General features: G+C 68.6%; 49 protein-coding genes (2 of these 49 cut by a window edge). 24 read left to right on the top strand and 25 right to left on the bottom strand.

Annotated features, from left to right (window positions below):
- Positions 1 to 1,212, bottom strand: partial view of a protein kinase gene (locus IPG50_05480; protein MBK6691642.1) — the 5' portion only. The gene continues 279 nt to the left of window position 1, outside the view; 1,212 of the gene's 1,491 nt are visible here — the first part of the coding sequence; the start codon lies at positions 1,210 to 1,212; the stop codon falls past the left edge of the window.
- A gap of 235 nt (positions 1,213 to 1,447) precedes the next feature.
- Between IPG50_05480 and IPG50_05475 the strand changes: the two genes are divergently transcribed.
- Together IPG50_05475 and IPG50_05470 are read left to right on the top strand one after the other, a co-directional pair.
- Positions 1,448 to 3,295 carry a right-handed parallel beta-helix repeat-containing protein gene (locus IPG50_05475; protein MBK6691641.1) on the top strand — a complete coding sequence of 616 codons (1,848 nt, stop codon included), beginning with the start codon at positions 1,448 to 1,450 and terminating at the stop codon, positions 3,293 to 3,295.
- Between the two features lie 70 nt (positions 3,296 to 3,365).
- Positions 3,366 to 4,307, top strand: a complete 942-nt coding sequence (locus tag IPG50_05470; GenBank protein MBK6691640.1) for a tetratricopeptide repeat protein — start codon at positions 3,366 to 3,368, stop codon at positions 4,305 to 4,307.
- 57 nt (positions 4,308 to 4,364) lie between these two features.
- Here the strand turns inward: IPG50_05470 and IPG50_05465 are convergent, their stop codons facing one another.
- Positions 4,365 to 4,751, bottom strand: coding sequence for a TM2 domain-containing protein (locus IPG50_05465; GenBank protein MBK6691639.1), 387 nt, complete (start codon positions 4,749 to 4,751; stop codon positions 4,365 to 4,367).
- Positions 4,752 to 4,876: 125 nt separating this feature from the next.
- Between IPG50_05465 and IPG50_05460 the strand changes: the two genes are divergently transcribed.
- Entirely contained in the window at positions 4,877 to 5,308 is a 432-nt protein-coding gene (locus IPG50_05460) for a hypothetical protein (GenBank protein MBK6691638.1), read from the top strand.
- A 13-nt stretch (positions 5,309 to 5,321) separates the two neighbouring features.
- Here IPG50_05460 and IPG50_05455 read toward each other — a convergent pair whose 3' ends face one another.
- Positions 5,322 to 6,839: an OmpA family protein gene (locus IPG50_05455; GenBank protein MBK6691637.1), complete on the bottom strand. Its 1,518-nt coding sequence runs from the start codon at positions 6,837 to 6,839 to the stop codon at positions 5,322 to 5,324.
- A complete protein-coding gene (locus IPG50_05450) occupies positions 6,836 to 8,128 on the bottom strand; it encodes a hypothetical protein (protein MBK6691636.1) in 1,293 nt (430 codons plus the stop codon). The genes IPG50_05455 and IPG50_05450 overlap by 4 nt, the downstream gene beginning before the upstream one ends.
- 150 nt (positions 8,129 to 8,278) lie before the next feature.
- On the opposite strand from IPG50_05450, the gene IPG50_05445 reads away from it, so the two are divergent.
- A complete protein-coding gene (locus IPG50_05445; GenBank protein ID MBK6691635.1) occupies positions 8,279 to 9,271 on the top strand; it encodes a putative metal-binding motif-containing protein in 993 nt (330 codons plus the stop codon).
- An 11-nt stretch (positions 9,272 to 9,282) separates the two neighbouring features.
- Here the strand turns inward: IPG50_05445 and IPG50_05440 are convergent, their stop codons facing one another.
- Positions 9,283 to 11,115: a tetratricopeptide repeat protein gene (locus IPG50_05440; protein MBK6691634.1), complete on the bottom strand. Its 1,833-nt coding sequence runs from the start codon at positions 11,113 to 11,115 to the stop codon at positions 9,283 to 9,285.
- A 290-nt stretch (positions 11,116 to 11,405) separates the two neighbouring features.
- Here IPG50_05440 and IPG50_05435 point away from each other — a divergent pair, with 290 nt between their 5' ends.
- From IPG50_05435 to IPG50_05405, 7 genes are all read left to right on the top strand, one after another.
- On the top strand, positions 11,406 to 12,383 hold the full coding sequence (locus tag IPG50_05435) for a hypothetical protein (protein ID MBK6691633.1): 978 nt from the start codon (positions 11,406 to 11,408) through the stop codon (positions 12,381 to 12,383).
- 19 nt (positions 12,384 to 12,402) lie between these two features.
- Positions 12,403 to 13,374 carry an alpha-ketoacid dehydrogenase subunit beta gene (locus IPG50_05430; GenBank protein MBK6691632.1) on the top strand — a complete coding sequence of 324 codons (972 nt, stop codon included), beginning with the start codon at positions 12,403 to 12,405 and terminating at the stop codon, positions 13,372 to 13,374.
- 29 nt (positions 13,375 to 13,403) lie between these two features.
- A complete protein-coding gene (locus tag IPG50_05425; protein MBK6691631.1) occupies positions 13,404 to 14,783 on the top strand; it encodes a 2-oxo acid dehydrogenase subunit E2 in 1,380 nt (459 codons plus the stop codon).
- Positions 14,784 to 14,872: 89 nt separating this feature from the next.
- On the top strand, positions 14,873 to 15,937 hold the full coding sequence (locus IPG50_05420) for a hypothetical protein (GenBank protein ID MBK6691630.1): 1,065 nt from the start codon (positions 14,873 to 14,875) through the stop codon (positions 15,935 to 15,937).
- Positions 15,938 to 15,989: 52 nt separating this feature from the next.
- Positions 15,990 to 18,209 (top strand): serine/threonine protein kinase, encoded by a 2,220-nt coding sequence (locus IPG50_05415; protein ID MBK6691629.1) that lies wholly within the window; start codon positions 15,990 to 15,992, stop codon positions 18,207 to 18,209.
- A 52-nt stretch (positions 18,210 to 18,261) separates the two neighbouring features.
- Positions 18,262 to 19,308, top strand: a complete 1,047-nt coding sequence (locus IPG50_05410; protein MBK6691628.1) for an A/G-specific adenine glycosylase — start codon at positions 18,262 to 18,264, stop codon at positions 19,306 to 19,308.
- Complete coding sequence (locus tag IPG50_05405; GenBank protein ID MBK6691627.1) at positions 19,305 to 20,819, top strand: TolC family protein; 1,515 nt, start codon at positions 19,305 to 19,307, stop codon at positions 20,817 to 20,819. Before IPG50_05410 ends, IPG50_05405 begins: the two co-directional genes overlap by 4 nt.
- Before the next feature lie 30 nt (positions 20,820 to 20,849).
- Here IPG50_05405 and IPG50_05400 read toward each other — a convergent pair whose 3' ends face one another.
- The 11 genes from IPG50_05400 to IPG50_05350 all read right to left on the bottom strand — a co-directional run bounded on the left by IPG50_05400 (position 20,850) and on the right by IPG50_05350 (position 30,873).
- On the bottom strand, positions 20,850 to 22,280 hold the full coding sequence (locus IPG50_05400) for a TolC family protein (GenBank protein MBK6691626.1): 1,431 nt from the start codon (positions 22,278 to 22,280) through the stop codon (positions 20,850 to 20,852).
- A 70-nt stretch (positions 22,281 to 22,350) separates the two neighbouring features.
- A complete protein-coding gene (locus IPG50_05395; protein ID MBK6691625.1) occupies positions 22,351 to 22,542 on the bottom strand; it encodes a hypothetical protein in 192 nt (63 codons plus the stop codon).
- Between the two features lies 1 nt (position 22,543).
- Entirely contained in the window at positions 22,544 to 23,347 is an 804-nt protein-coding gene (locus tag IPG50_05390) for a tetratricopeptide repeat protein (protein ID MBK6691624.1), read from the bottom strand.
- 125 nt (positions 23,348 to 23,472) lie between these two features.
- A complete protein-coding gene (locus tag IPG50_05385; protein MBK6691623.1) occupies positions 23,473 to 24,141 on the bottom strand; it encodes a hypothetical protein in 669 nt (222 codons plus the stop codon).
- Between the two features lie 25 nt (positions 24,142 to 24,166).
- Positions 24,167 to 25,993, bottom strand: a complete 1,827-nt coding sequence (gene dnaK / locus IPG50_05380; protein MBK6691622.1) for a molecular chaperone DnaK — start codon at positions 25,991 to 25,993, stop codon at positions 24,167 to 24,169.
- A gap of 97 nt (positions 25,994 to 26,090) precedes the next feature.
- On the bottom strand, positions 26,091 to 27,605 hold the full coding sequence (locus tag IPG50_05375; protein ID MBK6691621.1) for a J domain-containing protein: 1,515 nt from the start codon (positions 27,603 to 27,605) through the stop codon (positions 26,091 to 26,093).
- A 53-nt stretch (positions 27,606 to 27,658) separates the two neighbouring features.
- Positions 27,659 to 28,573, bottom strand: coding sequence for a lysophospholipid acyltransferase family protein (locus IPG50_05370; GenBank protein ID MBK6691620.1), 915 nt, complete (start codon positions 28,571 to 28,573; stop codon positions 27,659 to 27,661).
- On the bottom strand, positions 28,570 to 29,100 hold the full coding sequence (locus IPG50_05365; GenBank protein MBK6691619.1) for a hypothetical protein: 531 nt from the start codon (positions 29,098 to 29,100) through the stop codon (positions 28,570 to 28,572). Before IPG50_05365 ends, IPG50_05370 begins: the two co-directional genes overlap by 4 nt.
- On the bottom strand, positions 29,097 to 29,687 hold the full coding sequence (locus IPG50_05360; protein ID MBK6691618.1) for a hypothetical protein: 591 nt from the start codon (positions 29,685 to 29,687) through the stop codon (positions 29,097 to 29,099). The genes IPG50_05365 and IPG50_05360 overlap by 4 nt, the downstream gene beginning before the upstream one ends.
- Entirely contained in the window at positions 29,687 to 30,196 is a 510-nt protein-coding gene (locus IPG50_05355; protein ID MBK6691617.1) for a hypothetical protein, read from the bottom strand. The genes IPG50_05360 and IPG50_05355 overlap by 1 nt, the downstream gene beginning before the upstream one ends.
- Positions 30,193 to 30,873 carry an RNA polymerase sigma factor gene (locus IPG50_05350; protein ID MBK6691616.1) on the bottom strand — a complete coding sequence of 227 codons (681 nt, stop codon included), beginning with the start codon at positions 30,871 to 30,873 and terminating at the stop codon, positions 30,193 to 30,195. Before IPG50_05350 ends, IPG50_05355 begins: the two co-directional genes overlap by 4 nt.
- A 243-nt stretch (positions 30,874 to 31,116) precedes the next feature.
- Here IPG50_05350 and IPG50_05345 point away from each other — a divergent pair, with 243 nt between their 5' ends.
- The 6 genes from IPG50_05345 (at position 31,117) to IPG50_05320 (ending at position 34,185) form a co-directional block, all read left to right on the top strand.
- Positions 31,117 to 31,569, top strand: coding sequence for a hypothetical protein (locus IPG50_05345; GenBank protein MBK6691615.1), 453 nt, complete (start codon positions 31,117 to 31,119; stop codon positions 31,567 to 31,569).
- 178 nt (positions 31,570 to 31,747) lie between these two features.
- Positions 31,748 to 32,026: a 30S ribosomal protein S16 gene (gene rpsP / locus IPG50_05340; GenBank protein ID MBK6691614.1), complete on the top strand. Its 279-nt coding sequence runs from the start codon at positions 31,748 to 31,750 to the stop codon at positions 32,024 to 32,026.
- A 105-nt stretch (positions 32,027 to 32,131) separates the two neighbouring features.
- Entirely contained in the window at positions 32,132 to 32,368 is a 237-nt protein-coding gene (locus IPG50_05335; GenBank protein MBK6691613.1) for a KH domain-containing protein, read from the top strand.
- Positions 32,369 to 32,375: 7 nt separating this feature from the next.
- The gene (gene rimM, locus IPG50_05330; protein ID MBK6691612.1) at positions 32,376 to 32,915 is read left to right on the top strand and encodes a 16S rRNA processing protein RimM; all 540 of its coding nucleotides are present in this window, start codon (positions 32,376 to 32,378) and stop codon (positions 32,913 to 32,915) included.
- Positions 32,912 to 33,625, top strand: coding sequence for a tRNA (guanosine(37)-N1)-methyltransferase TrmD (gene trmD, locus IPG50_05325; GenBank protein ID MBK6691611.1), 714 nt, complete (start codon positions 32,912 to 32,914; stop codon positions 33,623 to 33,625). The genes rimM and trmD overlap by 4 nt, the downstream gene beginning before the upstream one ends.
- Complete coding sequence (locus IPG50_05320) at positions 33,622 to 34,185, top strand: RNA methyltransferase (protein MBK6691610.1); 564 nt, start codon at positions 33,622 to 33,624, stop codon at positions 34,183 to 34,185. The genes trmD and IPG50_05320 overlap by 4 nt, the downstream gene beginning before the upstream one ends.
- A gap of 69 nt (positions 34,186 to 34,254) precedes the next feature.
- Here the strand turns inward: IPG50_05320 and IPG50_05315 are convergent, their stop codons facing one another.
- Entirely contained in the window at positions 34,255 to 34,884 is a 630-nt protein-coding gene (locus tag IPG50_05315) for a methyltransferase (protein ID MBK6691609.1), read from the bottom strand.
- A gap of 40 nt (positions 34,885 to 34,924) precedes the next feature.
- On the opposite strand from IPG50_05315, the gene queG reads away from it, so the two are divergent.
- From queG to IPG50_05295, 4 genes are all read left to right on the top strand, one after another.
- Positions 34,925 to 36,004 carry a tRNA epoxyqueuosine(34) reductase QueG gene (gene queG, locus IPG50_05310; protein ID MBK6691608.1) on the top strand — a complete coding sequence of 360 codons (1,080 nt, stop codon included), beginning with the start codon at positions 34,925 to 34,927 and terminating at the stop codon, positions 36,002 to 36,004.
- 113 nt (positions 36,005 to 36,117) lie between these two features.
- Entirely contained in the window at positions 36,118 to 37,416 is a 1,299-nt protein-coding gene (locus IPG50_05305) for a tetratricopeptide repeat protein (GenBank protein ID MBK6691607.1), read from the top strand.
- 271 nt (positions 37,417 to 37,687) lie between these two features.
- Positions 37,688 to 38,737 carry a methylmalonyl Co-A mutase-associated GTPase MeaB gene (gene meaB, locus IPG50_05300; protein ID MBK6691606.1) on the top strand — a complete coding sequence of 350 codons (1,050 nt, stop codon included), beginning with the start codon at positions 37,688 to 37,690 and terminating at the stop codon, positions 38,735 to 38,737.
- Positions 38,738 to 38,805: 68 nt separating this feature from the next.
- Entirely contained in the window at positions 38,806 to 40,218 is a 1,413-nt protein-coding gene (locus IPG50_05295; protein ID MBK6691605.1) for a hypothetical protein, read from the top strand.
- Positions 40,219 to 40,261: 43 nt separating this feature from the next.
- On the opposite strand, the gene IPG50_05290 is transcribed toward IPG50_05295, so the two are convergent.
- From IPG50_05290 to IPG50_05260, 7 genes are all read right to left on the bottom strand, one after another.
- A complete protein-coding gene (locus tag IPG50_05290; protein MBK6691604.1) occupies positions 40,262 to 41,257 on the bottom strand; it encodes a hypothetical protein in 996 nt (331 codons plus the stop codon).
- 207 nt (positions 41,258 to 41,464) lie between these two features.
- The gene (gene nth, locus IPG50_05285; GenBank protein ID MBK6691603.1) at positions 41,465 to 42,253 is read right to left on the bottom strand and encodes an endonuclease III; all 789 of its coding nucleotides are present in this window, start codon (positions 42,251 to 42,253) and stop codon (positions 41,465 to 41,467) included.
- A 68-nt stretch (positions 42,254 to 42,321) separates the two neighbouring features.
- Positions 42,322 to 44,379 carry a hypothetical protein gene (locus tag IPG50_05280; GenBank protein MBK6691602.1) on the bottom strand — a complete coding sequence of 686 codons (2,058 nt, stop codon included), beginning with the start codon at positions 44,377 to 44,379 and terminating at the stop codon, positions 42,322 to 42,324.
- Positions 44,380 to 44,453: 74 nt separating this feature from the next.
- Positions 44,454 to 47,195 (bottom strand): DNA gyrase subunit A, encoded by a 2,742-nt coding sequence (gene gyrA, locus IPG50_05275; protein ID MBK6691601.1) that lies wholly within the window; start codon positions 47,193 to 47,195, stop codon positions 44,454 to 44,456.
- Between the two features lie 114 nt (positions 47,196 to 47,309).
- Positions 47,310 to 47,897, bottom strand: coding sequence for a hypothetical protein (locus IPG50_05270; protein MBK6691600.1), 588 nt, complete (start codon positions 47,895 to 47,897; stop codon positions 47,310 to 47,312).
- Between the two features lie 205 nt (positions 47,898 to 48,102).
- Positions 48,103 to 50,499, bottom strand: coding sequence for an outer membrane protein assembly factor BamA (gene bamA / locus IPG50_05265; GenBank protein MBK6691599.1), 2,397 nt, complete (start codon positions 50,497 to 50,499; stop codon positions 48,103 to 48,105).
- Between the two features lie 700 nt (positions 50,500 to 51,199).
- Positions 51,200 to 52,603 (bottom strand): thioredoxin family protein, encoded by a 1,404-nt coding sequence (locus tag IPG50_05260; protein ID MBK6691598.1) that lies wholly within the window; start codon positions 52,601 to 52,603, stop codon positions 51,200 to 51,202.
- A gap of 204 nt (positions 52,604 to 52,807) precedes the next feature.
- Between IPG50_05260 and IPG50_05255 the strand changes: the two genes are divergently transcribed.
- The 3 genes from IPG50_05255 to IPG50_05245 all read left to right on the top strand — a co-directional run bounded on the left by IPG50_05255 (position 52,808) and on the right by IPG50_05245 (position 56,223).
- On the top strand, positions 52,808 to 54,007 hold the full coding sequence (locus tag IPG50_05255) for a bifunctional methionine sulfoxide reductase B/A protein (GenBank protein MBK6691597.1): 1,200 nt from the start codon (positions 52,808 to 52,810) through the stop codon (positions 54,005 to 54,007).
- A 110-nt stretch (positions 54,008 to 54,117) separates the two neighbouring features.
- Positions 54,118 to 55,263: a hypothetical protein gene (locus IPG50_05250; GenBank protein ID MBK6691596.1), complete on the top strand. Its 1,146-nt coding sequence runs from the start codon at positions 54,118 to 54,120 to the stop codon at positions 55,261 to 55,263.
- 57 nt (positions 55,264 to 55,320) lie between these two features.
- A complete protein-coding gene (locus IPG50_05245) occupies positions 55,321 to 56,223 on the top strand; it encodes a hypothetical protein (GenBank protein ID MBK6691595.1) in 903 nt (300 codons plus the stop codon).
- 285 nt (positions 56,224 to 56,508) lie between these two features.
- Here IPG50_05245 and IPG50_05240 read toward each other — a convergent pair whose 3' ends face one another.
- Positions 56,509 to 57,548 carry the 3' portion of a hypothetical protein gene (locus IPG50_05240; GenBank protein MBK6691594.1) on the bottom strand. It continues 130 nt past the right edge of the window, so the window shows 1,040 of its 1,170 coding nt (coding positions 131-1,170); its start codon lies beyond the right edge, outside the window; its stop codon occupies positions 56,509 to 56,511.

The raw sequence follows: 57,548 nt of genomic DNA, 5'->3' as shown, positions 1-57,548 counted from the left end.
GGCGGGGGCCGTGGGGGCGTGATCGACGCGGCCACCGCTTAGTCGCATGAGGAGGATCCCCGCGCCGATGCCCAACGCGATGGCTGCGACGGGCCACACGGGCCGCGCAAGTTTGGGCTGATCCGACGAGGAGACGCTCGTCGTGGCTTCCAGGGAGCCTTCGACGGGGCCGAGTGCCGGCGGCGTCGTCTGCGATGGCGGCGTAGCGGCGCTCGCTGCGGCAAGCGAGGAAGCCAGTTCACGTACGTCGGTCGCCTCGACCGTATCGCGCTCCATGCGGGCCACGCGTTCCGCCTTCGTCGCGAGCGAGTCGTGCAAGACCTCCTCCAGCCACGCGGCGATCTCGCGGACCGTGGCGGCGGGGCCCGTCGCCTCGATGGCTTCCGCCATGGCTCGCGCCGTCGGAAACCGGCGCTCCGGGTCCCGCTCGAGCCCGCGCATCACGAGGTCCGCGAGATCTTCCGGCACCTCGGGCTCCACGGTGCGCGGTGAGCGCGCCGCGCCGTTCATCACAAGAAAGGCGATCTGCGCCTTCTCCATGGCCTCGTAGAGGCGACGGCCCGTGAGCATCTCCCACAGGACCACGCTCGCGCCGTAGAGATCGGCGGCGCGCGTAACCGTGGTGCCCGCGAGCTGTTCGGGTGCCATGTAGGCGAGCTTGCCCTTGATCTGCCCCGCGTCCGATTGGTGACTGAAGCTCGCCGCCTTGGCGACGCCGAAGTCGAGCACTCGGACGCCGCCATCGGCGCCGATCATGACGTTTTGCGGTGAGACGTCGCGATGCACAACGCCAAGCGCATGCCCTAACTCGTCGGTGGCTTCGTGGGCCGCGTCGAGGCCCAGGAGCATGGCGGAAGCGATGGCCCGCGCGATGGGGAGGGGGATGCGCCGCCCCTCCGCGGCGAGCGTTCTATGGATCGTGGCGAGCGTCTCGCCGTGCACATAGTCGAGGATGAGAAACAGACTGCTGTCGGTGTGCACGACGTCGAGCGTGGCGACGACGTTGGGGTGGCTGATGCGGGAGACGAGCTTCGCTTCGTCGAGCATCATCGCGACGAAGTCCGGATCCGTTGCGTATTGGGGATGGAGCCGCTTGATGGCCACGGTGCGGCCGAAGCCCGCAGCCCCGCGCATGCGACCGAGGTGCACCGACGACATGCCGCCCGACGCCATGACCTCACCGAGCAGGTAGCGATCAAGGTGGCTCGTCACGACGCGTGATCTTCGCATAGCCCGCGCCGCAACCGTAATGGGCTGAAAATTGGGGGCCAACCCCCGCGCGCTGGGGGCCCCGGTCCACATGGCTTGGAGGACCAAAAGAGAAGAATATTAGATGGTTGTGTGGCCTGGCGCGCAACCTGCGACAGCACCTTTCACCACGTGCTGAGTCGCTAGACGCCCGTCGCGGGTTCGAAGCGCTCAGCCCCAATTTGGAGGCAGTCCCATCATGGTGAAGATCGGGGTCATGGTGAAGATCGCGGCTCGTGCTCAGGCGAAGGTGTCCCTCGTTCTTGTGAGCGCACTCGCCTGCGCGTGCGCGGGTGAGCCGGGAGCGGAGGGCCTCGTCGGCGCACCGGAGCGCGACCCGATCACGGGCGCTCCCGTTGGCAACGCTACGAACGGCGCGGCAGCGGGGCAAGGCGCACCGCTCGATGGCGGCACCGTCACGCTTCCCGATGGCGCGGTCGTCGGGCAGCCTCAAGGCGACGCGGCGGGCGGCGGTGGCGGTGGCGGTGGCGGTGGAGTCGACGCGAGTGCGCCGCCCGTTACTACGTGCCCCGGCGCGCCGGCGACGCCCACCTTCACACTCGGCGCCGCGTATTACTTCTCGGACTGCGCCGTTGGTGCAGCAGCGGGGTGCGTCGCCGGCGACAATGCCAATGCCGGTACCTCGGCCGCCGCGCCCAAGCGCGATCTGACGGGCTTCAACGTGAACACGCTTCCTGCGGGCACGCAGCTCCGCTTCGCGCGGGGTGGCGCGTGGACCAACTTCCGTATGGTGCTTCAGAACTACAACGCGACGGCCACGAGCCCCATTGTCGTGGAGGCCTACTCGCCGAGCTGGGGCGGAACCGCGAAGCCGTGGCTCAAGGCCAGCGCGGGCATCAGCGGTTTCGAGTTTGGCACCTACCAGCAAGACGTCAACGATGACGGCGGCTACGTCGTTCGTGATCTCAAGATCGACGGCCAAGGCGCCGCAGATTGGGGGTTTTGGCTGCGCGCGGTGCTTCGCAACGTCCTGATCGAGAACATGGAGATTACAGGCTTCAAGATCGGGCTCCACGTGCAGAGCGCAGAGGGCACCGCTGGGATCCGCTTTCTCACGGTGAGGAACAACAACATCCACCACAACTCCGACATGGGGTGGCTCGGGAACGCCAACGACCTTCGCATCGAGGGCAACACCATCGCCAACAACAACTACTCCGGCAGCGGCTTCAGCCACGGGATTTACCTCGGCGGTGGCGGCGTGCGAGCCGTCGTTCGCAACAACGTGCTCACCGGCAATTCGGTCGTGGGCGGGGCGTGCACCGGAGGCAACCTCACGGTGCACGGTCGCTGGGACGGCGTGACCATCGAGGGCAACACGATCTCGCAGACGAGCGCGGCCGGGGGTTGCTACGGCGTCTCGCTCAACCCCGGCTACGCGACGGCCGAGTACCTCCGCAACTTCGTCGTGCGCGGCAACACCATCGTCAACCTCGGCTACTGCGCCATCTGCGCCAGCTCAGCGCCCGGCATCGTGATGGAGAGCAACGTCATCGTGAACACGCAGGCCACCTATCAAGCAGGGCTCCTCATCGGTGGCGACATAGGCGCCGGCGATGACGCCGACACGGCGGGGGTCGTCAGGAACAACACCGTCTATTTCGCGCAGGCAGGGGCTGGCAGCGAAGGCGTGGCGCTCCGAGGGACCGCCGGCCAAAACCTCCGCGTGGCGTCGAACCTCATCTACTTCGGCGCCGGTTCCAACGCCTCGCATCACTGCTTCGCTCACCCGGCCCTCTCCAACTTCACCACCTTTGCCAATAACCTCTGCCACCACGCGGGCGGAGGGGGCGACTGGAGCACCAGCTTCGCCACGCTCGCGGCGGCGCAGGGAGCGGGCTTCGACGTCGGGGGCACGAGCGCCGCACCGAACTTTGTCGCGGCACCGGCGAGCGGCAACGGCTACAGCTGCCAGCTTCAAGCGGCGAGCCCCGCCGTGAACGCCGGTCACCCCACCGCGAGCAGTCCCGTCGATCGCGCCTGCGGGCCGCGCAGTGTGCCGGACATCGGCGCCTGCGAGCGTTGAAGCGGGCGGGCCTTTCGCGCGAGTTCGAGGTCAAGCTGCGCACCACGTAGTGGTCCGCTACCCTAAGGCGATGCGTGCCTCGCCTTCGTTGTGCCGCGCCCTCCTCCTGGCACTCGTCGCGTGTGGTGGTGAGCCAAACGTCACGGCGTCACCACCGCCATCGACGCGCGCTAGCCTCCCTTCGTCGGAGGCTTCGTCCGAGGCCCGCGCCCCGACGACAGAGCCTTCGGCACCGTTGGCGACGCCGGCGCGCGACGACGGGCCGGCGGTTGTGGGGGCGCCGACGCCGGTCAACGGAGGCCAACCGGACCAAGAGCTGAACGCGCGGGCCGCCGCATACGTGCAAGCCGGCGATCGCATGAGCGCCCGTAAGACCTACTTCGAGCTCATCAAGAACCACCCCGACTCGCGCCTCATACCCAACGCGTACGTAGCCTTCGGCGACATGTTCTTCGAGGAGGCCGCCACCGATCCGAGCAAGTTCGACCTCGCGCAGCAGGCCTACAGTGAGGCGCTCAAGTATCCGCCCCCGAAGAGCGACGTCTACGGCTACGCCTGGTACAAGCTCGCGCATGTTCACGTGATGAAAGCCGAGGACGCGAAGGCGCTCAACGCGTTCGCGAAGGTGATCGAGCACGCCGCACGTTTCCCCGCCGTGGGCCAGGGCGAGAACCTCCGGCGCGCAGCCAGCAAAGACGTGGTCGGCGTCTACGCGCGCGCCGGCAGTGCGGGCGCTGCGTCGGCTTTCTTTCGCAAGCTGACCGGCGAGCCGTCGCACGCGTCCGCGTCGCCCCGAGCGACGGCGATGCTGGAGGCCCTCGGGCAAGAGTACTTCCGGGGCGGCAAGACCACGGAGGCCATCGTCCTCTACCGAGACCTCGCCGCCCGCGACCCGAAGAACACCTGCCGCTATGGCGCGTTTGTCAAAGCAGCCCAAGCGGCGTCGCGCGGCTCGCGGATGCCAGCAGACTTCTTCAAGGACGGCGAGCGCGACGCGGCCCAATGCCCGTAGCGCCCCTCGGTCCAGCGGGCTCGCGTGAGCGCCGCGAGCGAGGCTCAAGCGTCTCGCTCAGAGACCCCGGTTCCGCGCGTCGACCTGCTCATTGAGCGTCCACAGATCGTAGAGGACACCGAGGCCAAGCAATCCGCCGGAGCACAGCCACAGGATGCCGGTGAGCCATTTTCCGAGGTACATGCGGTGCACGCCAAAGACACCGAGGAACGTCAAGAGCACCCAAGCGACCGTGTAGTCGGTCTTGCCGGAGCGATAGCGAACCGCAGCCGTGCGGGCCATGCCGGGGACCAAGAATAGGTCGACCAGCCAACCGACGCCAAAGAGGCCGAAGGTGAAGAACCACAAGGTTCCGGTGAGCGGGCGTCCAAAGTAGAAGCGATGGGCTCCTAGAAAGCCGAAGATCCAAACGACGTACCCGACTAGCACGCTGTGCGTGGTCATCGGGCCAGCGTAGCAGGCGCGTGGATCGGCGTGGCGGCGAGCCGTGGGATCGGGCCGATCGCAACGCAGCTTCGCCGCGGTGACGACGGATGGAGCCTTGGCGCAGGCCTTGCTGCGCTCGGGGCATGAACCCGATTCGTTGCATCCTCATGGCGTCGCTCGGTCTCGCCGCCCTCGCGTGCAGCGGCGAGGCGACGGCGCCGCTCACCGACGGGGCAGCGCTCCGCCACGCGCTCGTACCCAACGTCTCCTCGATTCAGCTCATGGCGTACCGGCGACCGCCTGACCCGCCGACTCTGAAGGGAGTCGTGTCTCATTCGGCAGAGGTTCGGACAGTCCTAAGGAGCCTTCATCGGATCGCCGAAGGCGAGGCGCTGCCGCGGTGCTCGCGCCCCGAGCGCTACGACGGCCTCGTCTTGCTTGACGCCGACGAGAACGAGGTCGGGCGCGTCGTCATGGAGTGCGACGCTCGCTACGGCGAGCTCTGGTCCGACAACGGGGAGCCCGTGAAGGTGCGCATCGACGCGGAGGCACTGCGCGTCTTTGATGGGCCGTAGCGACGACGGCGAACTAGGGCGCTGCTCGTTCCACGATGGTAAACGCGACGCGGCGGTTCTTCGCGCGGCCCTCCTCGGTCAGGTTGGCATCGAGCGGCTGGCGACTTCCGAAGCCTTCACTCTCCAACCGCTCTCCGTCGATGCCATGGTCGATGAGCCACGAGCGAACGGAGGCGGCGCGCCTTCGGCTCAAGTCCTCGTTGTGCGCTGCGTCGCCCGTGTCGTCGGTGTGGCCTTCGATGCGCACGCGACGAATCTCCGGGTGCTCGGTCAAGATGCGTGCGACGGCGGAAAGCACGTCGTCGCTCGCCGCGGCGAGCTCCGCGCTATCCATCGCGAACTGAAGCTGTTCGCCGATGCGGATCTCCGTCTTCGTAGCGACGGCAAGCTTGCGCAGGGCCTCCTTCGGGCAGCCGTGGGTCATTGGATCCTTCGTGGCGACGCCGACGAGGCCGGGGCAGGCGTCGTCGCGATCCCAAATGCCGTCGGCGTCCGTGTCTTCGTCGGGGATGGGCTCGGGCGCGGGGCAGCCGTGCGCCTCCGGATCGCCGCTCGCGACGCCGGCCAGGTCGGGGCACGCGTCGACACCGTCAAGGATTCCGTCGCGGTCCCTATCGGGCGGGACGATGGGCGCGCCCCACTCGATGGCGCCGAGCGCACGGAGCGCGGCGGTGCCCAGGCCGCTCGAGAGGCCCGCGCCGATGGCCGCGGCAATACGCCAGCCGCTCGGCGTCTCGTAGTGAACGCCGAGGGCGACGTCGGCGGGGGTGCCGCGCGGAGTCAGGAACGTGTCACCGAGGGTTGTTCGGGCGAAGAGCTCGGGGCCGACGCGGAATCGGCCGACGCGCACCGCGACGCCCGCGTCTCCTGCAAGCTGGCTTCCGAGCGATGAACCGGCGTAGGCGTCGTCGCGAGGGCGCACGACAAGCGCTGCGCGCACGGCCCAGACCACGCGCCCGATCTCTCCCGCGATCGCCAAGCCGGGCGCGACGCGAAGCGTCCCGTCGCTCGTGAACTGCGACGGGAGACCCGTCGGCAGCCAAACGCGGACCCCCGCGGCCATCGAGACCGGTTCGCCGTAACGGCCGAGCCATCGCGCGTCGGCGGACAGTCGCAGATCACCGACGGCTGCCTTTGAGGCACCGCGGAGCGTCTCTCCGTTCACGAGCGCGCTCTCGCCATCCTGGTAGAGGGCCAACGGTTGGTTGAAGGCGAAGCGGAGCCGCTCGAAGGCCACCACGGAGGCCCCGAGGTGCGCGAAGAGTTGGTGATCGATGAGTCGAGCGCGCTCCGTGCCGGCGCGGTCTCTGATCACGAGCGGCTTGTGCGCGTAGTCGACCGCGGCGCCGACGGCGGGCCGCAAGTGACCCCGCCGGTCGAGCGCGTCGACGACGAACCATTGGCTCCCCGGGTCCGAGGGCTCGTACGCAGCTACGCTGAAACCGCGTGACTGCGCCGCCGATGGCCCCGATGACGTCGCGACGGTGACGCCGAGCGCGACGCCGGCGAAGTGGCCCCGCCGACGCTTCATCGCTTCCGGAGGATGATGTCGCGAAACGTCGACGTGTAGCGATAGAACTCGCCCCGCATGGGGAGCTCGACGCGATCGAAGCGCGCCGCAAGGCTCAACGCGAAGACGCGTATCTCCGGCACCTTGACCTCGTCGTGGTAAGGGAGGGTGAAGGATCGCGCGCGCGGTCCACCGGGCGGTCCGTGCAGAATCCAAAGGAGGCTCCCGCCGGCGTAGACCGTCGCGAAGAGGTCCGCTCCCGCGGGAAAGCCATCGAGTGGGATGGCGTCGCGCGCCGTGCGCGAAGCCTCCGGCTCGCGGATCGTCGGCGGCGCCGCGAAGTCTTTCCAAACGGCGCCGTCGGTCAGTGTGGCCTGCTCGGTCCGCGCGGACTTCGATCCGTCGGGTGCCGTCACGACGACGTGACTTAGGAGTCGTTCCGGCGCGACGTCGGCGTCGACGAGGTGGACATCGACGTCGAGTGCTCCGTTTGGGGTGGCCTTCGCCTCCGCGAAGAGCCCCACAGCCAGCTCCGAGTCTGCGCTCGTGACCGAGGCCACGGCCCCGGTGCCCGCGCCGAAAGGCACCGGCCCTTGCCTCGGCGGCTCAACGCGCATGCGAATTCGCCTGGTGGGCAGTGCCGGCAACTTCGGCAAGTCGAGGTCCATGAGCTCGTCGTCGGAGCGCGCCGCAAGGTCGATGCGGAAGCTCTTGAGGTGTTCGTTGAAGAGGATGCCCGCCGCGTCGGCGGCCACGCGTGTCTCGTGACCAAGCAAGAAGAAGGGCCGGTCCCGTGGCGCGCGAAGCAGGTACGTCGGCTCCAGCGTGCGAACGGCCCCGAGGCGCTCGACGCCGCTTAGCGCCAACGTCACCGCGTTGTCGACGCCCTGCTTGCCGGCGATGGTTCCTCGAAGGCCCACGGTCATGCTCTCGGCGAGCCGATCGAGACGGGGCGGGAAGATCACGAGATCCGTCGCCGGTTTTCCTACGCGGTTGGGGCGCGCCGCCGCCGCTTCGGGGGAGGCCTCGAGCATCGTGACGTAGACGTGATTGTCGGAGAGGGCAGTGATGGAGACACCCCGCGCGAAGTCGCCTTCGAAGGTCACGTGGCCGTCAGCCTCCGTGCTCTTGACGACGCGCAACCCATCGGGACCGTCGAGCGCAACGGCGACGTTCGCGATGGGCGTCTCGGTGCCATCCAGCGTCGCGCGCTCATCGAAGAGCCACACCGTGAACGTCGCGCCGTGCGACGCGTCGCTGCCTGCGCACGCGGCGAGCGCCATCGACAGCGGGATCACTCTACAACTCACGAGGGTGGACATAGCAGCGTGACGGGGAAATGCCTTGAGCGAGACCCGTCGCAAGACCACAATCCGTCGATGTGGAGCGAAAGCGAAGCGCAACCTTTGCGCAAACTGCTCCGAACCTCGTCCGCCGGCCTGGCATCGGCGACTCTCCTCTTGTGGTCGTTCGGGGCCCAGGCGGCGCCCGTATGCGAGCCGGGCAACGAGTGTCCCGACGCCGACCGCGACGGCTTCGCCGCCTGCGGCTGTCCCTGGTCCGGGACGCCTTGCGATTGCAACGACGCCGATCCGTCGACGTACCCGGGCGCGCCGGAGCGCTGCGATGACGTCGTCGATCACAATTGCAGCGGCTTCGCCCCCGACGCCTGCCCCAAGAAGAAGACCTGCGCCGTCGGCGCCTGCGTGCCGCAGTGCGTGCCGCTCGCGGACTTTGCCTGCGCCAACGGGTCGGTGCCGACACCCCAAGACGAGGGCCCGTGCGTTTGCGTTCCCAAGGACTGCTCCATTTTCGGCTGTCCCGAAGGCCAGACCTGCGACGACACGAGGGCTTGCGTGCCCAACTGCAGCGCGAACGTACGTTGCCCGGCAGGGCAAATCTGCCGAGGCTTCGGCTGCGTCGATCCTTGCGACGAGATCACGTGCCCCGACGGTGCGGTTTGCAAGGAAGGTCGCTGCACGCCTTCGTGCGCCTGCGCGCCGGGCCAGAGTTGCCCCGCGGAGCAGGCGTGCGATCTGTCCGCGCAAGTGCCCCGATGTGTCGAGCCGGCGTGTGTTGGTGTTCCGTGTCCAGCAGCGAGCCACTGCAAGGCTGGCTCATGCGTCGACGACTGCGATGGCGTGTTGTGCCCGCCCAAGCGCGTCTGCGCGAGGGTGAGCGTCAACGGGGCGCCCGGCCGCGCGAGGTGTGTCGACCTGTGTTCGCCGAGCCCATGCAAGGGTGACGACACGTGCGACTGGCGCACCGGCGCGTGCGTTCCGCCGCCACCCGACGGGCGCACCATCGCCGTTCCCGAGCGCGAGGCCCTCGAGGTGACCGGCGCCGGCTGGCTCTGCAGCGCGTCGGCGGGGCGCGGCTCCGCGCTGACGGCCGTTGCCTGCGGTGTCGCCGTGGCCTTCGCCCTGGGCCGACGAAAGAGTCGCCGGCGGTAACGGGGCCGCTGTCAGAACGCGTCGAGGCTGCCCTGGGCCAACGGCTCGATGAGCGCGAACTTGATGGCCGTCGCGAGCCGATAGCGCGTCTTGCCGTGCTCGCCGGGGTCGCGGATCCGCTCGATCGCGGTCGGCTCGCCGAGGAGGTCACGCACGCGGGAAATAAGCACGCGCACCCGGTGCTCCGCGTCGGCCGATTCGGGGCCGGGGCCGCCGGCGGCGCGCAGGATCTCCTCCGCGCTCAGGCCGTCGCGCGCGCGCCGCAACAGCTCGACCATGAGCGGCTCGAGGGCGCGCCGCCGCTCGAGAGACACCTCGCGTTCGTTGACCCGGAGCGCGTGGGAGAGGGTGTCGACGACGACCTGCGCATCGCCGAGGCACGTCGCGAGCTCCGTGCGCTTTACACGGACCACTCCATCGTTGGTGGTGACGTACACGAGCGCGTCGGGCGCGTCGATGCGGAGGTCGGCGCGCGAAGGCGGAGGCGCGAGCGATGCGCGAGACGCCGGCGGCACGGGAATGCTCGCGCGCGACGGGGCCGGCGGCGGCATCGAACCCATGCTGGCGACGGGCTGCGCCGAGAGCATGCGTTCGGCGTAGCGCACGATGCGGCTGTCCCCGAGCTTGCGGGCCTCGGTCCAGAGCTCACGCGAACCTTCACGCTCGGGGAAGACCCAGCCGCGCCGCTCGCCGGAGAGCGCCGCTTGCTCGACGGCCGCGCGCGCTCGCGGCAAGTCGCCGCTCGCGAGCGCCACTCGGCCGAGCACGAGGTTGAGCGAGCCGGTCACGAAGGCGTCGGTCAAGCGGTGCCGGTAGGTATCGGCGATGCGCATCGCCTCTTCTCGATCGCCGAGCGCCTCGAAGACGCGCGCCCGCGTGGCTTGGAAATCTTGATCGTCGAAGGTGTCGGCGGTGGGCAGCTCGGAGAAGAGCTTCTCGGTCCGGCCGAGCCAGTCGCGCGCCTCGTCGGCCCGGCCGAGCATGGCGAGGGCGAGGGCCCGGTGCTCGGCGAGCTGGAAGCGGAGCGTCGGGTGCTCGAAGTCACCGAGGATGGCGCTGGCCTGCTCGATGGCCATGAGCGCGCCGTCGGGATGGTCGCCGGCGATCTCGACGAGCGCGAGCACGTCGAAGGCGTCTGCGTGGCGAACCGTTGCGCCGGAGTCGGCGGCGAGGCCGATGGCGCGATGGGCGTGATCGCGCGCCTCCTCCCAGCGGCCGATGCAGCCGAGGGCCGTGGCGAGGTTGGCGAGCGCGCTCATGGCCGAGGCCCCTTGGTAGGGCGCGCGGGCGAGGGCGGCACCGTACGCCTTCGCGGCGCCGCGCGGCTCCATCGAGCGCATCAGGATGTGGCCCATCCAGAGGCCGACGGACGTCCGCCACGGGCCGTCGTCGATTCGATCGGCGATGTGCTCGGCGAGGCGGATGGCTTCGACGGCGGGGCCAATCCGGTCTTGCGCGAGCTCGCACTGCGCGGTCACCAGTTGAAGGTCCAATCGTTCCCGCAAGCCGCCGCCGCGGGGACCGGCGTCGACCTCGCGGGCAGCTTTTCGCAGCTCCGATTCTGCGTGGGCGAAGCGCCCCTCGCCCAAGTCGACGAGCGCACGTTCGATGGCGATGCGCGCTTGGTCCAAGGGACCCCACGCCGGGCCTGTGGCCGCCATGCTGAGCGCCACTTCGCGGGCGCGGTCGAGGCGGCCGCTCTCGCGGTACGCCCGAACGAGGCGAACCCCGAGGGCCGGGTCGAGGCGGCCGCGACCGCTCAGCGCGGCCTCGAGCCAGCCAACCAAAAACGCGCTCTCTTCGGCGTTCGCGAGGCGGTCCAGGAGCTGGACTACGGCTGGCAACGGGACGCCGTCGTAGCCTGCTGGAAGCGCCGACGTGCTCGGGCGCGACGACGGTGGAGGCATGCTGCCGCGCGGCGTCGGGACCACCGAGCCACGGGAAGGCGCTGGCGCCAGCGTCGTTCGCGCTGGACCGCCAAGTCCGGTGATTGCCGCCGAAGGCGGAAAGCCTGGAAGGGAGGCTCGCCTCGCCATCTAGAGGCCAATCTAGCGCATTTCCAAATCCTCGTCCGTAAGTCTTTGGGCCCAGGGGCCCTCGAACTGAGGCGACTTTTCTAGTAAAGAAGGGCCCGATGACGACCGCGAGTCCCGGTGCCACGGAGCACACGCCCGACGGCGGCCCTGCGGTCGCCGACGCCGACAGCCCGCCGACGCCTGCCGCGCTCCTCGCAACGTACCGCGCGTTGGTGCTTCAACAGGTCGTCGACGATCGACTCCGCGCGGCGGTGAGCCATGGGCTTCTCGAGCGTTGGCCTGCCGCCACCGAGCCCGCTGCGATGGTCGGTGTCGTCTCCGCCCTGTCCGCGACCGACTTCCTCTTTCCCGGTCCGCGGCTCGGCGCGGCTTTGGCGCGCGGCGCCTCGCTCGAGCTCGTCCTCGCGCACGCCTTCGGCAGCGGCGCCGACCCGCAGGGCGGTCGGGTCCCGGCGCCGGCGTTCGTCTCGCGCACCCTCGCGCTCGGATCGAGCGGCTATCACAACGCCGCGCACCTCACCCACGCCGCCGGCGTCGCTTGGGCCGCCAAGATTCGCGGCGAGCAAACGCTCGCCATGGCGCTCTTCGACGACGCCGAGGCCGAGGAGGGGGAGTTTCACAACGCGCTCAACTTTGCCGGCGTCTTCAAGCTTCCCGTGCTCTTCGTCGCGATCGCCACCGCGCCCGGCCTCGCCGACACGACGCGTCGCGCCGTGGCCTACGGGCTCTCGGCGCAGGTGGCGAACGGCAGCGACGTGTTCGCTGTCGCCGGAGCCGCTCGCGCCGCCGCGACGCGGATTCGTGGCGGGGCCGGTGCCGAGGTCCTGGTGGTCGAGTGCAACGGCTCCGGCGTCGCGCTCTTCGAGGCAGACGCCACGACCCGCGTCGGGGCCGACGCGCTCGCCGACGTTCGCGAGCGCGTCGCCGCAGAGGTCGATGAGGCGTTGCGGAGCGCCGAGGCGTCGTCGCCGGCGACGCGAGATTTCTTCGGCGACGTCTACGCCACGGCTCCATGGAATCTCACCGAGCAGCGCGCCGCGCTGCGCGATACGGGCCGCCTCAAGGATCACGGTTAAGGAGAACACGCACGTGCAGATGAACATGGTCCAAGCGATCGGCGACGCGCTCCGCCTGGAGATGGCTCGTGATCCGCGCGTCGTCGTCCTCGGCGAAGACGTCGCCAAGGTCGGGGGGGTCTTCCGCGTGACGCAAGGCCTCCTCGAGAGCTTCGGCGAAGAGCGCGTGATCGATACGCCGCTCTCGGAGGGCGGCATCATCGGCTGCGCCATCGGCATGGCGCTCTACGGGCTCGTGCCCATCCCCGAAATCCAGTTCTCGGATTTCATCTTTCCCGCCTACGACCAGATCGTCAGCGAGCTGGCGAAGTTCCGTTGGCGCTCCGGCGGCGAATACCCCGCGAAGCTCGTCATTCGGACGCCCGTCGGCGGCGGCATTCGCGGTGGCCTGTATCACTCGCAGTCGCCCGAATCGCTCTTCATTCACGTCGCCGGCCTCAAGGTCGTTTGCCCCGCGACGCCGGAAGACGCCAAGGGGCTCTTGCTCGCCGCCATTCGCGATCCCGATCCGGTGCTCTTCTTCGAGCCCAAACGCATCTACCGCGCCTCGAAGGGTGACGTGCCCGAGGGCGACTACACCACGCCGCTCGGCAAGGCCCGCGTCGTCCGTGAAGGCGCCGACGTGACCGTCATCGCCTGGGGCGCGATGCTCTACGAGGCCATCGCGGCCGCCGACGAAGCGGCAAAGAAGGGCATCAAGGCCGAGATCCTCGATCTGCGGACCTTGTGGCCCGTCGACATCGACACGATCACCGAGAGCGTGAAGAAGACGGGGCGTGTCGTCGTGGTGCACGAGGCCCCGAAGACGTGTGGCTTTGGCGCTGAGCTCGTGGCGCTCATCAACGAGCGCGCCTTCGTTCACCTCGAAGCCCCGCCGGTGCGCGTCACCGGCTTCGATACGCCGTTTCCGTACACCCAAGAGCTGGATTACCTGCCGCTCGCACACCGCATTCTTCCGGCGATCGAAGAGACCGCCCACTACGTGGCTTGAAGGCTCAAGCAGGTTCGAAGGAGATCAAGATGGCGCGCTGGGAGTTCAAGCTACCGGACATCGGTGAGGGCGTGGCAGAAGGCGAAATCGTCGCGTGGCTCATCAAGGCCGGCGAAGTCGTCAAAGAAGACCAGCCGATGGTCGAGGTCATGACCGACAAGGCCACGGTCACCATCGCCGCGCCGCGCGGCGGCGTCGTGGTGCAGACCAACGGCAAGGTTGGTGACGTGGTGCAGGTGCACGCCGTGCTCGTCGTCTTCGAGTCGGAGGGCGCCACGAAGGCGAACGGCGGGCAGAACGGCTCGCAGGAAGCCAAACCCAGCGCCGACGGACCCGCCGCAACGGCCGTGGGCGACATCAAGGAGCACTTGCCCGGCATGGGGGGCGCGTCGCCGCGAGCGGCCGCACCGGTCGCGTCAGCGGCGCCGGCAAGCGCGAGCGGCTACTACAACGACAAGCCCCTTGCGACGCCGGCCACGCGCCGCGCCGCGCGTGAGCTTGGTGTCGACCTTCGCGCCGTGCCGCCGACGGGGCCGCAAGGTCGCGTCACGAAGACCGACGTGGAGGCGTTCCTCCAGAGCGGCGCGATGGCTGTGACGGCGGCTGGCGCCATGCCGCGCCCGATGGCCGCCGCGCCGACGTCGCCATCGAGCGTCGCGGGCCGCGAACCGGTACGCATTGCACCGATGCCCGGAGCCGGCGACGCCGGCGAGGAGCGCGTGCCCTTCGCCGGCATGCGTCGCCGCATCGCGGCGCGCATGGCTCAGTCGACGCAAACGGCGGCGCACTTCACCTTCGTCGAGGAGTGCGACGTGACGGCGCTCAAGGCGCTGCGGGCGCGCCTCAAGCCCATGGCCGAAGCGCGCGGCGTCAAGCTCACGTTCCTGCCGTTCATCGTGAAGGCGGTGGTGGCAGCGCTCAAGAAGCACCCGGTGCTGAACTCGGCGCTCGACGAGTCGACGAACGAGCTCGTCTATCGCAAGGTCTTCCACATTGGCATCGCCACATCGACCGACGCGGGCCTCATGGTTCCCGTCGTCAAGCATGCCGACCGCATGAGCCTTGTCGACATCGCGCGCGAGATCGAGCGCCTCGGGGCCGACGCCAAGGCGGGCAAGGCGAAGGTCGATGACCTTCAAGGTTCGACGTTCACCATCACGTCGCTCGGCGCCGATGGCGGCCTCTTCGCGACCCCGATCATCAACTTCCCCGAGGTGGGCATCCTTGGGGTGCACCAGATGAAGCAAAAGCCCGTGGTGAAAGACGGCGCCATCGTCATCGGCGACGTCATGTTGCTGTCTTTGTCCTTCGACCACCGGATCGTCGACGGTCACGTCGGCGCTGCGTTCGCCTACGACATCATCCGTTACCTCGAGCAGCCGGACTCGCTGTTCCTCGACATGGCGTGAGGGCGCGTCGTGCCGCCTTTTCGCGTTCGCGCGACCGTTTTGCCCGCTGGCTCGCCCGCTAGCCCTGTTCCAAGCTACCCTTACCGACTGTGAGGCCTTCGCGGTTCTTCCCTTCCGCTCCTGCCTTCGCGTTCGGCCTCGCATTCAGCCTTGCGCTGGGCCTCGACGCCTCGTCGGCGCATGCGCAGAGCTACGACGACAAGGAGAAGGCGCGCGCCGAATACGATCAAGGTCGGCAGGCGTACCGCGACCGGCGGTATTCCGAGGCCGGCTCGCACTTCGAGGCCGCCTTCGCGGCGCTTCCGAGCTCGCAGGCGCTTCGCAACGCCATCCGCGCGCGCCGCGAGGCGCAAGAGCTCGACCGCGCGGCGACGCTCGCCGCGCTCGCCGAGAAGATGTACGCCGCCGACAGCCCGACGATGGTCTTGGTGCGCGAGGTCATCGCGGAGGCGTCGCCGCGGCTTACGCGCGTCGACGTGACCTGCTCGCCGGCGTGCGTGTTGCGCGTCGACGGCGCGCCCTCGTCGAGCGGCGACAACCCGCAAGATCAGCATCGGATCTTCATCAAGCCGGGCTCGCGGGGCATCGAGGCGCGCTTCTCCGGTCAAGGCTCGCAAGCGACGTCCATTGATGCGAAGGCGGGCGCTCGCGAGGAGTGGAAGGCCGAGCCCGAAGGCGACGGCAAGGGCGGCAAAGACAAGGACGGCAAGGAAGGGAAGGGTGGCAAGGACGACAAGGGCTCGAAGAACGTCGAGCCTCCTTCCGAAGCCGACACGCGACCCTTTTCGAAGGGCGTCTTCTACGGTGGCGTTGTCGCCTCGACGCTCATGGCGGGCCTCAGCGTTGGCTCGTACATCGATCTCAAGCGCGTCGAAGGCGAGGAGCTTAAGGTCACCGAAGAGTGCGCGGCCGATCCCGCGGCCGACGCCGACTGCTTCCCGACCGGCGAGGTGTCGAAGTCGGCGCGCCGCAGGACCTACATTGTCGCTGGTGTAACAGGCGCGATGATTATCACCACGGCCGTGGTTGGCCTCTACTTCACCCGATGGACCTCGAAGGATCCAGTGAGCGCCAAGTCAGGACAGACGCGGCTCGATCCGTACGTCGTTCCGTTGCGCCAGGGCGCGGCCTTTGGGCTAAGCGGCGCATTCTAAATTCGCGGCCGACTCGCCCCGACGGGCATGAGAATTGTAAGATGGGAGTCGCGTGAAGCCGCTCCCAGTTTCCGAAGACGCTCCGCCGAGGCAACTCGGGCGCTTCGAGCTCGTCGCCGAGCTCGCGAGCGGCGGGATGGCCACGGTCTATTTGGGGCGCCTCGGTGGTGCCGGCGGCTTCCAGCGCTTCGTGGCCATCAAGCGTCTCCACTCGCATCTCGCGAACGACGCCGAGTTCGTGGACATGTTCCTCGACGAGGCGCGGCTCGCGGCTCGCCTCCATCACCCGAACGTCGTGCCCATTCTCGAAATCGGCACCAGCGACCGCGGCTACTACCTCGTCATGGAGTACGTCGAGGGCGAGACCTTGGCGCGCCTCCTCAACCTCTCCCATCAAGCCGGCTCGCCCGTTCCCATTCAGGTCACCGTTCGGATTTTCCTCGACGTGCTGGCAGGGCTCCACGCGGCGCACGAGCTCGTGGGAGATGACGGTCGACCGCTCGACATCGTTCATCGCGACGTGTCGCCTCAAAACGTTCTCGTCGCGGCCGAGGGCACGGCCAAGATCACCGACTTCGGCGTAGCCCACGCCGCCGACCGCCTCGCGCATACGCGGACCGGCCAACTCAAGGGCAAGTTCTCGTACATGGCGCCGGAGCAAGCGCTTGGCTACACCGTCGACCGACGCGCCGACGTGTTTGCCATTGGCACGTGCCTCTGGGAGGCGCTCGCCTGCAAGCGCCTCTTCAAGGGCGACACGGAAGCGGACACCATCGAGAAGGTCTTGCGTGGCCCGATCCCTCGGCTTCGCTCGCTCGTACCGTCGATTCACCCAGCCCTCGAAGAGGTGGTGGGGCGCGCTCTGGAGCGCGATCGCGATCGACGGTTCCCATCGACGGCCCACTTTGCCGACGCCCTTGAACGCGCGGCGGTAGCGGCGGGCGTGCTCGGAGCGCAACGCGACGTGGCGGCCCACGTGCAACGCGTGTTGGGCCCGCTGCTCCTTCAGCAGCGCGAGGCCATCCGCGCTTGGATCTCGGGGATGGAGCAGCGTGGTGGGGATCTCGACATGCAAGCGACGCGCGGTCCCGGACCACTCACGCGCGTCGACGTGCCGCGTGGGTCGCGTCGCGATTCGCCGCCGCCGCCGGCCGCCGGAGTCGTGGCCGGTGGAAGCCCGCTGGCCCCAATGGTCGATGCGCCGCCGCCGTCTGCGCTGCCGCCCTCGGTAGGCGTCGTCTCGCAGCCGGCGCCTTCCGTGGCCGCCGACTCCTCGGTGAGCGCCATGAGCGCCGTCGAGCGCTCAGCCGCGCCGGCACCGCAGCGAGGCTCGTCGGCAGCCACTTTCGCCATCGTCTCGGTCGTGCTCGCCGTCGGTGTCTTCGTCGGCGTATCGCGCGCGCAGTCGAGCAACGAAGAGGCCCACGAGGCGAGGGCTGCCGCACCGCACGCCGCGGGTGCTAGCGCCGCGACGCCGTCCTCCACCGTTCCCTCCATCGCCGCGCTCGCAGCCCGCGGCCCCCCACGGCGACCAACCCGCTTCGAGCCGCGCCGCCGCCCGTGCCCACGACGCCCATCGGCACGCCGCTCACGACCCAGCCGTCGGCTGCTCCGTCGCCGCTCGCGCTGGCGGCCACCACTGCCACCACTCCGGCGGCGCCGCCCGCCGCCGCGCCTCGCAGCGTCCCAAACTATGCGGTTGGCGAGTTGCCCACGTCGCAGCGGCCCCGCGCGAGCGCGCCGCCGCCGCGCTCGTCACCGCCGCGCTCTCGCCTTGAGCCCGCCGAGCCCGCCCCGCGCCGGGAGTCGCCACGCGGCGAGCGAAGCGGCGGGGGTGACGACGACATCGATCGCAACCCCTATCGCTGAGCGCGGCGACCACGCCCCGCCGCGACCTGGCTTTGCGGCCGCCGCGAGGCGACGCGCGTCAGGCCGGCACGTAACGGCCGTGGGCTTCCGCGTACGAGTACGCTGTGTACGCGGCGATGAGATGGCACACCCAGCCGAAGGTCCCGCCAGTGCCGATCCAGAAGCCCGGGGTGATGACCAACCAAAAGACCCCGCGGAGGAACTTGCCGTTGTAGATCTGTCCCACGCCAGGGATGAGGAAAGACAGGACCGCAGCCACACCAGAATTGCGCATGCCTCGGAGCTCCCGGTCGCGCAAAAGGCGACCCGCGGCAGAAGATGCGCACGGCGTCCCGGACGCGCAAGGGGCCGGCGATTCGCTCGCACGGCTTCTTGTTCCGTGGTTTCGAAGAGCGAAGCGTGACCTTCCTTGGCGCGAGAGCCGCGATCCCTACGCCGTCTGGCTCAGCGAGATCATGCTGCAGCAAACGCGGGTCGACACGGTGATCCCTTACTACGAACGCTTCCTGAAAGCGTTCCCTCGCGTCGAACGACTCGCCGAAGCTCCCCTCGAGGACGTCTTGTCCTTGTGGAGCGGGCTCGGCTACTACCGACGCGCCCGCATGCTCCACGCGGCGGCCCGCGCCGTCTGCGAGCTGCACGGCGGGGTGTTTCCTCGCAGCGCTGTCGAGCTGCGCACGTTGCCCGGCGTCGGACGCTACACCGCGGGGGCCGTCGCGAGCATCGCTTGCGGCGAACGGGCGGCCATTGTCGATGGCAACGTCGCGCGCGTCGTGGCGCGACTCTTCGCGCTCCTCTCTGACCCCACGCGCGGCGCCGGCCTCGCTCGCGTGTGGAGCATCGCCGAGGCGCTAGTTCCGGCGAACGATCCGGGGACCTTCAACGAAGCCCTCATGGAGCTTGGAGCAACGGTGTGCACCCCGCGCGCGCCCCAGTGCGGGACGTGTCCACTGGCGGCTCCTTGCCAAGCGCGCGCTCGCGGCCTCACCGACGAGCTGCCCCGGATCCAATCCAAGAAGGCGCCCGTCCCAGTGCATCTCGCGGCGCTTGTCGTGCAGCGTCGTGGTCGCGTTCTCCTCGCTCATCGGCGGGCCGAGAGCGGGCTCTTCGCGGGCCTCTGGGAGTTTCCGAGCGTCGCGGCTCGCGGGAGCGGCGAGACGGCCGACCTGCCGGAGCGGTTCGCCGAGCTGGTCGGCGCCACTCCGCGCGACCTGGTGGCCTGCGGCGAGCTCGTTCATGTGCTCTCGCACCGACGCCTCACCGTGCAGGTCGTTCGAGCGTCGCTCGACGGCAAGATTGTCCCGGCCGCGGGCCTCGACGGCGGCGTTTACGATGATGTGCGATTTTGCGCGCTCTCGAGGCTCGGCACGCTGCCGAGGGCGGCGCTCACGGACCGCGTCCTCGCGCTGGCCGAGGCTCAAGCTCGGGAGGCTTCCGGGCCGCGCCGCGCGGGCCGATTGACGCCCCAGCGTGCGTTGGTAAGGTCGCGCAGCGAATCATGAGGGATTTTCGCTCGTCCCGAGGTCGAGGGTGGCTCACGCCGCTTTCGCTCTCGCTTGCGGTCGCGGCGCTTGCAGCGACCGAGCGGGCGCGCGCGAGCGACCTCGATCTCGAAGGCGACGAAAAGAAGACCGACGAAAAGAAGGCTGACGCCGAGTCGACCTTCGGGACCTACCAGGCGCTGCCCACGCAGCAGGTGGTGCGCGGACGCTCGTACAGTCTTGTCGAGTGCCTCGCCCTCGCCGATCGAAATCACCCGAACTTGTGGGCCGCGCGGGCCCGTCTCGCCTGGTGGCACGGGCAGCTCTCGGAAGCCAAGTGGCTGCCGTTTTCGCAGTGGTACGCGAGCGTCGACGTCGGTGTCTTGCCAACCATCGGAGGCATCCCGACCTACACAACGGCACCGGCGAGCATCGTGAACCCGGGCATCTTCGAGGGCCTGCAGCCGGCCCTTCGTGGCTCCATCAACGGCACGATACCGCTCTACACGTTCGGCAAGATGACGGCGGGGCGCGAGGCGGCGACGGCCGCGGTGCGGGTCAGCGAGTGGGATCTCGAGAAGACACGGCAACAGATCCGCATGGACGTGCGGCGAGCGTATTTCGGGACGCTCTTGGCGCGCGACGCCGCGTACCTCATCAACGACGTCACCGAGCGCATCGCCAAGGGGATCCAAGGCATCGAGAAGCGCATCGCGAGGGGCGATGCCAGCGTCGAGGAGACCGATCGGCTAAGGCTCCTCGTTTACCGCGACGAGATCCTCGCCCGCGCCGGCGACGCGAAAAAGGGCGAGATCTACGCCCTCGCGGCGCTCCGATTCATGACCGGCGTCCAGTCGAACTTTGACGTGCCCGATGAGCCGCTCAAGAAGCCGACCGTCGAGCTCGGCCCCGTCGTGCAATACCTCACGGCGGCGCGCCTCTACCGGCCCGACATCAACCAAGCGCGCGCCGGCCTCGTCGCGCGTCGAGCGCTCGTAGACCTGGCTCGCGCGTACATGTTGCCGAACGTCGGCATTGGACTCGGCGCGTCGTACGTCTACGCGCCGAGCGCGACCGTGCAGAACAACGCGTGGTTCGGCGATCGCTTCAACCAAGGGTTGACGGGCCTCGGCTACTACTTCGGTCTCGGTGCTCGATGGGATCTCGACTTCATGGTCAAGCAAGCGCGCATCGGCATGGCCGAGTCGCAGCTCGAGGAGACGCGAGCGCTGCACCGGCTGGCGCTCGGCGGCGTCGGCGTCGAGGTCGAAAACGCCCACGCCATCGCCGTGGAGGCCAAGGGGCGCGAAGAAGCCTGGGGCCGCGCCGAGAGCCGCGCCCGGCAGTGGATCTCGACGGTGCAAGACGCCATCGACCTCGGGACCAAGGACGAACGCGCGCTCACAGAGCCCTTGCGCGTGTATGTCAACGCGCGCGTCTCGCACATCTACGCGCTCATGGACTACAGCGTGGCGCTGAGCGATCTCGCCCGCACGACGGGCTGGGGCAAGGCGGCCCCTGGTGGCTCCTGAGAGCGCGGGGGCCCGCGGACACGACGCGTCCTAGAGTGAGCAGTTGGAGGCCGCGAGCAGCGCCGCAAGCCGCGCGCGCACGAGCTCGAACTCCTTGAGCGCCAGCGTGACCTCCGCTTGGCGGAGCGCTTGCGCCGCGAGCACGAGCTCGAGGCTCGTGCCCTGACCTTCTAGAAATCCCGCACGGGCGAGGCGCTCGGCTTCGGCGGCCAGCGCGCGCGAGTCGCTCGCGACCTTTCGCGACTGCTCGGCGACACCGACGCCGCGCATCGCTTGCCCGACCTCCACGTTGGCGCTGCGACGGAGTGACGTGAGCGTGCTCTCCGAACGCACGATGTCGGCCTCCGCCGTCTTCATGGCGCCGTAGCGAGCGCCACCTTCCCATAGCGGGAAGTTGAGCACGCCGAGGATCTCCCACGTGGGGCTCGTCTGCGGCGAACGACTATTGGCGCGCAGGTTGCTCTGCGCGTTGATGGTCGGAAAGTACTGGTAGCGGACGTCGCGCGTGCCGCGCTCGGCGACCTCTTGCCGCGCGCGCGCCGCCGCGAGGTCGGAGCGTTCGTCGATGGAGCCGGCGGCCTTGCACGAGTTCGCCGCCGAGCGCTGAATGCCGTCGAGGTTGACGTCAGCGACGACGCCCACGGGCTCGGGAACCCCGAGGGCCAGCCCGAGCGCTTCGCGCGCCTGCCGCAGCGACTCGTCACCGGTGATGAGGGTCGCGCGGGCCTGCTCGACGTCTTGCTGCGAGCGAAGTACGTCGAGCCCCGTAGCGGCGCCAAGCGCCTTTTTGCGAACGGACAGATCGAGTCGCTCCAAAGACGTTCGGAGGCCGACGCGATTGAGCTCCGCCACGCGCTCGGCGGTGACCACGCCGATGACGGCGTTCGCCACGCGCAGCGTGATCGTTCGCTTGACCTCCGACACGCCGAGCTTCGCGACCGACTCGTTCATGCGTGCCGTCTCGATCGAGTGCCACGCACGGAGCGCGAGGACCGGCTGCGTGAGACCGAGGCTGCCGTTGACGTAGACGTCCGGGTTCGGCTGCTGGGAGACGGTGCCGGGGCCCACCGGGATCTCGTGCGTGATGATGTCTTTGGCGACGGTGCCTTGCGCCGTCAACGACGGCAGCGCGCCCGCGAGCGCGGAGCGTGATTGGCCTTCAGCCCGCGTGACATCGGCGAGCGCAATCTGCAGATCGGTGGAGCGCGCTCGCACGAAGGTGAGGACCTCTTCCCAGGTGCTCACGTTGCGCTTCGCGGGGGGCATCGGGGCGAGCATCGGGTCGTTCACGGAAGGTGGCGCGGGCAAGTTCGCCGCGGGGCTCGGGGCGGCAGGCGGAGCCGGCGGCGCCTTCGGAGCGCCGCGACCCTGCGCGTACGCGGCGGTGTCGGGCAGAGCCGTGGCGAGGAGCGCCAGGAAGGCGACGCAAGGACGAGCGAGGGCGCGCGGAGCGAGAGCCATAGGGCCTCCTCCATAGCGTTAGGAGTGTGGAAAAGCGAGCGCGATGCGGGACCGGCAGCGCCGCCAGCCCTTAGCGGTCGGGCCCGTCGCAGAAGAGATGCAGGTGCCCCCGCAAGGTCGCAAAACGCCCCCGCAGACTCGAACCGCTGACGCGGAAGGACGCGGCGACCTCCGCCTGCGAGAGCGGCACGTCGTCGACGTAGACGATGGCGTAGGCGACAGCGGCGGCGACGCTCTCGGGGCTCGCGCCGTCGGCGCACATGTCACGGGCGATGGGCGCGCGGGCAATGGCGCGCGCGCGGGGCCCTCTGCCGATCGTCGAGCGGCAATCGCTCAAGGCCGCGCAAGAGGGCTCGTTCGACCGGCTCGGAGCCGTCGTTGGCCGGGGACTCCGGTTCGTCGCCTTGCGACGGAGCCGCGTTCCGCCGCGGCGCGGCGGGCCGGACGGGAAGCCCAATGCGCTCCTCGGGCGCGCCGGCGTCGAGCCAACGGAGGAGCGCGAGGTGCTCGGCGGAGGGGTGTTCCGGTGAGGGGCCCTCACGCATGGCACGGCGAAGAACCTTGCGGGCCTCTGCGACGCGTCCCGCTTTGCCCAGCGCATGAGCGAACGATGTCGCGATGCCGCCATGCTCCGGGAGGTTCGCGTAGGCGGTGCTGAGCCATGGCAGCGCCGCCGTGGGTTGGCCGAGGGTCACGTCGAGCAGATGACCGAGGTTGTGGGCGTACCAGGGGTTACCGGGGGCAAGCTCGAGGGCCCGACGGTACGCCGCCGCAGCGGCGCGGTAGTGGCCCAAGAGCGTCAGGCACAGGCCCTGGACCGCGAGGGCGCGGTCATCGCGGCGGTTCGACGTGGCCGCTTTCCGGGCCGAGAGGGCCGCTCGCCAAGGGTTCTGCTCGGCGAGGAGCTCCGCGAGCTTCAGGTGCGCGAAGTGCGCCGCTTCCGAGCCCGGCGCAGCCAGGCGAGCGAGCCGCCGCAGCAGCGGCAACAGCTCGGTGCCGTCAGCGCTCCGCTCAAGCACGTGCTCGATCTGGCGCTGCAAGCGCACGGCATCGATCGGCACGCCCATGGGTCTAAGGGTGTAGCTCTCCGAGAACGCTCTGCAACATCAAAGCGTCAACCGACATGTGCGGCGCGATTTCCGCTTGCGCACGCGTCGATCTGGCTTCAGCGGGCCGTGGGTCGCGCGCCTCGTCAGGTCCGCAGCGCGACCACGCGCTTCTGAACCAGCTCCACGAGGATGCGCAGCGCGTCGAGCCGCGGCATGCCGCTGACGTCGAGGATCATCTCCAGGCTCGAGAGCCCGTCGACGTGCGACAAGAGAAACCCGGCCCGATGGTCGAGGCTGACGGCGCGCAGTTCGTCGCCGCTCATGATGACGAGCGGGACCGCGTCGAGCGTGCCCAGGCGATCGACGTAGAGCTCTGCGAGCTTCTCGCGGCACTCCCAAGCGACCCGTTTCGCCTCGAGGTCGTCGCAGCGCATCGTCAGGATCTCTTCCGCGATGCGGAGCGCTCCCGCGAGGTCACCAAGCTCCAGGCGCTCGAGCATGTCTTCCGCCGGCTGCTTGGTTCGCAGCGCCGCGAGCGGCGGCGGCACGGCGAGCGGCTCCGCCGGTGTCACGATCTCCAGCGACAGCAAGCGCGCACGTTCCAGCTCCGCCTCGTCGGTGAGGGTGACTTGAGCCGCGCGCGTCCCGACGGGCGTGCGACGCGCCACTGGCTGGCGCGCAAACTCCGTCAAGGGCACCTCGGGCACCATCGTGGGCTTGTCGGACGTGTGCACGTCCGTGACGACGTCGAGGGGAACCATGGTCGGCTTGTCCGACTCGCGGTTGCCCTGTTCGTCGCGCTTACTGCTCACAATGCGGCCCTTCGATTCTCAGTTGCTATTGGCTCTTCGCGACGACGCCCTTAAACATCCGATGGGTCCGCGTGAGCCCCTCGATCTGGTCCTTCAACGCGGCAAGATCCTTCTTCTCGATGGCTTGCTTGGCTTTCGTCACGATGGACCGAGCCTTGTCGATGGCGTCGCGTCCGAAGTCGCTGGCCGCCACGATCTGCTCGACCTGCGGAAAGAGACGCTCGATCTCGACGGTGAGCTTCTCCGCCTCCTGGCGCACGCGCTCCAGCTCCTCCGAGCTGCGGCGCTCCACCATGTAGTCTTTCGCGCCCTCGATCATGTTCTTGACCTCGTCGCGCGTGAGGCCGCTCGTGGCCGTGACTTGGATCGACTGAACGAGGCCCGTCTCGAGGTCGCGCGCGCGGACGCTCACGATGCCGTCGGCGTTGATCTCGAAGGTGACCTCCACCTCGACCTGGCCCTTGGCGGCACGCCGCAGGCCCGTGAGGATGAACTCCCCGAGCACCTCGTTGTCCTCGGCCTTGTCCGAGTCGCCTTGCATGACGAGGATCTTCACCGCCGTCTGGTTGTCGCGGCTCGTGGTGAAGATCTTCTGGCGGCTCGTGGGCACCGTGGTGTTCGGCGGGATGAGCTCTTCGAAGAACCCGCCGTGGGTCATGATTCCGAGCGCGTGGGGCGTGACGTCGAGCAGGATCATGTCCTGCTTCTCGTCGATGAGCGCGGAGCCCTGGATGGCCGCGCCGAGGGCGACGACCTCGTCGGGGTGGACGCCCTTGGACGGTTGCTTCTCAAAGAAGGTGGCGACCTCGGTCTGGATGCGCGGCATGCGCGTCATGCCGCCGACGAGCAACACCTCATCAACCTCGTTCTTCTCGAGCTTGGCGTCTTCCAGGGTCTGGCGGCAAATGTCGACGGTACGCTCGATGAGATCCACGCTGAGCTCCTCGAGCGTGGCGCGCGAAAGCGTCCGCTGAAGGTGCAGCGCCTCGTTGCGGCCGCTCGAGATGATGAACGGGAGGTTGATCTCCGTCTCGCGGACGCCCGATAGCTCGCACTTCGCCTTCTCTGCCGCGTCCTTGAGCCGCTGGAGCGCCATCCGATCTTGACGCAGGTCGATCTGGTGCTCCTCGCGGAACCCTTGCACAAGCCAATCGATGATGCGGGCGTCGATGTCCTCGCCGCCGAGGAAGGTGTCCCCGGCCGTTGCGATGACCTTGAAGACGCCGTTGGAACCGATCTCGAGAATCGAGATGTCGAAGGTGCCGCCCCCGAAGTCGTAGACGGCGACCGTCTTCTCGACGTTGCGGCCGTAGCCGTACGACAAGGCGGCCGCCGTGGGCTCGTTGATGATGCGGATGACCTCGAGGCCCGAGATCTCACCGGCGTCTTTGGTGGCCTGCCTCTGGTTGTCATTGAAGTAGGCCGGCACCGTGATGACGGCCTTGGTGACCGGGTGACCGACATAGTCCTCCGCGATGACCTTCATCTCCTGGAGGACCATCGCGCTAATCTCGGGGACGCTGTACTCCTTGTCGCGGAGCACGATGCGCACGTCGTGGTGCGGGCCTTCGACGATGCGGTAGCTGGAGGTCGCCACGGCGTTGCGCACTTGCGGCGACGTCCACTTGCGGCCGATGAGCCGCTTGGCTGCCGACACCGAGTTCTCGGCGTTGGTGATCGCTTGCCGCTTGGCGATGTGCCCCACGAGGCGCTTGCCCGCTTCCGTGACGGCCACCATCGAAGGCGTCGTCTTGTATCCGCCGCGATTGGGGATGACGACGGGCGTCCCGTTCTCCACGAGGGCCACGCACGAGTTCGTGGTCCCCAGATCGATGCCGATGACCTTCTCCATGATTCTCCCGACGGAAGCTATTTCCCAATGGCGCTCGCAATACGTCTCGCCAGAACGGCGATACTATCATCCCCCGGCGCGAGCTGAATTGCTGTGTCTATTTCGCGTTTTGCGTTCTTGAAGAGGCCGGCTTCCAGGTAGACGTTCGAAAGAAGGGCGCGCAGCCGCGCGTCCTGGGGCAAAAGCGATGTCGCTTTTTGGGCGAACGTCGCGGCGTCGTGGAGGTTGCCTTTCGCGAGCAAGATGGAGTTGGCGGCGCGCTCCCAGGAACGGGATCCTTTGGCGCAAGCTGCGTCACCTTGCTCCACGAACGCGCCGCGTCGGCCCATCGGCCAGCCTTCTCCTCGTAGATGGCCTGCTTGCGGTAGGTGTCCGCGAGCGTCGTCTCGGACTCCACGGTCGCTTCGTCGACGAGGCGCTGCAGCTCGCTATCCTCGGGCGTGAAATTGAGCGCCGCCTTGTACGATGCAGCCGCGGCGATGGCGTCACCCGCGGCGCGCGCCTGGTCGCCGGTCTGTCGATGGTGCTGCGCTTGACCGCGCCGGACGTCCTCCTTGCGCTGCTCGTAGCGGCGACGGAGCGCGTCTTTGTCGGCTTGCGGAGGGGGCGGCGACGTGGCCGCGGCGAAGCCCGGGTTGGATGAGGTTCGCGTCGGCTTTCCACCGCGCAGGTGTTTTGCCAAGAGGTCACGCCGCGCTTGCGGATCGATGGGGCTCGCCGGCCGCGCGGTCACCTTGGGTGAGGCCTGCCCGGCGCGCTCGGCGGCATCTCGCAGCGCTGCCGCGGCCACCGCGGGTGACGGCGCCGGAGCCGGAGGAGGCGTGGTCACAAAAGGAGAAGGGGAAGGCTCTGGCGTCGTGATCGCGGGCGCTTCGCGGGCTGCCGCCTCGGCAGCGCGAACCGTGGCCTCGGCGGCCTTGAGCCTCGTCTCGAGGTCTTCCGTGTGCGCGCGGTCGCCGAGGTAGGAGTCGTAGTCGGCTCGCTGCACCTTGTCGGTGAGCACGTCGTGCGCCGCCGTGATGCGAGCGAAGATCGCCTCTAGCATCGGCTTGTAGTCGCCCGGCTGGCGGCGAAAGTAACGATCCGGGTGGTAGAGGGCCGCGCGCTCGTAGTAGCCGCGCTTGATCTCCTTCTTGTCGGCCGCTCGCGGCACGCCAAGCAACGCGTAGTGGTCGGCGGTGTCGAGGAACGCCATCGCCTCGACGATGCGCTTCTGCTCCTCGGGCGACAGGTCGTTCGGCGCCTCGACCTTTGCCATGACCCTCGGCTCCGAAGGGACCGCCCTCGGCGCGCTGGCCGGCGGTGTCGGCGGCGCCGCCTTGGGGCGCGCCTCCGCCGTGCGGGGACTCTCGATGGTGCTCGAGACGGTTCGCGCGGGCGCCCGCTCAGCGGAGGCGTCGAGCACGACCAAAGACAGGTTGGCGAGGCGCTCAAGGCTCGCCGCGACCTCTTGTTCGGGCAGGCCCGTGTGTCCCACGATGTCGTCGAAGGACGACTGCCCGTCGACGCGCGACAACACGAAGCCGTCGATCGGCGTAAGCGGAAGCCGACGAAGCTCCTCGGGAGAGAGGAGCGCCGCCACCCGGGGGATGCGCGAACCTTCCAAGGGCACCGCCCAAAAGACTAACGAAGGTGCCGGCGCGGTGCCGGAAAAAGCTCTCGCCGTTAGGAACGGCGGTGCATCCAGGGCCAAAAGTGCGGTAGCGCGCGGATGCGGCGGTCGAGTTCGGCGTTTAGGCGCCGCGTCAACTCGACGGCGGACGCGGGGTCGCGGCCCAAGTCGGACGTGCCGACGGCCGTTACGGTGACGGCGAGGTCGCCATCGTGAGGCGCTACCGTGGCGACGACGACGCGGGCGCCGCTTCGCAAAGCGAGCCTCGCCGGCCCCACCGCCGTGGGCACGGGGCCGAGCCCCAGAAGATCGGCGTCCACCGAGGGGGCGCGGGTCTTCAGATCCATCGGGATGCCGAGGACGCCGCCAGTCCTCAAGACGCGCACCATCCTCACGCCGGCGCCCGGCGCGCCGCGGTAGATCGTCTCGTAGCGCCGGAGTCGGCGGTAGAGCGACATGAGCCTCGGATCGTAGCTCTCGCGGCCCACGACGGCGAACGGCTCGGCGCCCGCCAAGGTCGTTGCCAAGGTCGTGGCGACGCGCTCGAAGGGGCCGAGGTGTGCCGACGCGAGCACCACGCCGCAGCCCGCCGCTCGGGCCTCGTCCAGCACGGCTCGTTGGTTCTCCGGAAAGGGCAGCACAGCGCTGCCTCCGGCGACCGCGGCGGTAGCCTCGGCCAAGAGGACGCCGAGCTCACGGAACGTACGGCGCGCGAGCTCGGGTGCGTCTCCTTGGGGAAAGGCTCGCCCGAGCTGGTCGATGGCCGTGCGACGCAGGCTCGGGGCGAGCGCGTAGATCAGCGAACCGGCCACGCTGCCGAGCCGCGCGCGCCAGTGCGGAGGCAGTCGGCCGACGCCGAGCGCGGCGCGCGCCGCCAGGTGCAAGAGGTCGTTTTTTCCTCGTTGCGCCAACGACCATCGGCCTCCGTCGCGAAGGTCCATGAGAGCCGCGTTGCCTTCGCTCGTCATCGCGAAGGAATCGGCGCGTCGGGGTCGACGCTGGGGGCGCCGCCGCAACCACCGCAAGTGGCCCGCACTCGCTCGCGTGCCTTGCGGAGCCTTACGCGCACGTCCTCGCATGAAGCCTCTTCGAGCGTGCAGAGCCTAGCGGTGGCCCGCTCCATCGAACCTAGCGCGCGGCAGGCCGAGGCGCAGTCGGCGCCCGACAGGTCCAGCTCTCGCTGAGCCGCTTCGATGTCGCGACGCAGTCCCTCGCGACGTGGCACCGTCGCCGTGGGGGCCGCGGGAGCCGCGGCGCCCGCCGCCGGGTGATCCGCGGAGCTCTGCGGCGCGCTCGGCAGGGGCATCGAAGCGGGGTAGCTGCCCGGCGCGTGTTGCTGCGCCTGCGGGGGCGCTTCCGCGGCGCTCTTTGGCGCTGCGGCGCCGGCACAACCGGCGAGCCCCGTGAGCGCCAGCAGCAGCGCGCCCGCGCCGCTGCGCAGCAGCCGCTCGTTGGCAGCGTGGTTCGTGGTGGTCGAATCCCTCGGTCCCTTCATGGCGCCTTCCTTGGGCCAGCGTCGGCGGCCAGCGTCGAGCGAATCACTTCTTCCTGGATGGCGACAGCTTTGCGAAGAAGCTCGATGGCCTTTCCGCGCGCCTCCGCCGCCGCGCTCTCTCGGCCCGCGTCGGCCAGCTGCTTGGCCTTCGTCTCGGACACGATGCCCGCGACCTCGTAGAGGTGACCTTCGAAATACGAGCGCGCCGGCGCTTGCGCCAAGCCCGACTCGAGATCGCGCGCCGCGCCGTCGACGTCGCCGCTGCGCGCCCGGAGCTCGGCGAGGCGCGCGAAGGTGTCGGCCATGAGCTCGGCGACCTCGGGCCGCGCGCCATCGGGGCGCCGGGCCGCCGTGAGTCCCTCGAGCGCGAGGATCGCCCCCTTGGCATCGCCGCCGGCCTCACGCACGTTGGCTTCGTGGTGGACGGCGCGAGCCTGCGATAGGAACGCCATGAGCGCCAGGTCGACAGCGACGCCGCCATCCGCAGAGCTGGTCGCGCGTTCGCAGCCCGCGCTGAGGACTGCCAGCGAGAGCGCGATGGCGAGCGCCGGAGCGAAGCGGACGCGAATCAAACGGAGCGCGTGCATCACCGGACTCCCCAACGCGTGAACTGGTTGTCGCGAAACTCGGCGGCCCGTGCTGAGGCGATTCGATCGACGCGCGCCGCCGTGCCGCCCACCTGGAAGGGCTCTTGAAAGAGGGACTGCGTCGAGCGCGCAACGTAGAGGCTCGGCGCCTTCCCGTCTTGGCGCGCGACGAAGATGACAACGGCCGCGGCCGCCGCGAAGAGCCCCGACACGCCGAAGGCCACGCGAATCACAGTGCCGCCGCGGCGCTCCTTGCGGCGCGCCGATGTCGCGAACAGCGCCTCTTCGACGAGTCGCCTGTGCTCCGCGTCATCGAGGCCTCGAGGCGCGTGCGCCGCCGTCAGTGCCCGCACGAGCAGCACGTCGTCTTGCCCGGAGACGTCTCCGCCGCCGTCGCGGGGACCTCCGACCGGCGCGTCGAGCGCGTCCCGCAGACGCGCGGCCGCCGCCTCCTCGGCGGGCGACGCCGGCGCGAAGGGAAGGTCGTCGAAATCAGGGCGGGACTTCATGGGCGAGACCTCCGGTCCGTCGGCCGGCTCTCGTTCGGTGTACCCGAAGGCGAAGGCTCCGGCGAGATGGCCTTTCGTAGCGCCGCAACGGCGCGGTGTAGGAGTACGTCGAAGGTGGCGGGGCTGACGCCGAGCGTGGCGGCCACCTCTTCACGGGGTCGCTCCTCGAGGACGCGCAAACGGAGCGCTTCGGCATAGCGCGGGTGGATGCGAGCGAGCGCCTCTTGGACCCTGGCTCGGGCCGCGGCCCCGTCGCGTGCGGCGCTGAGCTTGTCGTCAATGGGCGTGCTCGTGGCCGAGGCGTCCACCTCGCGCTCCACATCTTCCGCCTCCCACAGAACGAGGCGTCGCCGCGCGCGCAGGTGATCGATGGCGACGTGCATCGCCACCATGCGGAGCCAGGGGTAAAACCCAACGTTTTGCCAAACGAACTTGCCGATGCGCTCGACGACCTTGGCGTAGGTCTCGGAGAGCGCGTCCTTCGCGGCGGCCTCGGACCCGAGCCGTGGCAGGAGAACGGCGCGGTAGAGAGTTGGCCCGTGGCGCTCGAGGAGTCGGCCCAGCGACGAGCGATCGCCCGCCTGCGCGCGCGCCACCAGTGCCCGCTCTTCGGCGAGCCGCTCGGCGTCGGCCGCGTCGGCCGCTCGGCTCGGTCGCTCGTCCACGGCGCGCAGCATATAGCGGTGGCGGCTCCGCTCACGGCTCTCGTGCGCGTTTGCAGCCGGGTACGGGAAGAGGGCGCCCAGGTACCGTGCCGCGTCCGCCGCCTCGGGCGAGCGGGGCCAGGAAAGGGAGGGAGCGCCAAACACGAGGGCACAACGGGCTATCGGCCGACGCCTTACAGGCCCGGGCGTTCCCCCGAGGGCAGCTCGTGTTGGCTAGTGCTTGACAGAGCGGGAGGACCGCGAGAACGAGACGGCGTGGCCCTCGACCGAATTGCGCTCGCACCTCTGGCCGAGGAAAACGGCTTCGCCGTCATGCTCTTCGACCTGCTGCGGCAAAACCTCGACGCCAAGCCTCATAAACTCAAAGACTTCGACGCCATCACCGCCAACGTCGCCATCGTCGTGGAAGACGCCGACGTGGCCCTCACCTTGTGCTTCGGCGGGGGGAGGCTGACGATCCGCAACGGAATAGCCGGGGTCCCCGACGCCACCATTCGAGGCGATGCCGACAGCATCATCGGGATGTCCAACCTGCCGCTGAGCCGCCGCCTCGGCGTCCCCTGGGCCCATCCCCGCGATGAGACATCGATTTCGGCCCTCCGCGGCTTCGTGGCCGCCATTCGCCAAGGCCGCGTGCACACGCACACGACCTTCGCTGCGATCCCAGCCCTCGCTCGACTGACGCGGATCATGTCCGTTCACGGGTAGGGCGCACGCGCTCGAAACCTGGACTCCACCCATGAACGGCGCGCGGCGATACCGACGTCCCACACCCGAGAAATGCGCTCCAGCTCGTCGTGATTGTCCTTGACCGGCCCGTGCCCCTCTCGTAGCGTTCGCGCCCCGTCTTTCCGGGGGCTCCCCCAAGAGAACAGATCAGGATCCCATGGCCGTTCATATTCGCCTCGCCCGTGCCGGCACCAAGAAGCGCCCGTTTTATCGCGTCGTCGTGACCGATCATCGCAGCCCGCGCGGCGGCCGTTTTCTCGAGAACATCGGCACGTTCGACCCGCGCAAGGGCGAAGCTTCGATTGTCTCCGTGAACGATGAGCGCCTCGCTTACTGGCGTTCCGTTGGCGCGCAGACGTCCGAGACGCTGACGCGGCTGCTCAAGCGCCGGCCCGCTGCTGCCGCAGCGCCCGCCGCGGCACCGGCGAAGAAGTAACCTCGCCGCTCTCGTCAAATCGACCAGACCGACGCCGGACCGACGCTCGCTTCACCCCTCCTATCCACCGGTTCTCAGTCTTCGCGTGCTCGCGCGTACCTATCCATGCCGCTCAAAGCCCTGATTCGCGCCATTGCCGTCGAACTCGTCGACAACCCCGACCAAGTCGAGGTGACCGAGATCGCCTCCGATCACAACTGCGTGATCGAGCTGCGCGTCGCCAAGGAAGACATCGGGAAGGTCATCGGCAAAGAGGGCCGCACGGCTCAGTCGATGCGCACGATCCTCGCTGCCGTTTCCACCAAGCTCGGCAAGCGCGCGCACCTCGACATCGTCGACTGAGCCCGCCGTGGCTCTTCCGCCCGACGAATGGGTCGCGCTAGGCGAGATCGCCCGCGCCCACGGCGTGCGCGGCGAGGTGCGGGTCCGGCTATACAACCCCGACAGCGATCTCCTGCTTGAAGCCGACGAGGTGCTTGTCCGGCTGAAGGATGGCGAGACCCATGAGGTCTCCGTCGATCGCGCGCGGCGCGCCGACGACGCCATCTTGATGAAGCTCTACTCCGTCGACGACCGCGATCGGGCCGACGAGCTTCGCGGCGCAACGCTCTCCATGAAGCGGGGCGCGTTTCCGGCGCCGCTCGAGGGGGAGTTCTATCACTGCGATCTCATCGGAGCGCCGGTCCGCTTGGAGGCAGGCGACGGCGCCGAGCCGTGGGGCCACGTGGGAGGTTTTCGTTCGTACCCGGCCGCCGAGACCATCGTTGCTCGCACGGCGCGTGGCGAGCTCGAGGTGCCGCTCCACGATCATTTCGTCGTGAGCATCGACGGCGACGCGGGCCTGGTCGTCGTCAAGAACGTCGAGCTGCTCGAGGACACGCCGTCGTGAGGTTCGACGTCGTCACGCTCTTTCCCGAGGCCTTTGAGAGCTTCATGGGCGTCAGCTTCGTGGGGCGCGCCCTCGCGCAAAACGCCATGGCAGTGCGCTTTCGCTCGCCGCGTGACTTCGGCTTGGGACGCCACCGGAGCGTCGACGACACGCCCTACGGTGGCGGCAGCGGCATGGTCATGCGCGTGGACGTCCTCGTCGCTTGCCTCGAGTCGCTCGACGCCGACGCGCCCGATGGTGTCCGTGCGCACCGGGTGCTCCTCACGCCGCAGGGCGCGCCTCTCGATCAACGGCGTGTGCGCGCCCTCGCGGAACGCCCCGCCGTGTCGCTCGTGTGTGGCCGCTACGAGGGCTTCGATGAACGCGTTCGCTCCTACGTGGACGAAGAGATTTCGCTCGGCGACTTCGTGATGACCGGTGGCGAGGTCGCCGCCATGGCGGTCATCGACGCCTGCTCACGGCTCCTGCCCGGGGTCCTGGGAAACGCCGCGTCCACCGTGGAGGAGTCGCACAGTCCCGAGACGGGGCTCCTCGAGTATCCGCAATACACACGGCCGGCGGAGTTTCGCGGGGCTCGCGTTCCTGAGGTCCTCGCCTCCGGCAACCACGGAGAGATCGCCGCGTGGCGCCTTCGCGAGTCGGAAGCGCGCACAGAGGCCCGTCGTCCAGACCTCTACGCGCGGGTGAAGGCCAAGCGGAGCGAACCATGACCGCACGGCTCGCGCTCGCGCTCATTCACCATCCAGTGCTCGACGGCACGGGGAAGATCACCACGACGGCCGTCACCAACCTCGACGTGCACGACCTGTCGCGGAGCGGACGGACCTACGGCTGCACGGATTTGTTCGTCGCGCACCCGGTCTTGGCGCAACGCGAGCTCGTGGAGCGGATTCGCGAGCACTGGCTGCACGGCTCGAGCGGCGTTCGCATTCCCGACCGCAAGGAAGCCATCGGCCTCGTCCGCGCCGTAGGCACACTCGATGACGCCATCAGCGCCTTGGGCGGTCGTGGCAACGTCGACGTGTGGATCACCGCGGCCCGCGCCGTCGCGGCGCCGCTCGACTTTCACTCGGCACGCAAGCGGCTCGAGGAGACCGACCGAAACGTCCTCATCGTCTTCGGCACTGGCTGGGGCCTCGCTCCCGAAGTGGTGGCCAGCGCCGACGCTGTCTTGCCGCCGGTTCGCGCAGCGGCAGCCACGGGCTACAACCACCTGAGCGTGCGCGGCGCGTGCGCGATCATCCTTGACCGGCTGCGCGGCGAGCGGTGACGGAGGGCGCGCGACTCGTGTGTCGTCGAGCGTGCCACACGCCCCGTTGGCGCGTCGGCGTCTTGGGCCTCAGTGTTCGTGAACAGGCGCCTCGATGAAGAGCCCGCCGCGCTTGCCCGCCTGCGCCTGAACCAGCACGACGCGCGCCGGCGCCGCGGACCTCGGGTGCACGAAGAGCATCCGCTTCGGCTCAAGGCCGCTCTCCCGTAGCGTCTCCACGAAGGTGCAAAGCTCGGCCGCGGGGTAGACGAAGAAGGCCTTGCCGCGCTGGCCGAGTACGAGGCGCGCCGCTTCGACGAAGCGCCCGACGCTGCCCATCTTCGCGTCGCGGTGGCCCGCCTTTGGTGCGCGGCCGCGGCCTGGCTCGATGTACGGAGGGTTGCAGACGACCAGCGACGCGCGACCGAGGTGCGCCTTCGCGACCTCGAGGACGTCGCCGCGGACGACATCGGTGCGATCGCCGTAGCCGTTCTGTCGGGCGTTTTCTTCGGCGAGGCGCACCGCCACGGCGTCGCGTTCGACGAGCACGGCGCGGTCAACGAAGGCGGCGTGAAGCATCGACAGGCCAATGGCGCCGACGCCGGCTCCGAGGTCGTAGACGCGGGCGGCGCGCACCGTGGGCTGCGCGAAGCGCGCGAGCAGGAAGGCGTCGGCGTTGGTGCGGTACCCGGCGCCGCGGGGCGGTTGCTGGAGCTTCATGACCGTGCGAGCTTCGAATCGGAGCGTATCGAAAGCCGCGATGCAAGACCCCGCACCACGCCCTCTTTCGGACACGGAACGGGTTCGCGAAAAGGCGAAGGCCTTGGGCTTCGAGGCCGTGGGGGTCGCTCGCGCCGATGTTCCCCTCGGCGTCGAATACGAGCGGTACGAGCGCTTCGTTGCCGCGGGGTGGTTTGGTGAAATGGACTGGCTGAAGGAGCCCGTGGGGGTGCGGCAGCGCCTCGACACCGCGGCGATCCTCGAGGGCGCGCGGAGCGTGGTCTGCGTCGCGCGCCGCTACCAACGGAGCGCCGAGAGCGAGGCCCACGACCCCGACGTCGCGCGCACCATCGCGCGCTACGCGCGGGGCCGCGACTACCACAACGGGGTTCGGAAGAAGCTGCGCCAGCTCGCCCGGTTCATGCGGACGCTCGGCGGCGATGCGCGGCCGATGTGCGACGACGCGCCGCTGCTCGAGCGCGCGTGGGCGGCGCGCGCGGGGCTCGGTTTCGTCGGGAAGAACGGGATGCTCATCGTTCCCGGCGAGGGGTCCTTCGTCCTCCTCGGCGAAGTCGTCACGACGCTCGCGCTCTCTGCCGATACCCCGATGCCGGAGCGCTGCGGTTCGTGCACGCGCTGCCTCGACGCGTGTCCCACCGGCGCCTTCGTCGAGCCCTTCGTCCTCGATGCGCGGCGCTGCATCTCGTATTTGACCATCGAGAAGCGAAGCGCCACCGTTGGGGCGCTCCGCGAAGCCATCGGCGAGCGCCTCTTCGGCTGCGACGATTGCCAGAGCGTGTGCCCCTTCAATGGCTCCGCACGCGAGCGTGACCCCGCGCGAACGCGCGCCTTCGAACCTCATCCACGCTGGGGCGACCTCTCGCTGCAGGCGCTGCTCGAGCCGAGCCGATGGGTCGAGCTCACCGAGGGGAGTCCACTGAGGCGCGCGACCGCCGACGGTTTGGCGCGCAACGCCGTCGTGGTGCTCGGCAATCGCCGCAGCGAGGACGCTCGTGGCGCCCTCGCGCGTGCGCTCGTCGTACACCCCTCGCCGATGGTTCGCGAAGCGTGCCGGTGGGCCCTCGCGCGCCTCGACGAGCGTCGCCCCGGTCACGGGTAGATTCGCGAAAATACTGATGGTTATGGCCCCCCACCGCTTCTAGACCTGCGCCCGTGAAGGGCTGAGCGCGCCCGGAAGGCGGCCTGAATCGCCACCCCGTGGTAAGGAGAGGCATGCGATCGTTGCGCTTTCCACGCATTGCGATGGCGCCCGTCTTCGCGATTGGCCTCGCCCTTGGCCTAAGCGACGAACCGGCCCGCGCCGGCGAGGCCGCCCCGCCCTCGCGTGTCGCTTTCGAGGCCGGGAAGGCGCACCGCCGCGCCGGCGCCGTTCGAGAGGCGCTCGTCGAGCTTCGTCGAGCGTCGCAGCTCGTGGGAGCCGACCGGGAGCTCGCCATCCGCATCCACTACGAGTTGGCCCGAACGTCCATCGACCGGCGCGAGTTTGCGCAAGCCATGACCGAGTGCCGCGTTCTCGGCCTGAAGCCCGGTGGCAAGGCGCTCGGCCACGCGTGCGCCGCGGAGGCGAACCTCCTCCGACGTCGCGCCAGCGAAGCCCTCGAGGAGATCAAGCGCGCCCAAGCCCTCGAGCCGCGGCTGTACGAGGCCAAGGTGGCGGAAGGGCGCGCTCGCTTGCTGGAGCTTCGCGACAAAGACGCCGAGGCTCTGCTGCGAGAGGCGATCACGCTCGCGGGCAGCCAGCCGGCCACCGAAGCATGGCTGGCCCTCGCCGACCTCCACGCGCTCTTCGGACGAACCGAGGCCGCTCTGGCCGACTCGCGCGAGGCCTTGAAGGCTGACGGTGGTTCACCCGACGCGCGCTACCGCATTGGGCGCCTCTTGCCGCCGGGACCCGAGGCACTCTCCCACCTCGAAGCCGCGCTCGTCGGCAGGCCGTCTTTCGGCGAAGCGCTGGCGCGTTTGGCCGAGGTGCAGATCGCGCTGGGCCAGCTCGAGGCCGCCCGTGGCAGCGCGCAGCGGGCGCTCAAGGGTGATCCGAGCGACGCCTCGATGCGCGTCGTCGTCGGGCGCGTCGCCCTCGCAGAAGGGAAGGCGGATGTGGCGCAGCTCGAAGCAAAGGCGGCGCTCTCAATCCTGCCCAACCTCGCCGCAGCCAAGCTCCTCGCCGCGGACGCGTACGTCAAGCAGCGTGAGATTGACCTCGCCATCGAGAGCTATCAGGTGGCCTTTGGACTCGACCGCAGCGATCCCGCACCGCTGATTCGCGCCAGTGACGCCTGTCGTGCGCAAGGCCGCGAGACCACGGCCCGTGCCTTTGCCGAGCGCGCCACCCGAGATTTTCCTGAGTGGGGCCCCGCTTGGGTCGCCCTTGGCGACGCCTTCGTGGCCCAGAAAGATGCGACGCAGGCCAAGGCGGCGTACGAGCAAGCGCTCAAGGTCAAAGGGCTCTCCGACGCGGCCGATGTGCGTCGCCGGATCGAAAAGCTCACGGCTAGTCCCCGGACACTCTGAAGTCGACAGGTTCGAGTAGGCCCGCGACGAGCGAGGGGCCTACTCGAACCAGCTTCATGCGTGAGCCGTGCGAAGCACGGTTCGCCGAAGGCGAAGGCAGGGCGGCTTCCCCCTGCGGGGATCACGAAGCGCGTCGAATCGCCGCGATTCGAGGGGGCGCGTAGCCCCACAAGAACGAAACTGAATCAACCGGGCGTGATCCATGATCACGCTCGGTGACCTAGCGCGAAGTAGGCGCCGGGCCCGTCCAGCGCTATAGACGCGCGCGATCATGCACCCCCTCGCCGAACGCATCCTGGCCGGAGACGCGCCGGCCCTCGCGCGCGGCCTTCGCCTTGTCGACGACCGCAGCGCGGGGCACCAAGATCTCCTCCGCGACCTCTTTCCGAAGACGGGCCGCGCACGCATCGTCGGCGTGACCGGAAACCCCGGCGCGGGCAAATCGACGCTCTGCGACCGGCTCATCGAGGCCTTCCGCAAAGAGGGGCGACGCGTCGGCGTCTTGGCCGTCGACCCCACGAGCCCCTTCTCTGGCGGCGCCATCCTTGGCGACCGCATCCGTATGCAGCGTCACGCCACCGACAGCGGCGTGTTCATTCGCTCCGTCGCGACGCGCGGGCACCTCGGCGGCCTCTCGCGCTCCGCGCGCGACATGGTGCGGCTCATGGACGCGTTCGGTTGCGACGTCGTCTTGGTCGAAACGGTGGGCGTTGGCCAGGACGAACTCGAGATCACGCAAACGGCGCACACGACGCTCGTCGTTGTGGCTCCGGGAATGGGCGACGAGGTCCAGGCCATCAAGGCGGGCATCCTCGAGTGCGCCGACGTCTTCGCTGTCAACAAGGCTGATCGCGATGGCGCCGACGCTGCGGTGCGCGATCTCGAGCTGATGATCGCGTTGGGCAAAGAGTCACTCCTCTCGGCGAGCAAGATCCGCGGCCACGCGGTTCACGGCCTATCGCACGGCGAGGACGAGGCACGGGCGCACGGCGTCGAGGCTTCCGCGGACGCCGTCGGCGAAGGGCCCTTCACCCCGCCCATCGTGCGCTGCGTGGCTGTGCGCGGCGAAGGCATCAGCGAGTTCGTGCGGGGGCTCGATCGGCACTACCTCTGGGCTACGCAGACCGAGACCGGCCGCGCCCGGCACGCGGCGCGCGCGCGCCTCGAGCTGCGTGAGGCGCTCCGCGAGGCGCTCATCGAGGCGGCGCTGGCGGAGCTCGGGCCCTCGCTCGATGCGGCGCTCTCGCGCGTCGAGCGACGCGAAGCCGACCCGTACACCGTCACCGCCGACCTGGTCCGCGCCTTTCGCGGGCGCCCGTGACGCTGCGGCGCGCGCGTCCTCCACATGGCGCTCCCAACGCTTGGTGACCGCTGTATGCTGCCGCCGTCATGAAGACCGTGCCTCCGTCGCTCCTCGCGGGCTTGACCTTCTCCCTCGCCGCTGTCCTCCTCTCGGTCGCTTCGTGCGGGAGGCCTGAGTTTCCGATCTCCGTGCAGAAGACGCGGGTGGGCCTCCAATCGGACGTGCAACCGGGTGAGCGGCTCGCCACGCGACGTGTCGCGCAGAGCGACTACATCGGCGCGAAGCCGGGCTTCTACGCGCTCCGCACGAAATACGACTTCGAGTTCTTTCGCTCCGACTTGCCGAAGAGTCGAGCGCTGCCGCCCAAGGGCGTTTCGTTTGGCGATGAGATGGTGCTCGCGGGCTACGCCGAGCCGAGCTCGCAAGCCGACAAGCTGGAGATCCAGGCCGTCGTCGACAACGGCTCGCAGCTCCACGTCTACGCCACGCAGTTCACGCCCGGCGACGAGTGCCCGCCGGCGCAGCCCGGCGTCGCCTTCGACATGGTGGCCATTCCCAAGGTCGAGCGCCCCATCGCCGTCCACCTCGACACGGGGCGCTCGCCGCCCTGCAAGGTCGTGGGACCAAAGGCCCACGCGGTCTGCCGTGTCCAGCAGACCGTCAACTGGCTCGCACGACTCTCGGCGCCCTGGCAGAGCACCATCGAGTGCGAGGGCCTCAGCGATCAAGGCGCCAGGCCCGTCATCGATCGGAGCTGGTTCATCGGCGAGCTCGCCAAGGGGTCGACGGCGAAGCTCACGCTGTCGCGTAGCGGCCAGCGCGTCACGTTTCCCATCGACGCGCTCGGAAAGTTCACCATCAAGCTCGAGGCGACCGACGACGAAGGCCGTCGCGGCGAGAGCGTCGCGGAGGTCAACAGCGTTCCGCCGAGTGACGACACGTTCGTGCAGTTCGGCTGGAGCGCCTTCGGCTCCACCGACGACATCGAAACGTTCCCCCGCATCGAGCCGCGCGTCATGGATGTTGGGCCCAAGGGCACACTGAGCCGCGAAGCCTGCTCCGTGCAGAGCGGTCGCCCCTGGTGTGAGGTGACGACGTCACCGACTGTGACGGTCTTCAAGATTCAGGAGACGCCGGGGCGCTATCGCCTCTCCTTGCGTTACCTCGACGACCGCTACGCCGGCATGCCGATCGCGTGTGCGCGGGTCTTCCGTAAGCGGGCGCTCATGGCGGAGATGTGCGACGACACGCCGCGCAAGGGCGGTGACAACTGGGAGCCCGGCGTGGTCATCGCGTCGCAAGGGACCTATGAGCACATGATCGTCGTCGACGCGGGCGTCGAGGGAGGCACCGACGCCAGCGAGGCCGGTGCTCGTGAGGCGGGAGCGCGCGGTGCAGTGCCCCGCGCCGCGGTCGACGCGGGCGCCGTCGACGCCACGGTTCCCGTGAGTGACGGTGGGAAGAAGGCCACGGCGCCGGCCAAGCCGAAGGCCAAGTAGCGGACACCGATTGACGGTACCCCTTGACGTCGCGGGCTTAGCGTTACGGGTTCGCCCACGAGAGCGCGTCCAGCTGCTGTAGCTTCTCGGGGCGCGCCTTGTCGGGCAGGGTCCATAGGGAGGTGTAGGGCCCGGCGGCCGCGAGAAATCCGTTGAGCGCGACCGTGGACGGGCCCTGGTTGGTCCCTGCGACGTCGTCGTTCGACGTGATGGGCCAAAGCGGCGCCTTGAGCCCGGCGGCCTTGTACTGCGCGAGCGCCTCTGAGAGGCCGTGGGGCCCGTTCCAAGCGACGCCGCGATCCGAGAAGTAGACCTGCGGGAACGCCGCGTCGCCGCAGTGCTCATCGAAGGCCGCGAAGGGGAAGGCGCTGTGGTAGCCGATCCAACCGAACGACGTGTAACCGAGCCATACGCCCGGCACCTTCGAGCGAATGCCTTGGCACAGTTGGGCCGCCTTGGCGCTGTTCGCGGTCTTGCCGCCCGTCTCCCATTCGACCTCGACGTCGAGCACGAGGCCGTCGCAGCCCGGAACGCGTGCGGCCTCGGCGGCCGCGTCGATCGAGGCGCTGACGTTTGTGGGGGTGACGTAGGGCCAGGCGAGGACGCGGATCCCCCGCGAGGTGAACTCGGAGACGATGGCGGCGTTGAATCGCGTCGTCCAGAACTTCGCGTCTTGGCCGCTCTTGATGAGGACGTACGCGACGCCGAGGGCCTTCGCCCGCGTGGCCGCCGCCTGAGGTGTCATCCCGACGTAGTCGAAGTGCCAGATCCACAGGCCCTTGCCGTGCGGCTGCCAGCTTCGCATGTCGAAGGGCGTAGGCGCCTTCGCGTCGGTGCCCGCGTCGGCGTCGAGAGACGGTGCCGTGGCGGCGGGCGCGGGCGCGGACGCGTATTCGGCGGCGGGGCTCGCGCGATCGCTCGGTTGTCCCTCGGCAACGGCCGTCAGGCCTTGCGGCGAATCGGCGTCGCTGCATGCCGTGGAGGCGAGGCTCAGAAGGACGAGCGGGACCGAGAGCTGAGAATGCGAACGTCGCGCCATGGGCATCTCGTGGGTGGAAGTTGGTAATACGCAGCGCGAGCCCGTTGGTGAAGAATCCCGCTGCGTGATGCGCTGGAGACCCATACATCGGCGCCCCGCGAGAGGAAGTTGCGCGCCCCGACGCACATTGCGCCCACGATCGAGCCGATCATGGCGGCGCCGGCGCGCGCGGCGAGGACGCGATGCGGCTCCGCCCGCGACGACGCCTCAGCTGCGCGTTCGCGGTGGCTTTCGTCCGACGTTTTCCGCGCGGAAGGCGCTGGGGCAGACGTCGTGAATCGGGCACGTCGTGCAGGCCGGCTTCTGCGCCCCGCAGACCCGTCGACCGTGAAAGATGAGCACATGGCTCGCCTTGTCCCAGTCGCTTCGGGGCACAAGCTTCATCAAGTCTTGCTCGATGGCGACCGGCTCGTCGTGACGAGTCCACTTGAGGCGCTGGGCGATGCGTTGAACGTGGGTGTCGACGACCACGCCCTCAGGCTTCCCAAAGGCTACGCCGAGCACGACGTTGGCTGTCTTTCGGCCCACACCGGGCAGCAAGACTAGCTCCTGCATCGACTGCGGGACCTCGCCGCCGTGCTCGGCCACGAGGCGCTTCGCGAGCCCGATGAGATTCTTGGCCTTCTGTCGGTACATCCCGATGCGGTTGATGGCGTCTTCAACCTCGTCTTGCGAGGCCGCGGCGAGCGCTCGGGCATCGGGAAACTTTTCAAACAGAGCGGGGGTGAGCTTGTTGACCGCCACGTCGGTGCTTTGCGCCGAGAGCACGGTCGCACAAATGAGCTCGAAAGGGGTTCGGTGGTCGAGCTCGCAATGCGCGTCGTGGTGGTGAGCCTTGAGTCGCTCAAAGACGCCCAGCGCCTCCTCGCGCGTGGGCGCCTTGCGCGAGACCGGGGAGGGGGCGGTCGCCGGTGCAGACGCCTTGGCGCGCTTCGCCGCCGCCTTCTTCTGGGCTGCGGGCTTCGGTGCGAGGGGTCGTTGGGAGCGCGTCGCCATGGGCTGCGATGCTAGCGCCTTCGGTTGCGAGGCGCCGGTACCTCGAGGGCCCTCCGGCGCCTCTTCCGTCAGTCGTTCGCCGCGATCAGGTTGTGCTTGCGCCCAAACCAGTAGAGATGGAGGTAGTCACCGCCGGGAGCTTCGTAGCCCTCGGTGCTGCGGTAGCTGTTGCCGACCTTCCAGTACAGGATGTCGACCTCCATCTCGAAGTGCGGATACGAGTTGAGCGCGTCGGTGCGGTCCGCCTGAGGGTACTGCATCCAATCGCCCTTCCAGGGGTGCGAAGGATAGGGAGACATACAGAAGTCCGGGTTCAACGTTCGATCGATGTTGTAGGAGACCTTTGGGACCATCGCCTCCTCGAGACGCGACACGGCGAGCTTGACCGACGGCGAGGATGGACCGGCACCGGAGCCGAAGGCGGCCTTCAGGAGGTCCCATTCGGGGAAGCGTTGTCGCTCGATGACCTTGTAGCTCTGGTCGATGTGGCCGCGGTAGAGCGTCGTCGCGTCGCCGCCCAGGTTCATACGCTTGGCGAGGTTCATGGCGACCAAGTCGGAGACCGACTCGAGGTGCGCGCCGCTGCCTTCCACGCGCCCGTTTACACCGGCCACGGCGGTCGACGGCAACACCGACTTGATAAGCGCCCAGTAGCTAGACGCCTTCGTCTGGTAGTTGAGCTTGTCGGTGGCGTCTTCGGCGACGACCGCGGCGAGCCAAGCGGCCGGCAATTTGTTGGTTAGCTGCGACGCAGGCGCGTTGGAGCCGCCGAGCTGAACGTCATCCGCGAGGTGTTTCGCATTGACGCGGATCCGTGCACAAAGCGCCTCATGCCCCGTCTTGCCTCCTTCGCACAGGAGCTCCCAGCCCATCAGGTAGCCGTAGAAGAGGCCCTTGATCATGTCGTTGTTGCCGCCGGCGAGCCACTCGTACTGCGAGAAGGAGCCGGTGCCGGCGTGCCATGGCGCCTGTGGTGCAATGCCGACCTGCGGCTTGCGCAGCGTCCGCGCGAACTGCGACCAGTCGCCGGTGATCTCCTGGAGCGTCAAGAGCGCGTTGAGCGACCGGACGACGTTCGCTTTGGCGACAGCGCTTCCCGTCACCTGATGTCGGTAGACTTGGCCCGCGAGGTAGATGCCCGTCCAAAGGGAGCCGTCGCCCGACGGGCCGTGGCCTGCAAAGCCGGCGCCGGGCGTGCCTCCTTCGGGGATCATGCCGAGGTCCGGGTCAACGAAGCGCTCTTCGATGTCCTTGTCGTAGAGCTCGGCCTTTCGAGCCAGCGTGTGGCGAAACGAGTCGGCTCTTGCTCGCGTCTCACCGAGGCTCACCTCGTCGATGACTTTGTCGACGACGCGGAGCGCGTTGGGATTCTGACGGTAGAAGTCGAGGTCCGAGGGATCCACGAAATGGCCGTGCTGGGCCGCCTGGAAGTCAGCGCGGCCGACGTAGGGCTTAACAATGTCGAGCGTGTGGTAGTTGGCGAACAAAGAGAAGCTGAGCTGCTTCTCGCTCGCCGTGGGCGGGTCGTGCGAGGCCATCCATCGACGCTGGTCCACGTAGAGCGGCTCCGACGGCAGCGCCCGCCGCGAACGCCAGGTTTCGCGAATCGAGATGCCACCTCCCAATAGGCTCACGTCAAGTTCACCCTTGCCCGTGAGCGCCATGGCGCCGACCAGCGCGATGGGGCCGTCGTTTGAGCCGCGCACGACGCCGCCGCGCTTCGCGATGAAGTCGATGCGGCGCAAGGAAGCGGCGAGCGCGTACGACGTAGCGTTCGGGCCGCCGTCGACCTTTCCGCGAATCAGCCAATGGAGCTCGCGACCGTCCTCGACGGTGACTCCCGCGTAACGGATGGCCCGCGTGAAGCTCAACCCGGCGGCGCTCGAGCGCACCTCAACATCGCCGCTGTAACTGCCGCGGGCGTCGCTCCCAGAGACGGCCCACAAACCGACGACGTCGGTGACCGTCGAACTTGGTGCGGCGGTCGCCGCGGGGGCTCCAGGACCCGCAACGCCGGAGCCATTGCCGCCCGGGGATGCGGGCGATTCATTCGACGGCGCGTCGGAGGAGCCGCACGCGGCCGCCAAAATAAGCCATACAGCGCGAGAGCTCCTGCCGAGACGCATCCCGCCTTCGTACCCGATAGGTCCTCTGGCGCAAGCGCTTCTGGCGGCGCCGTGGAGGGGCCGCACATCGCCCTTCAGTTAACCGAGCCGTCTCCCGGAGGCACCGAGTCGCTGGCGTCCGGCGCGTCCGGAGGAACGGACGCGTCGGTCGGCGCCGAGCCGTCGGGAGGCAACGAGCCTTCCGCGGGGATGAGCGAATCGCCGCCGGCTGTTTCGTCGGCGGCGCTCTCCGCCATGCGCTCGAGCGCGACGATGCGCTCGCCTTCGTCGAGGGTCATCAGCTTCACGCCTTGGGCGTTGCGTCCTGTCTCGCGAATCTCCGCGACGCCGGTGCGAATGAGCTGCCCGCGATCGGTGATCAGCATGACCTGATCGGCGTCGCCGACGAGCTTGATGTCGACCACGGGGCCGTTTCGCTCGCTGGCGTCGATGAGGATGATCCCCTTGCCGCCGCGGTTCTGCTTGCGGAACTCCTCGAGTTGGGTGCGCTTCCCGAAACCGTTTTCGCAGACGGCGAGCACGTGGTTGCGCTCCGAATCGGTCACGGCGAAGCCGACGACGGCGTCGCCTTCGACGATGTCGATGCCCTTCACACCCATCGTGGCGCGGCCCATAGGACGAACCTGATCCTCGGGGAACCGGATCGACTGGCCCTGGCGCGTCGCGATGAGGAACTCGCGCTCGCCGTCGGTGAGCGCCGCCGAGAGGAGCGCGTCGCTGTCTTCGATCTTGACGCCGATGATGCCCTTCTCGCGGAAGTTCTCGTACTCAAGCAGCTCGGTCTTCTTGATCTGACCCTTCTTGGTCAGCGTGACGACGAAACGGCCCGCCTCGATCTTGGGCACGGCGACGATGGCCGCGACCTTCTCGCCGGTCTCCATGCCGACGAAGTTCACGATGGCGCGGCCCTTCGAGGTCCGCGTGCCGAGGGGAATCTCGTAGACCTTCTTCACGAAGACCTTCCCCTTGTCGGAGAAGATGAAGATGAGCGAGTGTGTTGAGGCGACGAAGAGCTGGTTGACGAAGTCCTCGTCGCGGGCCTCCATGCCGATCTTGCCGCGACCGCCGCGCTTCTGCGCGCGGTAGTCGCTCGTGCCGGTCCGCTTGATGTACCCGGCGTGCGAGATCGTGACGACCATGTCCTCTTCTTGGATGAGGTCTTCGTCGTTGATCTCCGCTTCCGTCTGCACGATCTCGGTGCGGCGCTTGTCGGCGTACTTGCCGCGAATCTCCTCGAGCTCCATGGCGATGACGTCACGCAGAAGGCGCTCGTCGGCGAGGATGGCGCGGAGCCGCGTGATGACTTCGCAGAGCTCACCGTATTCGGTCGCGAGCTTCTCTTGCTCGAGGCCCGTAAGCTTCGACAGGCGCATCTCGAGGATGGCCTTGGCTTGGCGCTCGGAGAGGAAATACTCGCCGCGCTTCTTTGCTTCGTCGATCTCGTTGGCCGGCCGGCCGGCCCGCCTCACGAACTCTTCCAAGCCCGATAGCGGCAGCGCCATGAGCGCGACGCGGGCCTGTTCCGAGTCGCGCGCGGCGCGGATGGTCTTGATGACCTTGTCGATGTCCGTCGTGGCCATGCCCAGGCCTTCGACGAGCTCGCGCTGGCCCTCGGCTTGGTTGAGTTCAAAGCGCGTGCGGCGTGTGACGACGTCGCGGCGATGCTCGATGAAGACGGCGAGCGTCTCGCGGAGGTTCAGCACCTGCGGCCGACCCTGCACGATGGCGAGGTTGATGACGCCGAAGGTCGATTGCAGGTCCGTCATCCGGTAGAGCTGGTTGATGACCACCTGGGGCACGACGTCGCGCTTGAGCTCGACGACGAGGCGGATGCCGTCGCGGTCCGACTCATCCCTGATCTCGCTGATGCCTTCGAGCTTCTTCTCGCGGACCAGCTCACCGATGCGCGCGGCCACGCGCGCCTTGTTCATCTGGTAGGGAATCTCGGTGATGACGATTTGCTCGCGCTCGCCGCGGCCTTGGGCCTTCTCGACGTGAATACGCGCTCGCATCACGATGGTGCCGCGACCCGTGCGCTGCGCCTGCTCGATGCCTGAGCGACCGTAGATGACGGCGCCCGTCGGGAAGTCGGGGCCCGGCACGAAACGCATCAGGTCGTCGACCGTCGACTCGGGGTTTCTGAGGAGGTGCATCGTCGCGTCGACGACCTCTCCGAGGTTGTGTGGCGGGATGTTCGTCGCCATGCCGACGGCGATACCGCCGGAGCCGTTGACGAGCAGGTTGGGGATTCGCGACGGCAGGACCCGCGGCTCTTCCTTCGAGTCGTCGAAGTTCGACTGGAAGTCGACGCACTCCTTCTCGATGTCCGTCAGGAGCTCGACGGCGATGCGCGACAGACGCGCTTCCGTGTAGCGGTAGGCGGCTGGCGGATCGCCGTCGACGCTGCCGAAGTTCCCCTGACCGTCGATGAGCGGGTAGCGCATCGAGAAGTCTTGCGCGAGGCGCACCATCGCGTCGTAGACGGAGGCGTCACCGTGCGGGTGGTACTGCGCGAGCACGTCACCGACGACCTTCGCGCTCTTCTTGTGCGCGGTGCCCGGAACGATGCGCTGCTCGTAGGCCGAGAAGAGGATGCGTCGATGGACGGGCTTGAGGCCGTCGCGCGCGTCGGGGATCGCGCGGCCGATGATCACGCTCATCGCGTAATCGAGGTAGCTCGTCCGCATCTCGTCCGTGATGGAGACGGGAACGCGCTGATTTGGGGTCGCTCCTCCCGCGCCACCGCCAGCGGGAGGCGCCGGCGGGGGGCCGTTGGTGGAGCTCGTGGAGTCGCCCGGGGGGAGGTCTTCGGCCATGCTTCTTCGCGTCCTTCGGAAGCCGTTTTCCTACTACGGGAACGGCCTCGCGACTACCCACAAGGGCGCGAAGATTGATGCGTGATCTCTAGCGGTTACCGGTCTCGTCGGGACTCAGAAGCCGCCGAAGTCACCGCCGCCAAAGTCGCCGCCGCCGAAGTCACCACCGCCGAAGTCGTTGTTGCCCGCGCCGGGGCCCTCGTTGCCGCCCATGAAGTCGCCCTCGCCTTGCGGCTGCTGCGCTCCTTGCGCGCCTTGCTGTGCCCCCTGGCTGGCGCCCTGTTGGCCTCCGCCGAACATGCCGCCGAGGTTCTTGAAGAGCCCCATCGCTTGGTTGGCGACGCCGAGTCCCTGCGAGATCTGCGCGAAGGGGTTCGCTTGCGGCTGTGGCGCCGGCGCAGCGACTGGCCGCGGCGCAACCTGCTGCGGCGCCTGAGCCACCGGCAGGAACCCTTGCGGTCCGAACATGTTGGCTACGGTGCTTGCCGCCGCCGGCGCCTGCGAGCTCCAGCCGATGCGCGCGGGAGCGTACTGAGGCGCGTGCTGCGGCATGAGGAGTCCCGGGTCGAACGCTGGGCCGACCTCCTGGTAGCCGCCCATCGGCGCGGGCGCTTCGGCGCGCTGGAAGTGGGTCCGCCCCAAGCCGCCAGCAACGGCGTCGAGCGTGTCCAAGGAGAGGTCGTTGGTTTCGTGTTCCCGCATGGACCGCGGAGCTGCAACGCCCATACCCCGCGCGGAATTGGCGTGTTCTTTCGAAAAGCGCGCGAGGCTCCGCTGTCGCACTGGTCTCGTCCGATCCGCCATGGCCTCCCGCGATCCAGGAACCGTCAGGTCCCTGAAAATGCGGGCATTGTGCACACGTGTGGGCACGCCTCCTGCGCCGTGGCGGCGGCGAGCCCGGGTCGGGCTAGAAGAAGTTGCCGATGGTGAACTCGAAGACGTAGCTCTCTTCGAAGGGGAGCGGCTTCCACGGGAAGCCCCACTCGAAGCGGAGCGGCCCCAAGGGCGAGAACCAGCGAATGCCGAAGCCGGAGCTCGCGCGGACGTTGAGCAGCGCGTCGGCGCCGAAACAGGGCCGGACGACGTTGGGGAACTGCGGCGCCGGCGTCGTCTTGCAGAACTGCTCCTCGGTGTTCCACGCATTGCCGACGTCGGTGAAGACGACGCCGCGGATGCCGACCTTGTCGACGATGGGGAACTCAAGCTCGAGGTTGGAGTAGGCCTGGAGGTTGCCGCCGATGCGGGCGCCGTCGGGGATCGGCTGGGCGTTCGGGTCGAGCGAAGCGTTGAGTGGCAAGCGCGGGCCGACGGTGCGGAGTCGATAGCCGCGCATGTCGAGGATGCCGCCGAGGAAGAAGCGCTGATAGATCGGAACGCCCTCGGGCCTGGGGCTCGTGATGTAGCCAAGCTCGGTGTTGAGCTTGAGGACGAAGCCCGAGCCGGGCTGGCCCGTTCCACCGCCGAGCGGGTAGTAGGCGCCGCCCGTGAACCGGTGACGCAAGAACTCAAGCTCGCTGCCGATGTTCTCGTCGGCCCACTCGCTCGACAACTGGAGGTAGAGGCCGCTCGTGGGGAAGAGTCGGTTGTCGCGCGTGTCGAAGATGAGGGCTGGGCGCAGCGAAACCGTGCGGCCGTCGTTGAAGAGGTTCGCGAGGGGCAAGCGCTGGAACACGTTGCCGAAATTCGACGACGAGCCGAAGAGCGTGTTGCCCGCGGAGGTGGACACGCGGTCGTTCTGCACGGTGCCCGTCATGGACAGGCGCAGCCACGGCTGGACGAGCGCATAACCGTAGGTCAACGAGCCGCCGAGCGACTGCCGCGAGAAGTCCGGAAAGACGTAGACCTGCTGGAAGAGCTCCGTCGAGAACGACCAGTCGGAGTCGAAGAAATAAGGCTCGAAGAAGCGGACGCTGACGATTTGCCGAAGGCTGGAGAACTGCCCCTGGAGCGCCAGCGATTGCCCGTTGCCGAAGAGGTTCGCCTGCTGCACCTGCGCCGTGGCGATGAAGTTCTCGACAGAGCTGAAGCCGGCGCCGACCTGGAACGTGCCCGTGGGGCGCTCGCCGATCTCGAAGTTGATGATGACGCGGTCGTTGGCCGAGCCCTGCTCGGTGGTCACGTCGACGCGCTCGAAGTAGCCGAGCGCCGTCACGCGACGCTTCGAGTCTTCGACCTTGGTCTCGGAGTAGAGATCGCCCTCGGCGATCTCCATCTCGCGGCGAATGACCTTGTCGCGGGTCTTGGTGTTGCCCTTCACTTGGATGCGCTCGACGCGCGTGAGGGGGCCTCGGCGGATGGGAATGACGATGTCGACCTCGCGCTTCTGCGCGTCGACGTTGGTCTCTGGATCGGCCTCAACGAAGTAGTAACCGGCGTCGCGGTAGAGCGTGCGAACGGCCTGCAGATCCTTCACGACGCCGGCGCGGTTGAACCAATCGCCGGTCTTGGCCTTGACCATCTGGCGCAGGGCGCGACGGCCGCCGAGAGGCTCGATTTCCCTGCCGTCCTCGTCGCGCTCGTAGACGCGCAGTTGGCGGATCTTGAAGCGCGGTCCCTCGTTGATGACGAGCGTGATCTCGATGCCCTCGCGGTCCGGCGAGAGCATCACGCGCGGCGTCGCCACCTGCACGCTCATGTAGCCCTTGTCGTAGTAGAGCGCCGAGAGCATGAGCACGTCGCGCTCGAAGACGTCCTGTCGGTAGGGCCCGCCGGAGCCGAAGGCGAAGAAGCCGCCCTGACCCGTCTGCATGACCTCACGCAAGTCGGCGTCGGGGACGTTCTCGTTGCCGATGAAGGTGACGCGCCGGACCGTGACCGGCTGGTGTTCCTTCACCTTGAAGCGAACGATGACCTCGTTGTCGCGCTGCGGCTCGACGGTGTACTCGACCTCCGCGAGGAAGTAGCCCTTCTCTGCGTAGGCATCCTTGACCTTCTGCACGCTCCGCCGCACCGCCGGGACGCTCAGGATGGTGTTGGTCTTGACCTCGATGGCCTCGGTGAGCTTGTCGGCCTCGATCTCGTCGTTGCCTTCGAACTCGATGCCCTTGATGTTGGGGCGCTCGCGCACGACGAAGCGGAGGCGAACGCCGCTCGCTTGCCGTGTCAGGTCGACCTCGATGTCGTCGAAGAAGCCGGCGTCCCAGAGGGCCCGCACGTCGACCGAGAGCGCCTCCATCTTGAAGGGCTGACCGACCTTGAGCTTCAAGTAGGAGATGACGTCTTCGCGTGCGACTCGGCGGTTGCCGCTCACCTCGATGGCCGCGATGGGGTCGCCGTCGGCCTTCTCCGCTTCCGTGGCGGGGATGCGTACCGTCGGGCCCGTCGCCGCGGCGACCTCCGGCTCCACGCTGGCGGCATCGGACCCTCCGTCCGTTGCGCCTGCGGTCCTCACGTCGGCCTTCGGCGCGCCGGCGTCGAGGCGCGCCGCCGGGCGCACGCCCGCGTCGGTCGTCTGGGCGAGGGCCGTCCGCGGCGCGAAGGCGAGGAGAGCGGCGAAAGCCGCGAGGACGAGCACGCGGAGCGCGGCGGTCCGTCGGCCCCATGCACGACCGCGGCCTGGCCCCTGCTCGCGGAGGGCGCGCGCACGGGGCGCGTGGCGACGGAGGGAAGGGAAGGGCATCGGTTGAGGAGGAAGGGCGCGGGCGCCGGAGCGGGCTCGGGCGAGAGCGTGTTCGGGGGGCCCCGAGTTCTGTCGGAAGACGCCCATGCCCTCGGAGGCGCCCTCGCTCGTACCCCAGCCCACGGGCCGCGGTCAACCGCCGATTGCGCTTGAATTTTCAGTATCTTCGTTGACGCCGACGCTCTTCCACCCTTGCCCGCGCAGCGGTCCGTTTCGCGGTGCCGATCGGCCTCCGCTAGGGCACCGTTTCCGTTGAACTGAACGGTCGGTCGAAAACCAAACCGTCATGGGAACGTTCAGATCCCTGGCGATCGAGGGTTGTTCTCCGGCCCTTTGCCCCGCATTGGGCCGCCGAACAACCCGTCGTCCCAAGTGAAACTCAGCACTAAGGCAGCGCCTTGCGACGCGCTTCGATGGATTCGACGAGTTTCCGGTAGCTGTCGCGCAACGAGAGCCGCTTGGCGTCGGCCAGCGCGTCGTCGAGGCTCGCGCGCTCGGCGGTTCGGTCTCCGCGTTTCTTGCTGATGTCGGCCTTCAGGATGAACAGCCGAAGGCGTCGCGGGCCGTAGGCGCGCTCGAGTGCGCGCTCGGCGGCCTTCGTGGCGTCGTCGAGGCGACCGAGCTCAAGGAGCGCACGAGCCCTTCGCGCGCTCGGGTTGTAGTCGTCGGGAAAGTCGCGCTCCGACGCCTCCAGCATCGGAAGGGCGCGCGCCGGCTCGCCCAGCTCGATGTACGCGCCCAGCCGATGGGCGTCGAAGACGACGCGCTCGGCCGCGGTCTTCGCCTTGCCCGCCGCGCCCTCGAGCATGAGGGCCCACTCCCGGGCCGCGGCCTTCGCGCCCTCCGCGTCGCCGGTTTCGCGCAGCGTGCTGACGAGTGCCTCGAAGGCGCTCGATCGGTCGTCGGCGAGCACCGCCGACGATGTCCCGCCGGAAAGGAGACGAAGCTCCCGGATGAAGGGTGCTGCCGCGGCGTGCGCGGCGGCCCCCGACTTATCCTTCCCCGCCGTCGCCTCGACGGAGCAGTGAGCGCCGGTGATCGCGAGGTCCACGCGGTAGGTCCCTTCGGGCAGCGATGGCCCCACTTGCGCAGCCACCGCCGCGCAATCGGCGAATCGCTTTTGCGCATCGAGCAGCGTGACGAAGGCGTCGGCCACCGGTCCACGGGCTTCACCGGTCGCTGCCGCGAGCGCTCGCTTGTAGGCGTCCAGCGCTTCGCCCTCACGCCCGCTCCGAGCCGCGAGCTCGGCGGCTTCGAGGTCGGCTTGACTCCCGGGATTGCGCAGCCGCTCCTCCACCATGGAGAGAGAGCCGACGAGCTCTTTGGCCGTCAACGCGCCGCGCCACGTCCAAGCCTCCGTTTCGCGCGCAGGCTCCACGATCGTGAGCGTGGGCAGCGCAGTGATTCGGAGCCGCTCGACGAGCGCTGCGTTCTCAGGTCGCTCCGAGTCGATGGAGAGCCACACGAAGCGAGCTGCGTGCGGCGCGAGCGACGGATCGGTGAGGACGTATTGCTTGAGGCTGAGGCACGTGTGACACCACGGCGCCCACACGTCGACGAAGATGGCTCGGCCGGTGCGTCGCGCTTCGCGAAGGGCGCGCGGGTAATCATCTTCGATGAAGGGCAGCGCGACCGCGGAGGCGCGGGAAGCGGGAGCCATTGGAGCCGAGGATGACGGCGCTTGCTGCGGTGCCGGCGCCGGCGTCGACCGCCCGCAGCCGCTCGCGGCCAACGCGAACGCGAACACCGCCGGCCCCCCGAGCATGCGCTGCGTGATGGAGCGAGCCATGGCTGAATCATTCACAATTTTGCGAGTGAACGCCATGGGTTAGGCGGGCGTGCCGAATGCCCGTAACCGTGGGGGTCGCGCCGCGTATCGACTCCGATCCGACCGTGCCGCCGGCACGTAACAGCACGAAGGCTTGCCTCGGGGCAGGGCCGGGACCACTGTCCTGGTTCGTCTCGCAAGGCCACGTGCCCCTGAGGCTGACACATGCTGAATCCTACGCGTTCGTGCCTCGCAGTTCTCATCACCGTCCTGTTCGCCGTGGTCTTGGGCTGCTCGCGTCGGGCCGGCTCCGACGTGGCGGCCACCGCGGCGCCGGGCGCTGCCGTGCGGGCCGATGACCGAGCTCAAGGAGCGATCATGGAAAACCGCATCTACACCAAGCCACCCGTCAGCGAGCTCAAGCAGAAGCTCTCGCCGCTCCAATACAAGGTCACGCAGGAGGACGCGACCGAGCCTCCCTTCCGCAACGAGTTCTGGGACAACCACGCAGAGGGCCTCTACGTCGACGTCGCCACGGGCGAGCCGCTCTTCAGTTCCCTCGACAAGTTTGAGTCCGGCACCGGCTGGCCCAGCTTCACCAAGCCCGTCGAGGAGACGCGCGTCGTTTCCAAGACCGATCGCGCGCACGGCATGGTCCGCGTCGAGGTTCGGTCAAAGGCTGGCGACTCGCACCTCGGGCACGTCTTTGAAGATGGCCCCGCGCCGACGGGCTTGCGCTACTGCATCAACTCCGCGTCGCTCCGCTTCGTTCCCACCGAGAAGCTCGAAGCTGAAGGTTACGGGGCCTACCGCGCACTCTTCACCAAGGGCGCCACGACGCCGGCCGCAAAGACAGACAACGCCTGTGCACCGGGCTCCGCCAAGGGCGGCGCCCCCGCCGCGGAGGGAAGCGCCACCAAGGCGAGCTGCAACGCCACGGTCGAAGAGGCGGTGCTCGCTGGCGGTTGCTTCTGGGGAATGGAGGAGCTCCTTCGAAAGATCCCGGGCGTCATCGACACGGAGGTCGGGTACGCGGGCGGCACGAGCGCGCGCCCCACCTACGAGCACGTAAAGACCGGCGCCACGGGCCACGCGGAGTCGGTGCGAATCCTCTTTGACCCCACGAAGCTGAGCTACGCGGACCTCCTCGAGAAGTGGTTCTTCAAGATGCACGACCCGACGACCGAGAACCGTCAAGGCAACGACGTGGGCACGCAGTACCGATCGGCGATCTTCTTCACGTCGCCGGCGCAAAAGGCGACCGCCGAGGCCGTCAAGGCGAAGGTGAACGCGTCGGGCAAGTGGAAGCGCCCCATCGTCACCGAGGTCGTCGCGGCGGGCCCCTTCACCAAAGCCGAGGACTACCACCAGGACTACTTGGAGAAGCACCCTGGCGGGTACAGCTGCCACTTCATGCGGGATTGACGTCAGGCGCGCGGCGTCGTCGCGGCGTATGGCACGGTCCCCTGTCGGGACCGCGTTCGTAGGCCCAGGCGGTCCTGCGACAAGAGCGTCGCAGGCGGCTCCTCCCCTCGATGGGAACCGTTCGCGCCCGGCGCTCACCGCTGTCGTCCCGTCTCGCGGAGGCGGCCTTGCCGCTGCTGCTCGCGGCGTTCTTGGGAGGCATTACCGTCAGCGTGCTCGGGGCTAGGGTCTCTGGGCCTCCGATATTCGGATGGCTCATTCGGGGGTTCTTCGGGCTTGTCGTCGGGGGCATTGCCATCTGGCTCTTCGGTATTGGCTTCCAGGCGATACGCGGGGCAGCGCCCGCGAGCGCGGCGCATGTCCCCGAAGCGCTCGGCGTCATCTGCCCCGCCTGCGGCAACGGTGCAGGTGACGCGGCCTGGTGCCCCCGATGCGAGTTCCCGTTGAAGAGCGCGGTGCCGGCGTGGAGCGCCGAAGCGCGGAGCTGGCTTGGCAACTTGCTGATTCTCTCTCTGGGTGCCGGCTTGCTTTGCCTCGGCATCTTCCTTGGGGTTGGCCCGTTCCTCGAAGGCGAGCGACGGATTTGGGTTGGCCTCGCGTATGTGGCGCTGGCCCTGCTTGTTGCGAGCGTGGGCGTTCTGATGCTCTATGGAGGGGCGGTGGTGGCCGCCGAGGATCTCTTGCGGCTATCCCGTTGGTCCTGTCGGCTGGACCTTCGGGCAGAAGGAGCCGCGTTCAGCGCCACCGCGAGCGCGACCTTCGTCAAGGACGACCTCGTCCATGCACAGGGGAGTTCGACCGTCCTGTTGTCGCTCGCCGCGCGCCCCGTTGAAGAGGCACTCACCTCGACGGGACCGCGCGCGGACGCATTCTGTCGCGCCGTTGCACTCCTTTGCGAACGGGGCCACGTCGCGCTGTGGTGGGAGCGGCACGCGAGCTGGAGCGTCGGCACTCCCTCGCGCCTGACGCTCGGATCGAGACCCGCGCCGGGTGCTATGAGGTCGCGCACCGAACGCTCCGAGCAACTCATGATGCAGCTCGTCGTCAGAACCGTTGATCGAGGCACGCAACCGCTCGTCGAGCTCCTCTCGCCTCTCCTTGCGGGCGGAGCCACGCCTGTTGCTGCCGCCTGGAGGCTCTGTCGCGAGACCACGGATTTCGATGACCTTCGCGGAGGCGTTGGCGATTGGCGGGACGTGCCTGAGGCCGTTGTTGTGGCGGTCGCCAGCGTGATTGCGAGGCGAGACCGGTCCTGAGTTCCTTTTTTGCCTCGTCGCAGCAACTTGGCTCGCGTCGCCGCCGATGTAACGTTCATGACGCTTCCCCGTCAGGTCGTCGCTGGTCGGACGTACCTCACCAGTCGCCGCTGCACGCAGCGGCAGCACCTGTTGCGTCCCGATGCGCGCGTCGAGCAGATCTACCTCTACTGCCTCGCGGAGGCGTGCGAGCGCTACAAGATCACGCTGCATGGCTTCATCGCGATGAGCAACCACCAGCACCTGCTCGTCCGCGACAACCTCGGGAACTACCCCGAGTTCTTCGCCCACTTCCATAAGATGATCGCCAAGGCTCTCAACGCGCATTGGGGTCGCTGGGAAAACCTCTGGGCCACCGAGCAGCCCAACGCCGTTTACCTTGTTGAAGCCCAAGACCGCTTCGACAAGCTCATCTACGTTCTCTGCAACCCCGTCGCTGACAACCTCGTCGAGCGAGTCGCGGAGTGGCCTGGTGCGTCGTCGTTCGGCCAACATCTTCGCGGCACGACGAGGACCATCAAGCGCCCACGCGCCTTCTTCCGGGAAGACGGCCCGATGCCGAAAGAGGTGACCCTTCGCATCGAGCCCGTGGACGGCTTCGAGCACCTCGCGGCCAAGGAATGGGCCGACAAGATCGCCGCTGCGGTCCGTGCGGAAGAGGACGCGGCGAAAGCGCGGCGCGCGAAGACGGGGCGACGCGTGCTTGGACGCAAGGCCGTGCTCGGCACGGCGCCGACGAGCAGGCCGCGTACCGTCGAGCCTCGCCGCAAGCTCCGGCCCCATGTGGCCTGTCGCAACAAAGAGCGGCGGCGCCAAGAGCTCTCGGCGCTCCGCGGCTTCCGAAAGGCCTACCGCGACGCACGACTCCGATGGATCGCGGGTGAGAGCACCGTGTTCCCAGAGGGCACCTATCGCTTCGCTGCCTTGGGCGTGCGCTGCCAACCCGCCGCGCAAACGTAGACCTGGGTCACCGCACCAGCACCGGCCGCGCCGATCTCCGACGGCGCCCACGCGCTGCTCGCCGCTCGCGAGCGCGCGCGATGGCACCACTCTGGCTGGAGGGCCACGCGCCCCGTGGCTCTCGAAGGTCGCACGAGCGTCGCGGCTAGCGTCCAGCAGTTCTGTGGGGCTCCTTGGGCCGAGATCGCGGACTTCGACGACGCACCACCTCATCGTCGGTGCCGCTCGCGCAGCGGCACGGCAGCCTCGCGGAAATCAACCCAGGTCCGGCCGGTGCGCACGACGCTACGACCCAGGACGCCTCAAGACGACGGCGCTCGCGTTGCCGTAGTAACCCAGCGACGTCACGAGGACGACCTTCGGCGCCAGGGCTCGCGGACTCGCTTCCGCGAGCGTCGGAAAAGGCGGAGCGCCCGCGAACCACGCCGTAGCAGCGGCCATGCCCATCGTGCCGCCGGCGCCGAGCGTTTCGCCGAGCACGTGTTTCGGTGTCGCGATGCAAACGTCTGCGCCGAGCGCCTGCTCGATGCCTCTCTTCTCCGCGGCGTCGAACTCAGGCAGGCCCGCGAGACCGCTCGCCACCACGTCGACGTCGCCGGGGCCGATGCCGGCGTCGGCGAGCGCGGCCTCGATGGCCTTCGTCATGGCCTCGGGCGAAGCGAAGAGGAGCGCCTCTCCCGTCGACGGTCCCACGAACGCAGTTCCGAAGCCGGTCACAACACCCAGGATCCTCGCGCCGCGCGCCGCGGCCAGAGCCATCGGTTCGGTCACGAGGTACGCGGCGCCTTCTCCGAGGCACGCGCCCTGCGCCAACGCGCCGAGCTGCATGAACGCGACGAACAGCGCTTCGCTCATGGCTTCACCCCCGCCCACGAGGATCGCGTCGGCGCGCTCGGCGGTGAACTGCATCTCCGCCACCGACACGGCGTCCAGGCCGCCGCAGTTGCCGTCGCAGACGGCGACGTTGAGGGCGCGGAGTTCTTCCCAAATGCTCACATAGCCGCTGGCGCTGTTGGCGACGGTGTTGGGAAACTTGGCCGGGTTGATGTACCGCGCGTCTTCGAGCTGCGCGACGCGGTCGAGCTCCGTGATCGCTTCCAGGCTGCCGTAGGCGTTTGAGGTGACGACGCCGGTGCGTTCCGGAGCGAGCGCCACGAGCGAGCCGTCTTTCTTCAGGCCCGCGTCGTGAAGCGCGAGGCGAGCGCTCACGATGAGGAGCTTCGTCAACCGATCGAGGGTGCGAAGCCCCTTATCTCCGAGGAGCTTCGCAGGGTCGAAGGCGAGTGCCTCGAAGACCGCCGGCGGCTCAGCGTAGGCCTTCGGAT

It is taken from the genome of Myxococcales bacterium, from assembly GCA_016703425.1.
Lineage (GTDB): Bacteria > Myxococcota_A > Polyangia > Polyangiales > Polyangiaceae > JADJCA01.
This window is presented reverse-complemented; position numbering and strand designations above follow the sequence as displayed.

Excerpts from the sequence above, each read along its gene's own strand:
- IPG50_05255 (MBK6691597.1), top strand. The coding sequence starts at position 52,808 with ATGCTGAATCCTACGCGTTCGTGCCTCGCAGTTCTCATCACCGTCCTG.
- meaB (MBK6691606.1), top strand. The coding sequence starts at position 37,688 with ATGCACCCCCTCGCCGAACGCATCCTGGCCGGAGACGCGCCGGCCCTC.
- IPG50_05315 (MBK6691609.1), bottom strand. The coding sequence starts at position 34,884 with ATGAAGCTCCAGCAACCGCCCCGCGGCGCCGGGTACCGCACCAACGCC.
- IPG50_05410 (MBK6691628.1), top strand. The coding sequence starts at position 18,262 with ATGCTGCAGCAAACGCGGGTCGACACGGTGATCCCTTACTACGAACGC.
- gyrA (MBK6691601.1), bottom strand. The coding sequence starts at position 47,195 with ATGGCCGAAGACCTCCCCCCGGGCGACTCCACGAGCTCCACCAACGGC.
- queG (MBK6691608.1), top strand. The coding sequence starts at position 34,925 with ATGCAAGACCCCGCACCACGCCCTCTTTCGGACACGGAACGGGTTCGC.
- IPG50_05455 (MBK6691637.1), bottom strand. The coding sequence starts at position 6,839 with ATGAAGCGTCGGCGGGGCCACTTCGCCGGCGTCGCGCTCGGCGTCACC.
- IPG50_05355 (MBK6691617.1), bottom strand. The coding sequence starts at position 30,196 with ATGAAGTCCCGCCCTGATTTCGACGACCTTCCCTTCGCGCCGGCGTCG.
- IPG50_05465 (MBK6691639.1), bottom strand. The coding sequence starts at position 4,751 with ATGACCACGCACAGCGTGCTAGTCGGGTACGTCGTTTGGATCTTCGGC.
- IPG50_05425 (MBK6691631.1), top strand. The coding sequence starts at position 13,404 with ATGGCGCGCTGGGAGTTCAAGCTACCGGACATCGGTGAGGGCGTGGCA.
- nth (MBK6691603.1), bottom strand. The coding sequence starts at position 42,253 with ATGGCGACGCGCTCCCAACGACCCCTCGCACCGAAGCCCGCAGCCCAG.
- IPG50_05405 (MBK6691627.1), top strand. The coding sequence starts at position 19,305 with ATGAGGGATTTTCGCTCGTCCCGAGGTCGAGGGTGGCTCACGCCGCTT.
- IPG50_05350 (MBK6691616.1), bottom strand. The coding sequence starts at position 30,873 with ATGCTGCGCGCCGTGGACGAGCGACCGAGCCGAGCGGCCGACGCGGCC.
- IPG50_05360 (MBK6691618.1), bottom strand. The coding sequence starts at position 29,687 with ATGCACGCGCTCCGTTTGATTCGCGTCCGCTTCGCTCCGGCGCTCGCC.
- IPG50_05430 (MBK6691632.1), top strand. The coding sequence starts at position 12,403 with ATGAACATGGTCCAAGCGATCGGCGACGCGCTCCGCCTGGAGATGGCT.
- IPG50_05295 (MBK6691605.1), top strand. The coding sequence starts at position 38,806 with ATGAAGACCGTGCCTCCGTCGCTCCTCGCGGGCTTGACCTTCTCCCTC.
- IPG50_05370 (MBK6691620.1), bottom strand. The coding sequence starts at position 28,573 with ATGACGAGCGAAGGCAACGCGGCTCTCATGGACCTTCGCGACGGAGGC.
- IPG50_05335 (MBK6691613.1), top strand. The coding sequence starts at position 32,132 with ATGCCGCTCAAAGCCCTGATTCGCGCCATTGCCGTCGAACTCGTCGAC.
- IPG50_05245 (MBK6691595.1), top strand. The coding sequence starts at position 55,321 with ATGACGCTTCCCCGTCAGGTCGTCGCTGGTCGGACGTACCTCACCAGT.
- IPG50_05250 (MBK6691596.1), top strand. The coding sequence starts at position 54,118 with ATGGGAACCGTTCGCGCCCGGCGCTCACCGCTGTCGTCCCGTCTCGCG.
- rpsP (MBK6691614.1), top strand. The coding sequence starts at position 31,748 with ATGGCCGTTCATATTCGCCTCGCCCGTGCCGGCACCAAGAAGCGCCCG.
- IPG50_05460 (MBK6691638.1), top strand. The coding sequence starts at position 4,877 with ATGAACCCGATTCGTTGCATCCTCATGGCGTCGCTCGGTCTCGCCGCC.
- IPG50_05435 (MBK6691633.1), top strand. The coding sequence starts at position 11,406 with ATGACGACCGCGAGTCCCGGTGCCACGGAGCACACGCCCGACGGCGGC.
- IPG50_05395 (MBK6691625.1), bottom strand. The coding sequence starts at position 22,542 with ATGTGCGCCGACGGCGCGAGCCCCGAGAGCGTCGCCGCCGCTGTCGCC.
- IPG50_05470 (MBK6691640.1), top strand. The coding sequence starts at position 3,366 with ATGCGTGCCTCGCCTTCGTTGTGCCGCGCCCTCCTCCTGGCACTCGTC.
- IPG50_05260 (MBK6691598.1), bottom strand. The coding sequence starts at position 52,603 with ATGGCTCGCTCCATCACGCAGCGCATGCTCGGGGGGCCGGCGGTGTTC.
- IPG50_05270 (MBK6691600.1), bottom strand. The coding sequence starts at position 47,897 with ATGCGGGAACACGAAACCAACGACCTCTCCTTGGACACGCTCGACGCC.
- IPG50_05320 (MBK6691610.1), top strand. The coding sequence starts at position 33,622 with ATGACCGCACGGCTCGCGCTCGCGCTCATTCACCATCCAGTGCTCGAC.
- IPG50_05290 (MBK6691604.1), bottom strand. The coding sequence starts at position 41,257 with ATGGCGCGACGTTCGCATTCTCAGCTCTCGGTCCCGCTCGTCCTTCTG.
- IPG50_05475 (MBK6691641.1), top strand. The coding sequence starts at position 1,448 with ATGGTGAAGATCGGGGTCATGGTGAAGATCGCGGCTCGTGCTCAGGCG.
- IPG50_05400 (MBK6691626.1), bottom strand. The coding sequence starts at position 22,280 with ATGGCTCTCGCTCCGCGCGCCCTCGCTCGTCCTTGCGTCGCCTTCCTG.
- IPG50_05390 (MBK6691624.1), bottom strand. The coding sequence starts at position 23,347 with ATGGGCGTGCCGATCGATGCCGTGCGCTTGCAGCGCCAGATCGAGCAC.
- IPG50_05305 (MBK6691607.1), top strand. The coding sequence starts at position 36,118 with ATGCGATCGTTGCGCTTTCCACGCATTGCGATGGCGCCCGTCTTCGCG.
- IPG50_05280 (MBK6691602.1), bottom strand. The coding sequence starts at position 44,379 with ATGCGTCTCGGCAGGAGCTCTCGCGCTGTATGGCTTATTTTGGCGGCC.
- dnaK (MBK6691622.1), bottom strand. The coding sequence starts at position 25,993 with ATGGAGAAGGTCATCGGCATCGATCTGGGGACCACGAACTCGTGCGTG.
- IPG50_05365 (MBK6691619.1), bottom strand. The coding sequence starts at position 29,100 with ATGAAGGGACCGAGGGATTCGACCACCACGAACCACGCTGCCAACGAG.